Annotated in this window: 40 protein-coding genes; 14 read left to right on the forward strand and 26 right to left on the reverse strand. The window is 45.1% G+C overall.

Going from position 1 to position 48226, the window contains the following annotated elements; all coding sequences use genetic code 11:
* The first annotated feature begins 113 nt into the window (after positions 1–113).
* Positions 114–509 (forward strand): VOC family protein, encoded by a 396-nt coding sequence (locus tag QUA27_RS23425; RefSeq protein ID WP_333070962.1) that lies wholly within the window; start codon positions 114–116, stop codon positions 507–509.
* A 34-nt stretch (positions 510–543) separates the two neighbouring features.
* Here the strand turns inward: QUA27_RS23425 and QUA27_RS23430 are convergent, their stop codons facing one another.
* Positions 544–1122, reverse strand: coding sequence for a hypothetical protein (locus QUA27_RS23430; RefSeq protein WP_333070964.1), 579 nt, complete (start codon positions 1120–1122; stop codon positions 544–546).
* Positions 1123–1180: 58 nt separating this feature from the next.
* Between QUA27_RS23430 and QUA27_RS23435 the strand changes: the two genes are divergently transcribed.
* Positions 1181–1606: a C6orf136 family protein gene (locus QUA27_RS23435; RefSeq protein ID WP_333071024.1), complete on the forward strand. Its 426-nt coding sequence runs from the start codon at positions 1181–1183 to the stop codon at positions 1604–1606.
* 165 nt (positions 1607–1771) lie between these two features.
* Positions 1772–2188: a fasciclin domain-containing protein gene (locus QUA27_RS23440; protein ID WP_333070966.1), complete on the forward strand. Its 417-nt coding sequence runs from the start codon at positions 1772–1774 to the stop codon at positions 2186–2188.
* A 195-nt stretch (positions 2189–2383) separates the two neighbouring features.
* Here QUA27_RS23440 and QUA27_RS23445 read toward each other — a convergent pair whose 3' ends face one another.
* On the reverse strand, positions 2384–3850 hold the full coding sequence (locus QUA27_RS23445) for a glycoside hydrolase family 13 protein (protein ID WP_333070967.1): 1467 nt from the start codon (positions 3848–3850) through the stop codon (positions 2384–2386).
* 762 nt (positions 3851–4612) lie between these two features.
* On the opposite strand from QUA27_RS23445, the gene QUA27_RS23450 reads away from it, so the two are divergent.
* The 3 genes from QUA27_RS23450 (at position 4613) to QUA27_RS23460 (ending at position 8206) form a co-directional block, all read left to right on the forward strand.
* Positions 4613–5902 carry a glucose-1-phosphate adenylyltransferase gene (locus QUA27_RS23450; RefSeq protein ID WP_333070968.1) on the forward strand — a complete coding sequence of 430 codons (1290 nt, stop codon included), beginning with the start codon at positions 4613–4615 and terminating at the stop codon, positions 5900–5902.
* A gap of 721 nt (positions 5903–6623) precedes the next feature.
* Complete coding sequence (locus QUA27_RS23455; protein ID WP_333070969.1) at positions 6624–6842, forward strand: hypothetical protein; 219 nt, start codon at positions 6624–6626, stop codon at positions 6840–6842.
* A 359-nt stretch (positions 6843–7201) separates the two neighbouring features.
* On the forward strand, positions 7202–8206 hold the full coding sequence (locus QUA27_RS23460; RefSeq protein WP_333070970.1) for a DnaJ C-terminal domain-containing protein: 1005 nt from the start codon (positions 7202–7204) through the stop codon (positions 8204–8206).
* A 162-nt stretch (positions 8207–8368) separates the two neighbouring features.
* Here QUA27_RS23460 and QUA27_RS23465 read toward each other — a convergent pair whose 3' ends face one another.
* The 5 genes from QUA27_RS23465 to QUA27_RS23485 form a co-directional block, all read right to left on the reverse strand.
* Positions 8369–8644 carry a DUF1816 domain-containing protein gene (locus QUA27_RS23465; protein ID WP_333070973.1) on the reverse strand — a complete coding sequence of 92 codons (276 nt, stop codon included), beginning with the start codon at positions 8642–8644 and terminating at the stop codon, positions 8369–8371.
* 373 nt (positions 8645–9017) lie between these two features.
* Positions 9018–9305, reverse strand: coding sequence for a DUF1816 domain-containing protein (locus QUA27_RS23470; RefSeq protein ID WP_333070975.1), 288 nt, complete (start codon positions 9303–9305; stop codon positions 9018–9020).
* A 236-nt stretch (positions 9306–9541) separates the two neighbouring features.
* Positions 9542–10297, reverse strand: a complete 756-nt coding sequence (locus QUA27_RS23475) for an LmeA family phospholipid-binding protein (RefSeq protein ID WP_333070977.1) — start codon at positions 10295–10297, stop codon at positions 9542–9544.
* Between the two features lie 127 nt (positions 10298–10424).
* A complete protein-coding gene (locus tag QUA27_RS23480) occupies positions 10425–11018 on the reverse strand; it encodes a pentapeptide repeat-containing protein (RefSeq protein WP_333070979.1) in 594 nt (197 codons plus the stop codon).
* Positions 11019–11259: 241 nt separating this feature from the next.
* Positions 11260–12672 carry an HD domain-containing phosphohydrolase gene (locus tag QUA27_RS23485; RefSeq protein WP_333070981.1) on the reverse strand — a complete coding sequence of 471 codons (1413 nt, stop codon included), beginning with the start codon at positions 12670–12672 and terminating at the stop codon, positions 11260–11262.
* Positions 12673–12947: 275 nt separating this feature from the next.
* Between QUA27_RS23485 and QUA27_RS23490 the strand changes: the two genes are divergently transcribed.
* From QUA27_RS23490 to QUA27_RS23500, 3 genes are all read left to right on the forward strand, one after another.
* Complete coding sequence (locus tag QUA27_RS23490) at positions 12948–13685, forward strand: LmeA family phospholipid-binding protein (RefSeq protein WP_333070984.1); 738 nt, start codon at positions 12948–12950, stop codon at positions 13683–13685.
* A 233-nt stretch (positions 13686–13918) separates the two neighbouring features.
* A complete protein-coding gene (locus tag QUA27_RS23495) occupies positions 13919–14503 on the forward strand; it encodes a DUF6658 family protein (RefSeq protein ID WP_333070986.1) in 585 nt (194 codons plus the stop codon).
* A gap of 934 nt (positions 14504–15437) precedes the next feature.
* Complete coding sequence (locus QUA27_RS23500) at positions 15438–17570, forward strand: SpoIIE family protein phosphatase (RefSeq protein WP_333070988.1); 2133 nt, start codon at positions 15438–15440, stop codon at positions 17568–17570.
* A gap of 409 nt (positions 17571–17979) precedes the next feature.
* On the opposite strand, the gene psb35 is transcribed toward QUA27_RS23500, so the two are convergent.
* Positions 17980–18192, reverse strand: coding sequence for a photosystem II assembly protein Psb35 (psb35, locus tag QUA27_RS23505; protein WP_333071025.1), 213 nt, complete (start codon positions 18190–18192; stop codon positions 17980–17982).
* A 211-nt stretch (positions 18193–18403) separates the two neighbouring features.
* On the opposite strand from psb35, the gene QUA27_RS23510 reads away from it, so the two are divergent.
* Entirely contained in the window at positions 18404–21367 is a 2964-nt protein-coding gene (locus tag QUA27_RS23510; RefSeq protein ID WP_445251539.1) for a glycerol-3-phosphate acyltransferase, read from the forward strand.
* Between the two features lie 106 nt (positions 21368–21473).
* On the opposite strand, the gene QUA27_RS23515 is transcribed toward QUA27_RS23510, so the two are convergent.
* The 4 genes from QUA27_RS23515 to QUA27_RS23530 all read right to left on the reverse strand — a co-directional run bounded on the left by QUA27_RS23515 (position 21474) and on the right by QUA27_RS23530 (position 28032).
* Positions 21474–23201 carry a phosphatase PAP2 family protein gene (locus QUA27_RS23515; RefSeq protein WP_333070992.1) on the reverse strand — a complete coding sequence of 576 codons (1728 nt, stop codon included), beginning with the start codon at positions 23199–23201 and terminating at the stop codon, positions 21474–21476.
* A 325-nt stretch (positions 23202–23526) separates the two neighbouring features.
* Positions 23527–24747 carry an ABC transporter permease gene (locus QUA27_RS23520; protein WP_333070993.1) on the reverse strand — a complete coding sequence of 407 codons (1221 nt, stop codon included), beginning with the start codon at positions 24745–24747 and terminating at the stop codon, positions 23527–23529.
* 98 nt (positions 24748–24845) lie between these two features.
* On the reverse strand, positions 24846–26063 hold the full coding sequence (locus tag QUA27_RS23525) for an ABC transporter permease (protein ID WP_333070995.1): 1218 nt from the start codon (positions 26061–26063) through the stop codon (positions 24846–24848).
* A 100-nt stretch (positions 26064–26163) separates the two neighbouring features.
* Positions 26164–28032 (reverse strand): efflux RND transporter periplasmic adaptor subunit, encoded by a 1869-nt coding sequence (locus QUA27_RS23530; protein WP_333070997.1) that lies wholly within the window; start codon positions 28030–28032, stop codon positions 26164–26166.
* A 518-nt stretch (positions 28033–28550) separates the two neighbouring features.
* Between QUA27_RS23530 and QUA27_RS23535 the strand changes: the two genes are divergently transcribed.
* Positions 28551–28973 (forward strand): hypothetical protein, encoded by a 423-nt coding sequence (locus QUA27_RS23535; protein ID WP_333070999.1) that lies wholly within the window; start codon positions 28551–28553, stop codon positions 28971–28973.
* Here the strand turns inward: QUA27_RS23535 and QUA27_RS23540 are convergent, their stop codons facing one another.
* The 11 genes from QUA27_RS23540 to gor all read right to left on the reverse strand — a co-directional run bounded on the left by QUA27_RS23540 (position 28974) and on the right by gor (position 41521).
* Positions 28974–29984: an ABC transporter permease gene (locus QUA27_RS23540; RefSeq protein ID WP_333071001.1), complete on the reverse strand. Its 1011-nt coding sequence runs from the start codon at positions 29982–29984 to the stop codon at positions 28974–28976. It lies immediately after the preceding gene.
* A 9-nt stretch (positions 29985–29993) separates the two neighbouring features.
* The gene (locus tag QUA27_RS23545; protein WP_333071003.1) at positions 29994–30545 is read right to left on the reverse strand and encodes an AAA family ATPase; all 552 of its coding nucleotides are present in this window, start codon (positions 30543–30545) and stop codon (positions 29994–29996) included.
* Between the two features lie 65 nt (positions 30546–30610).
* Positions 30611–32269, reverse strand: a complete 1659-nt coding sequence (locus QUA27_RS23550) for an ABC transporter substrate-binding protein (protein WP_333071006.1) — start codon at positions 32267–32269, stop codon at positions 30611–30613.
* A gap of 483 nt (positions 32270–32752) precedes the next feature.
* Positions 32753–33238: a Spy/CpxP family protein refolding chaperone gene (locus QUA27_RS23555; protein WP_333071007.1), complete on the reverse strand. Its 486-nt coding sequence runs from the start codon at positions 33236–33238 to the stop codon at positions 32753–32755.
* A gap of 19 nt (positions 33239–33257) precedes the next feature.
* Positions 33258–33710 carry a hypothetical protein gene (locus tag QUA27_RS23560; protein WP_333071009.1) on the reverse strand — a complete coding sequence of 151 codons (453 nt, stop codon included), beginning with the start codon at positions 33708–33710 and terminating at the stop codon, positions 33258–33260.
* On the reverse strand, positions 33707–34297 hold the full coding sequence (locus QUA27_RS23565; RefSeq protein ID WP_333071028.1) for a sigma-70 family RNA polymerase sigma factor: 591 nt from the start codon (positions 34295–34297) through the stop codon (positions 33707–33709). Before QUA27_RS23565 ends, QUA27_RS23560 begins: the two co-directional genes overlap by 4 nt.
* A 738-nt stretch (positions 34298–35035) precedes the next feature.
* Positions 35036–37090, reverse strand: coding sequence for a transglutaminase-like domain-containing protein (locus QUA27_RS23570; RefSeq protein WP_333071010.1), 2055 nt, complete (start codon positions 37088–37090; stop codon positions 35036–35038).
* Positions 37087–38439 carry a DUF58 domain-containing protein gene (locus QUA27_RS23575; protein WP_333071011.1) on the reverse strand — a complete coding sequence of 451 codons (1353 nt, stop codon included), beginning with the start codon at positions 38437–38439 and terminating at the stop codon, positions 37087–37089. The genes QUA27_RS23570 and QUA27_RS23575 overlap by 4 nt, the downstream gene beginning before the upstream one ends.
* Before the next feature lie 3 nt (positions 38440–38442).
* Positions 38443–39405 carry an AAA family ATPase gene (locus tag QUA27_RS23580; RefSeq protein ID WP_333071013.1) on the reverse strand — a complete coding sequence of 321 codons (963 nt, stop codon included), beginning with the start codon at positions 39403–39405 and terminating at the stop codon, positions 38443–38445.
* A gap of 55 nt (positions 39406–39460) precedes the next feature.
* On the reverse strand, positions 39461–39997 hold the full coding sequence (locus QUA27_RS23585) for an opioid growth factor receptor-related protein (RefSeq protein WP_333071014.1): 537 nt from the start codon (positions 39995–39997) through the stop codon (positions 39461–39463).
* A gap of 180 nt (positions 39998–40177) precedes the next feature.
* Entirely contained in the window at positions 40178–41521 is a 1344-nt protein-coding gene (gene gor / locus QUA27_RS23590) for a glutathione-disulfide reductase (RefSeq protein ID WP_333071016.1), read from the reverse strand.
* Positions 41522–42048: 527 nt separating this feature from the next.
* Between gor and QUA27_RS23595 the strand changes: the two genes are divergently transcribed.
* The 3 genes from QUA27_RS23595 to QUA27_RS23605 all read left to right on the forward strand — a co-directional run bounded on the left by QUA27_RS23595 (position 42049) and on the right by QUA27_RS23605 (position 46521).
* Positions 42049–45369 (forward strand): NACHT domain-containing protein, encoded by a 3321-nt coding sequence (locus QUA27_RS23595; protein ID WP_333071019.1) that lies wholly within the window; start codon positions 42049–42051, stop codon positions 45367–45369.
* Positions 45370–45396: 27 nt separating this feature from the next.
* Complete coding sequence (locus QUA27_RS23600) at positions 45397–45525, forward strand: hypothetical protein (protein ID WP_333071020.1); 129 nt, start codon at positions 45397–45399, stop codon at positions 45523–45525.
* A 231-nt stretch (positions 45526–45756) separates the two neighbouring features.
* On the forward strand, positions 45757–46521 hold the full coding sequence (locus QUA27_RS23605; RefSeq protein WP_333071021.1) for an ABC transporter ATP-binding protein: 765 nt from the start codon (positions 45757–45759) through the stop codon (positions 46519–46521).
* 181 nt (positions 46522–46702) lie between these two features.
* Here QUA27_RS23605 and QUA27_RS23610 read toward each other — a convergent pair whose 3' ends face one another.
* From QUA27_RS23610 to QUA27_RS23620, 3 genes are all read right to left on the reverse strand, one after another.
* Positions 46703–47071 carry a hypothetical protein gene (locus QUA27_RS23610; protein ID WP_333071022.1) on the reverse strand — a complete coding sequence of 123 codons (369 nt, stop codon included), beginning with the start codon at positions 47069–47071 and terminating at the stop codon, positions 46703–46705.
* Positions 47072–47215: 144 nt separating this feature from the next.
* Positions 47216–47944, reverse strand: coding sequence for a lysophospholipid acyltransferase family protein (locus QUA27_RS23615; RefSeq protein WP_333071030.1), 729 nt, complete (start codon positions 47942–47944; stop codon positions 47216–47218).
* Positions 47945–48001: 57 nt separating this feature from the next.
* Positions 48002–48226 (reverse strand): hypothetical protein (locus QUA27_RS23620; RefSeq protein WP_333071023.1); only part of this gene is annotated, 225 nt, incomplete at its 5' end.

The following is a 48226-nucleotide window of genomic DNA, read 5'->3' on the forward strand; positions in this document are numbered from 1 at the left end:
TTTTAAATCATCCAAATCTTCCTTCAGTCTTGTCTTATGGTACTCTGGCTGCTTAAAAACTGTCCGGAGTATTGTTTCTGCTTGACACCAAAATAACTTTGGAGAAGATATATATGCTTCAAGGAAAGGTTTTACGAGTTGCTCGTCCAACGGATTGCCTCGCTCAAGTTGTTCATTTCTACACAGAGGGTTTAGGGCTGCAAATCCTCGATAGTTTTGAAAACCATGAAGGTTTTGACGGAGTAATGGTTGGGATGCCAGGAGAAAGCCACCACTTTGAATTCATCCATCAACGGGGACATACTGTAGGTGGTGCTCCAACTCAAGACAACCTGATCGTCTTTTACCTTCCTAACCAACAAGAATGGCAGCAGGCTGTTGAGCGAATGAAAGCAAATGGATTTGAGCCTGTAAACTCCTACAATCCATACTGGGACAGAGATGGAGTGACTTTTGAAGACCCAGATGGCTATCGAGTCGTTTTGCAGAATGCCGAGTGGAGCTTGTAGCAGCGCTATCGCCGCATCAGGTATCTACACCAATTTATAACTCATCATTTTCTTGTCGCGCCGCCCGAATGGTTTGGGGAAATACGCCTACTAAAAGTGCCAAAGCTTCATCGGGAATTTGTGCCACCGTTTCCGAATCCAAATATTGTTCAAATTGAGTTAAAACCATTTGTGCGCGTTCCAAAGCTACTGGCTTTGCCGTTAACTGTTCCATTAACCGCACCCACTGCCGCCGAATTCCAAAAGCTTTCTGTATTTGTTCGGGAGATTGAGGGCAAACCAAACAAAAATTGCCGACGGGAATCGCCTGTTGAGAGTCAACATCAAAAGCGCCCCCAACGGCAGCCCCAGGCCCGGCAAACTCCGCGTGGAAACGTTTAATCAAAATTAGGCCGTTCCGGCGACGGCTATCTACCATCAACAGCTTGCCGCTGTTGATTTCTACGAGAATGTCAGAGGAGTGGGGGTGTTCTGTCAAATCTGTGTCAAGGTTTCGATATCGCAAGTCCGGGCCAGCAGAAAGGCCGGCGCGGACAATATAATTAGAAGTAAGATTAGAGCTGGATGAAGTATCAATTTTTTTCTCATCCCGCTGCCGATCGAGATTATTCATTTAAAGTTATAAATTAATACTGTCACAAGGTGGTAGTTTGAGCGCGATCGAATATCAAATGCAGGTAGAACAAGCAGTAGACACCCTGAAAGCGGATCTCCCGACGCTTTTTGAGAAAGACATCTCCTACGACATCTACACAAAAGATGTTTATTTTCAAGACCCTGTTAACAAATTTAAAGGAAAAATCAACTATCGCATTATCTTTTGGACTCTGCGATTTCACGGGCAGCTATTCTTTAACAACATTAACTTCGACCTGCACGGCGTAAGTCAGACAGCCCCTGATACTATTGTGGCAAATTGGACTGTTCGCGGCGTCCTGCGGGTTCCGTGGAAAGCTCGGATCTTCTTCAACGGCTACTCTACTTATAAACTGGATAAAGACGGCTTAATTTACGAACATATCGACACCTGGGACAGAAAACCCGGAGAGATTTTAAAGCAGTTTTTCCGCAAGGGGGAGGATTCCAGCCAAGGATAAGCTAGAAAGGTCGATCGCCCCGAGCCATCAGGGCCGGCCATCCAAATAACTTATAATGAGGAAAATAATCATCATCCCTCCGATTCATTTTCTGCTATTTGTAAATTGCTAAAATGATTGTCGCCTCTGATTCATTTTCTGCTATTTGCACTCCTGAAAAACATCATGCCAGATATTGTCGAGACTGCCACTAATGCCGGCTCTTTCAAAACACTCGTGACTGTTATTGAAGCGGCTGGTTTGTTAGATTTATTGCAAAGTCCGGGTCCCTACACCGTCTTAGCACCAACTGACGAGGCATTTGCCAAAATTCCTACGAACACTATTACGTCTTGGTTGGAAGACATACCCAAGCTCAAGAAAATTCTGACTTATCACATTCTGTTTGGGGAGGTACTAACTGAGAATTTGCTTGAGTTAAGTTCTGCTGAAACAGTGGAAGGTTCTGTGGTGGGAATTGATACTTCTGACGGCATTAAAGTGAATGATGCTAAAGTTCTCACTTCAGATATTATTGCCGACAATGGCGTCATTCATATCATTGATGCGGTGCTAATACCAGCATTGGTTGCAGCAGAATAAAACTTGTGTTTTCGTTGAGAAATTTCGGGTGCGCCTAGCGCACCTGATGCCTATAATAAATTCTAATAAATTTAGAATACGCGGGGCCAATCACCGATAAATGTCTGGTGCGCACCTTACACCGATAAATGTCTGGCGCGCACCTTACTGCTATAAATGTAGGCCTACGGCGAGCAGATTACCCTACATTTTAAACTAATTATCCGAACCTAAAATCAAGCCAGAGCGTGCCGGCAGCATCAATTCTAAATGCCGAGTTTCCCCGTCACCTTTCCAAACAAACTCGCCTTTTCCATACAGCAATTTATCGTGAGGAGATTTCAAATTAGCTGGCTCAAAGCTAATATTAGCTGATTCTGTCGCGACATTGACCGCAACAACTATTTCCTCATCCCCCAAAATTCGGGCAAAAACGTAAACCGTTCCCTCCGCAAACAGAACTTGGTACGATCCAGTGCGGAGGGCAGCGTATTTGTGCCGCAAACCTATCAACTGCTTGTGGTAATCTAAAACATCAAGTTCCCAGCGAGATTCTAAGGGAAAACCGCGGCGAGAATCGGGATCGAGAGCACCGGGTAAACCAACTTCATCGCCGTAGTAAATGCTGGGAGCTCCAGGAAAAGTTAACAGCAGCAAAGTAGCGAGTTCGACGCTAGCTTTATCGCCTCCCGCAATTGACAGCAACCTAGCTGTATCGTGACTGGCCAACAAATTGAGTTGAGTTAGCTGTATCGGCCACGGGTACAGTTCCAAAACCTCCTGAATTTTGTTGCCGTACTCTTTAGCAAAAAGCGCCGGATAGGGATGATAAGAACGACCTTCTATTTGAGCTAAATCTACCCTGTCGCCCGCTGCAAAAGCAATAGTCGGGGCAGCAAAAAGATAATTCATCACCCCGTCAAACTGAGTACCATCGAGCCATTCTCTCGCATCTTCCCAAACTTCGCCGACAATGTAAGCTTCGGGATTAATTGCTTTGACTCGATCGCGAAATTCCTGCCAAAATCCCGGGGTTTTAATTTCAAAAGGAACGTCCAGTCGCCAGCCGTCAATGCCGAATTTAATCCAGTATTCGGCGATTTCCATGATGTATTCTCGCACTTCTGGATTTTCGTGATTGAATACAGGAAGTGCTCGATTCCCGTCCCAACCGGCATAGTTAGCAGGAAAATTGCCGTCGTAGGCGGATAGCGGCCAGCCTTCAACTTTAAACCAATCCACCCAAGGAGAATGCGGACCGTTTTCGAGGATGTCGTGAAAGAAGAAAAAGCCGCGGCTGGCGTGGTTGAATACGCCGTCGAGGACGATTTTGATGTTGCGATCGTGGGCGGCGTCTAGAAGCTCTTTAAACGCTGGATTGCCGCCCAACATCGGATCGACTTGATAGTAGTCGTGGGTATGGTAGCGGTGATTGCTGGCCGACTGAAATATTGGGGTGAAGTAAATTGCGTTAATTCCTAAGTCTTGCAAGTAGTCTAGCTGTTCCATCACGCCCCACAAGTCGCCACCTTTGTAGCCTTGGAGGGTGGGGATTTCGTGCCATTCTTCCCACATGAAGTTTTGCAGCAGGCGTTTGCGGGGCTGTTTGCTTTTGGCGAAGCGATCGGGGAATATTTGGTAGAATACGGCGTTTTTAACCCAGTCCGGCGTTTGAATTTGCATACACTTTTTCTAGCTTTTACGGCTTAGGCTACCGTAGCAGGGGTTTCTAGGGGATCTAGCTTTTGGTAGAGAATAGACATTTAATCCCATTTTATAGATCGACAAATTGTAAAATATTACACAAATGTGCAGTCAATTTAAGATTGAAAACTGACTCTACCTATAAATTTATCGTCCCGGCCGCCTGCGCTTCCTGACTGCTGTGGAGTTAGACAAACTCACATAACAGGAACGCCAGCAAAAACAACCGGATCAAACTCAAGCATAACCAGAGCGCACTTTGGGCCCATACAGAGCCTCAGTGGGCGTGGCGGTGCTATCATGCCAGCCTGGAAAAAGAACAACAGCGCGCGATGCTGGAGCGAGAAATTGCGAAAACGGCCAATTTACCTAAAAAACTTGTTATTAACAGCCCAAATCCCCAACCTTATTCTTTCCTTAAACTGCCGTTATTTACTGAGGGGTATTTTAACTCACAACTCAAAACTTTGTTAAATATCCATTATTGATTGATGGGTATTTTAACTCAAAACTCAAAACTCATAACTCCAGTCCCGGACGCACTCCAACTCTCATAAACCGGGTTTTTTAACTCTTATTGAGGGTGTGAAGAAGTATTTGGATTAAACAACCCGGTTTCTGCGTAAGCCACTCCGCTCATAAGTGAAAACTCAAAACTTCCTTGCTCTCCCCCCTTGTCAAGAAGCCCTCACCATCCGACACTGTACTTGGAGAGTTAATCGACCCTAGGGAGAAAGTTCCTTGAAAAAAGTCTTAGCCATCATCCTCGGTGGCGGTGTAGGCACCCGCCTTTACCCCCTAACCAAACTGCGAGCCAAACCCGCAGTTCCCCTCGCAGGCAAATATCGCCTCATCGATATTCCTGTCAGCAACTGCATCAACTCCGAAATAGTCAAAATCTACGTCCTCACCCAATTCAACTCGGCATCCCTCAACCGCCACATCGCTCGCACCTACAACTTTTCCGGCTTCACCGACGGATTTGCCGAGGTGCTCGCCGCCCAGCAAACTCAGGAAAACCCCAACTGGTTTCAAGGGACAGCGGACGCAGTTCGCCAATATCTGTGGCTGCTAGAAGAGTGGGACGTTGACGAATATTTGATTCTTTCGGGCGACCACCTCTACCGCATGGACTACCAGAAGTTTGTGCAGAGACACCGCGAAACCAACGCCGATATCACCCTCTCGGTTTTGCCAATGGACGAGAAGCGGGCCTCGGATTTTGGTTTGATGAAAATCGACGACAACGGCCGCATTGTTTCTTTCAGCGAAAAGCCAAAAGGCGATGCGCTCAAACAAATGCAGGTGGATACTACTAAACTGGGACTGACAGCACAGCAGGCTCAGGAAAGTCCTTACATTGCTTCGATGGGGATTTACGTCTTCAAAAAAGAAGTTCTGATTAAACTCCTGAAAGAATCTCCCAACCAAACTGATTTTGGTAAAGAGATTATTCCGAATAATGCAAAAGACCACAACGTTCAAGCTTATTTGTTTGACGATTACTGGGAAGATATCGGAACCATTGAGGCTTTTTACGACGCTAACTTGGCGCTGACCAAACAGCCTCAGCCACCTTTCAGTTTCTACGATGAAGATGCGCCGATTTACACTCGCCCGCGTTTCTTGCCGCCGACTAAGCTTTTAGATACTCACGTAACTGAATCGATTATTGCTGAAGGCTGCATTCTCAAACAGTGCCGGATAGACCATTCTGTGTTGGGAGTTCGATCGCGCATTGAAGCTGGATGTACGATTCAAGACACTCTAGTCATGGGTGCTGACTTCTACGAACCCGACGCCGAACGGCATTCGAGTTTGGACAACGGCGGCGTCGCCCTCGGTATCGGTGCAGATACTACAATTCGCCGCGCGATTGTGGATAAAAATGCCCGAATCGGCCGCAATGTTCAAATAATTAATAAAGACCGAGTGGAAGAAGCAAACCGCGAAAACCAAGGTTTTTACATCCGCAGCGGCATTATCGTAGTCCTGAAAAATGCCACAATTCCTGATGGAACTATCATTTAGTTATTAGTCATTAGTCATTAGTCGTCAGTCATTAATTTTTTAAGTTAAAATCTGTTACCTCTCAGCAAGTGACTGATGATAAATAAGTAAATTAGTGACAGATCACCAATGACCGATGACTGATGACTGATGACGAAATTCATTCTTTTTTTTGTTGATTATTAATTCCCACCGCTGAGGCGAGGTTGTCGAAATACTTGGCTTCATTCAAAGGCTCGCGCATTATTAATAAGTGACAGTCTCTGTTACTGTGTGCCTTGATACAGATATGTCCGATCGCCTGCGTCTGGAGAATAGCTTCTGATTCTTGTATTTGCGCTCGTAGCACGACTGACAAATGCGCTGCCCGTTTCTGAGTACAACACAACTCTCGGAACTATCTTTCCACTCGTCGCAGCAGCCGCAAGGCCAACTTAGCAAATAATTCATAATGTGAGCACCCTCGTGGCGTTAAAACCTGATCCCTTTATTATCTTATCTTAATGTTTTATAGAAGTGTGTGATGTAGCTAACAGACAGCGGAGATATTATGCTATATTAGTGTGATTAAAATGTATTCAGAGGTTGTAAAAATAAGCTTCTATAGCGCTGGTCTGGGGTGAGGAAAAAATATCTCGAAATTTTGTAGGATGACGGCGCACTTTAGGGTATAATATAGTCACAATTCAGACACCAGATTCGACCGGAATCGCTGCTGAGAACCTTCTAAGATTTGCATTGGGTGAAAACCTCGTATAGAGAAGTTCGATCGCACCGCGCACCGCAAAAAAAAGCTCGCTCTTCCGCAACACTCAACCCGACAGGTACTGGCGCCAGCAACGGCAGCATCTCTCCCGGGCTCGCTTCAACTGGGATCCACCCTAAAGCTATCGCCTCCTCCCAAAAGCCCGAAGGCGCACAACTCCTAAAAATTTATGGTGGCAAGAGTTTTACTCTCTAAAAGTTCAAAGGTGTAGCAACCGCCCATAGGGTAAGGGTGTTGTTCATTCATTGATGAAACATTGTTTTTGTGGTCGAATGCCAAAAGCATTTCTAGACCCGGCTGCTCCGGCTGCGCTCAGCACCAGAGAGCCGAATGCTACAAAATCTCAAACAACAGCGGGGTGCGGAAATTGCGATTGTCGCGCAAGCAACAACCGAACTCGATAGAGTCCAAACCTTTGATAACCTATAATTTGAATGAGATGCCGCAGGTACTTTTACCCCTGGCATTAAACTAATTCGCCATCCTGCGGCTAATTTGGGATTTATTCTTTCTAACAACTAACAAATAACAACTAATAAAGAGGGGATTGCTTAATGGCTGCAACAGATTTTAAAGACTATTACGCTATTTTGGGACTCAACAAAACTGCCAGCTCTGACGAAATTAAAAAAACTTTCCGCAAACTAGCCCGGAAATATCACCCGGATATGAACCCCGGCAACAAAGAAGCCGAAGCTCGTTTTAAAGAAGTAAACGAAGCTTACGAAGTGCTATCAGACCCAGAAAAACGCAAAAAATACGATCAATACGGTCAATACTGGAAGCAAGCTGCCACCACTCCAGGCGGATGGCCGGGCGGGGGCGGTACGACTGTAGATTTTGGCGGCGTTGACTTCAGCCAGTACGGCAGTTTTGACGAATTTATCAATGCCTTGCTCGGCCGCGCCGGTAGCAATGCGAGTAGTGGCCGCAACGCCAAGTGGAATTACAGCAACTACCGCGCCGGCGGGCCCACCGGTTTTGGCGGATTTGAAGATTTTGCGGGGTACGAAAACCGCAGCGCAGGAAGCTCTCTCGACACCGAAGTGGTGGTTTCCCTGACTTTGGGGGAAGCATTTCGCGGCACTTCCAAGCGAGTCGCCACGGGGGAAGTTTCGATTCCAGCAGGAGTAAAAACTGGCAGTAAAATTCGGGTAAAAGGCAAAGGTCAAGTTGACCCGTACACCAAGCAGCAGGGAGATTTGTACCTAAAATTAGAAGTTTTGCCTCACGCTTTCTTCCAGTTTGAGGGAGAGAATTTGGTCTGCGAAGTGCCTATAACTCCCGACGAAGCGGTGTTGGGAGCTTCAATTGAAGTGCCGGCGCCTGAAGGTATGATAACTGTAAAATTTCCAGCCGGGATGCGATCGGGTCAGTCTTTGCGGTTGCGGGGCAAAGGATGGCCCAAACCCAAGAAAGACGAGCGGACTGATTTGTTAGTAAAAATTGCGATCGTGCCGCCGAAAGAAATGAGCAATGTAGAACGCGAATGCTATGAAAAAATCAAGGCAAATCGCACTTTTAATCCCCGCAGCAATATCAACCAAATGCTGCTTTGAAAAAACGTGCATTTCTCAGAGGCAAATAATACCATTTCTTACATATTTCCTAGGGACACAGCATTCTTGTGTCCCTACTGTATGCAAGCGCGCTCTCATTTTAAAAAAACCCTGTTAAGAACTGAAATTTTATTCGCCCGTAATAGTCAGTTTCCAACGCGATCAAGACTCTTCGCTAGCTGTTAGCTGAGTAGGCTGGCTACCTTGTTTGATGTTGATGCTAATTTTTTTAGCTCCTTTGTTCTCCAGGTCTCGGATGTACCTGTTCGAGCTGTTAGAAGCTTCCTGTCTGCTGTCATAGGGGCCAAAGTAATAGTTACGCTTTGGCGAATCAGTCTCAACTTCTACCCACCATTCGCCGCGTCGAGTGCTGCTAGCAGGTTGAGCTAGCACCCAAAAGGCACTGAAAAACATAGCCAACATAGATATTTCAAACATATTTACCTCTGGGAAGATTTAAGTAGTTTTTTCTGTTCTCTCTCAATTTATCAACGCAACATGATCTATCGGCTCGTCCTCAGTGCTGATTTAGCCCCGATTATTGTTGGCAGTTAGTGCTAGCTAAAATCTGCATTTTGGTGGAGAAGATGCCGACATTTAAGCCACCACTACAAATATAAAGTCCGCAGGGTAAGGACTAGGACAACATGATGCTTCATATTATTGTTGAGGCTTCAGTTAAGGAAAAACTCAAACAGAACTTACACTCTCTTGACGCCCAGAAACCGGGTTGTTTAACCGATATCCCTCCCAATAGATGGAGTATTTGCGTTAAAAAACCCGGTTTCTGTCGGTTGGACTATCAAAATTATTAAGCAGCGACACCTTCTGAGAATTCATCACAAATGGTGAGAGCCGAAGGCTGACACCGTTTGATGCGGATGCTAACTTTTTTGGCTCCCTCGCTTTCCAAGTCTTCTATGTAGCCTGGAGTATTGCTGGAAGCTTCTTTGTCGGTGTCAAAGGGGCCAAAATAGTAGGTACAGTGGGGCAAGTCGGTGACAATTTCTACCCACCATTTCTCAGATCGGCGGTGGCTGGACCCCGCAAATACCGACAAGACTGCGACGTAGATACAAAATAAATAAAATCCGAGCATTTTTATTCTTCAGGGGTGATTTAATTTATTATTTAAATCTATCAAAATAATTTGCCCCTCGAATCAACCTCAGTGCTGATTTTGAGTCGATCGAACTGAGATGGTAGATTGTAGATCTTACATTTTTTCTCCCATCTAAAATCTAAAAGCAAAACCCGCCGATGCGGGTTGTTTGCTAACTGAAAAATGCTCTTTCCCCCAAGTAGAGGGCTGCGCCAACCTCAGGCTGCTGAGGTTTAGCGCTTGCCTTTGGGGAACTGTTCGATACCAGCCCAACCGTAGAAAACCAGCTCGTCGTTCTGAACTCGGCAGCGGTCTACTCGCAGTTGAGTGCCTTCTAAGGCAAATTTGTCTAAGTCTAGCAAGTTATTTACGTGGGCAATTATAGCTTGACCCAAGTCTACTGCTTGCCCGTCACCGCCGTAAGTAACGCTGACAAATTGGATTTTGCGTCTGTCTTCTACTTGCAATTGAGCAGTAATATCTATTTTGACCGGTTCGCTGGCATCGCCTACGGTAATTTCGGACTGAAGCCGAATTGATTTGTCGGTTCCGAAGCTGACTTCAGTGTTTTGAAAGTGCAGAGATTGCTCTTGGTACTTCAGCTTCTGGAGTTTTTCAACTACAAAAGGTGTATTGAATGAGGTGGTTAAATCCGATCGACTTAAGACTACTCGCATATTTGCCTGGGTAGGCTGTCGCAATTTGACTTGACCTGCAAAAATCGCCCCAAAATCAATGGAGAGTGCTTGCAGGTAGAGTTCCATCACTTCTATGCGGAGGCCGTTGTACATCAACATACCTTTGCCAACAAAGTCGAAACCGTCGATGCTTCCCTGCAAGAGTTTGGCTACTGGTTCGACTCGGATGTTGGCCTCGGCCTTTTCAGAACGCTTGAATAAGGCTGCGATCGCAGCTCCTGCTACTTTACTAACAAGGCGATCGCCACTTTGACCTTGAAAGGATGTACCGCTAAACAAAGCTGCTACCATTTATTCGTTTGCTCATCTACAGTCGCCATTATAACCTCATATTAAGAAATGTAAAAATTGCTTGTGCTTATTCACCTCATAAGCAGATCTTGTTTTTTGTCTGTCTTCAAAACAACATTGTTGAAATTTAAACGCTCAGAGGGGTGCCTTGGAGACAGGCGCGATCGAGCAACGCTCCATCCCACAGGGTTTGTTCGATCATGGCGCAAAGCAAATTAGCCCCCGTCAGGTTAGCGCCGCGCAGTACGGCTCCATTCAGAATCGCTTCTTCCAAGTCAGCTCCTGACAAATCAGCGCCGGACAAATTGGCATTGCTCAAATCGGCACCCAGCAAAATTGCCCGAGCCAAAGCAGCGCCCCGCAAATCGGCGCCACGAAAATCGACACCGCTCAAATCCAAATTGCCGATGGATGCCCCCGTCAAAAAAGCACCCCCAAAACTTGCGTCGCGGACTAAAGCGTTAGCGAAGGAAGCTCCCCGCAAATCGGCATTACGAAAATCTGCGCCTCGCAAGTCAGCGCCGCTCAAGTCAGCACCTCTGAGGTTGGCTCGCAATACGGCCCGCTGCAAGTTAGCGCCGGCGAGATTAGCTCCACTCAAGTTGGCTTGAGACAAGTCAGCACCGGCGAGCTCGGCGCCCGCTAAGTCTTTGCCGGCTAAATCAGTACCGGCCAACATCAAAATTTTGCCTTTTCGTATGGCTTCGAGGTCATTAGTCATTAGTTTTTAGTCATCAGTCATTGGTCATTAGTCATTAGCGCACAGACAGGCTGCTGCTACAACTCCCAGTGTTAGGGTGCGCTTAGCAAGCACAGGCTGATTTTTTGTAGTGTTGGAAAAGATTTTGTGCTGAGTTTTAAATACCCAATACTTCGGCTAGGCACTTCGGCAGCGCTCAGCACAAGCTCTGTACAAGTTCCCAATTACCAATTACCGATCGCCCATTACCCATCCAGTTATTTTATAATGCCGGAGCGGCTGCGGTCGTTCGATCGCCCAAATCCTCCAACCATACATTCGGCAGTTGGCTCGGCCGGTTCGGTAACTCCATCAAACCCATTTCTGCCAGCCTGACGACGTTGCTGAGAGTTTCCACCAAAGCCGGATCGAAGCGAATGCCGCACAGTGCCCGGCACTCTTCCAAAGCTTCGCTCAAACTCATAGCCGGACGATCGCCACGCGGTTGAGTCAATTCTTGAAAATAGGCGACCAACCCTAAAATCCGCGAAGCAACGGGTATGGCTTCGGCTCGCAAACCCTCTGGTCTGCCGCTGCCGTCCCAATATTCGAGTTTGTACTTGACAATTTCCGCCACAGGTGCTAACTCCGGCATTGCTTGCAGCAGTTGGGAACCGATGAAACTGCGATCGCGCCAAAATGATAAAGTTGCTTGGTCGAAAGCATCGGGAGTGCGATCGAACACCTCATTCGGCGCAGAAACTAAGCCGACTCGAAAGAGCAATCCAGCCAGCCGCAGCCTCCGCAACTGCAAAGCCGGCAAATCCAGCAGTTGACCCAAAGTTTCCGACAACGCCGCCACCTGCAAAGACGCTGTAGGATTGGAGGTATCGCGTTCGTCCACGCGCTGGGCCATCCGCAGAAAAGCTTGAAGTTTGTTAGCGTTCAAATTGCGGCTGACGCGCAAAGCTTGACCTTCCAATTCCCACAATTCGCGGGTTTGGCGGTTAATTGCCACCATTTGCTGCTGAGAACTTTGCAGGTAAGTGACTATCCGCGATACCACGCCACTAATATCTGCCAAGGGCGGGCCTTTGGTTGCCAGGATTTCGTGGTACATTTCCAGCAAACTGTCGGCTAGGGGGGAGTTGTAATGTCGCGTCTGTTCTATAAAAATTTCTGCCGAGGCCGACACCAAAGACTGGTCAAACGACCACAAACCGTAGAACTTTCGTTCTGTATCGACTTCTGGCTTGCCCTCGGGCAAGTATTCCTCGGCTGAAAGTTCGCGGCAAAGCACCATTGCTTTGTATGTGGGGGCGACGATGATTAAATTCCATTCTTGGATTAGGGGGTCGCTCTCATCGAGATTTATTAAAGATACATTTTCTAATTGACCCGTTTTGTGGGTAGCGAAACCGCTGTCGGCTACTGCACCGATGACAACGCGCCGAGAGGCATTAGCAATATCTAGGTAGCGATCGGCTTCCTGTAAATACCATTTTCCCTGCTGAAACGTTACCAAAACTAAGGGTTGGAGTTCGCTCTTGTCCCCGCCACTGGTTTGCAAAATGTGGTCTTCTAGGGCGTGACATAGGGCTACTAGGGTGTTTTTGAAGTATACCCCGTAGCTAGAAGGCAGTTTTCCGTCGGGAAGTGTAGCTTGTAGTCTAGCGAGAGTTGATTCTGAATTCATTGCAAAAAGCGGTGCCGGCTCTTACTTATTGTAGCGGGCGATCGAACTTCTAGAAAAGACTTTGGGCAAAAATCCGAGTTTTTGGGTTTTCACCGCTTCGCAACCGAGTCAATGTAGAGTGCGCCGAAGAGTACCTGATTAATTTTAGGAATTTTCTGGAAACCCTCTGTCTTTGGCTGAGTTTTTTTCAAACGAGAAACCTGCCGAGAGGAAGACGGTAAATGAGTTAGGTATTAACTACTATTTTTAGAACAATATTATTAGGAATTCTGAGCGTGCTTCAACAAAATAGAAGTTTAGGGGAACAGGCGATCGACAAAGTGGCAGAGATTGCTATTGCTAGCAAATTAGACGAATCCGAAACTTTGTCTGTCACAGTTAACACCGATCCTGGCCAGCTAGCCCAGGGAGAAGTAGAGGCCGTTGCCGTTGAGGGCAAAGGATTGGTAATGCAACAAGATTTGCGCGTGGAAGAATTGCAAATTCACGTCAAGGACATTGCAGTCAATCCCCTGACCGCTATGTTTGGCAAAATTGAACTGAATGGACCTGCCTTCGGTGGGGCGCGCGCAGTTTTAACAGAAAGCGATATCAACCGCGCTTTTAATTCCGAATACATCAGCAGGAAACTGAAAAACTTAAAAGTTACTGTTGACGGACAACAGCAGACAATAGACGTTAAAACTATTGAGTGCAAATTGCTAACCGGAAAAATCGCTTTAAATGCTGAGGTATTGGTGCGGGAAACGGCCTCCACGGAAAAGATTTATTTCACAGCCAAACCTCAGATCGCAGAAGGCGGTTGGGCAATTTCTCTTCAGGATGTCGAGTATCCCGAAAATAAGGAATTTTCGCCGGAGTTAACTGAAGCTTTGGCGGACAAAGCTGGTGAAGTTTTAAACTTGCGAAATTTTGAACTTGAGGGAATGTCCCTGCGAATTCAGCAGCTAAATGTGGAAGCTGGTTTGCTGACTTTGCAAGCTGAAGCGAAAGTCGAAAAATTCCCTAATTAGGATCTTGTAGGGTGTGTCATAAACAAAAAAGCTCTTCAATTCCAGCAACTATTGGAACTGGCGCACCCTAGCATTATGCTTTGCTTTGGAAAATCTTCGCAGTTTATTCAATCCCTCTAAAGTTATAAAAAAGTCGATACCAATTCGCACCAAAATATCACCGCCGTTAGAGGCAGGCATGGGGAGTTTACTTTTAATCTTGACAAGTAGTAATTAAAGATTGGAAACTTTTTGTGAACACTGTAACTTCTTTTTTGAAAAAACTGCGTAGCGGTCAATTATTGACTCAACTTTTGACTGTATGTATGGCAGGTTTGCTGCTGTTTACCAGCACCGCTTGCAATGCGGGCGATGTTCGAGGTGCTCGGCCTGAGAATCCTCCCGTTCAAGCTGGAGGAATGAATAACCCTCACAAGGGTGGCGGTGATGGATACACGAATTATAAAACATCCACCGATCCTAAAGTAAATCAGTCCCCTGCTCAAGCACAAAAGAATCGGGCTGATTTGTCGATCTTGGGCGATCGTCTCATGGCCGCGACTACCGGTGAATCTAATCCCTCAAAGCTGCTTTATCCGGGCTCTGCACCCATGGAAACTGACAAGTTCGACCTTGAACTCGGCGGAGATAAAACTCTGTTAGAAGCGCCAGACGGACAGCCGGCTAAGGCTCAACCGGTATTCGATCGCAGCGATCCCGATGCCAATATTTTAGAGAGAGTAGGCGCCGCCTTTAAGGATGCTTCTGGTTTCCTCAAAGATAGCGCGGAAGATGCCAAGGAAAGCTCGGTTACGAAACTGAATCCGCTGCAAAAATAAGCAAGCAGAACCAAAAATGATGTAGGGGCTGTCTGAAACTAGCCCCTACATAAATAATATAATTTATTGAAACTAGATAAACGCTTGTATAGCTGCTGCTATTTGCTTAACCATATTTACGCTGTTCCTGCATTTTTGATTAAATCCCGATTAAGAGGTTTTAAATTTTAGGGAATTTATGGTGCGAATACGGGAGACTATTTAGCGTAAATTTTACTCAGGTTGGGTAAATATAAAACAGATTGATTAAAATTAACTATTTGGCTGTAAATAAAACTGAATGAATTCTTAATTGCGTGAACGACTTCTGTCACCAACTGTGCTAAACTCGACTATTTTTAGTAAATTATCTCAAAATTCCCAGGCAAGTTTAGTAAGAAAACTTAAATTTTTGGGTCGTTCTGCAGAGCCAGGAAAAATCCTAAACACTTTTAGGCGTAAAGAAGCCTTGTAATGATGGATAAAATACCAGATAGCTCCCAGATGATTGGAGAGTTTTTTATAAAATAACAGAGTTTTTATTAGAATAGCGAGAGATCCTGGGCATCAAGGTGTTATTGAATCTTTATAGAGGAGAAGTTTTGCCCCTATCTCTCCCGCCAGATTGGTATCGCTGGCGAGGGAAAACTTTTTCAGAGATGACCCAAAGATTTGTATAATACAGGGCATATTGCCTGTAAACTGCTGAGAGCGAACCCCACAAATCGGCTGGTTGCAAGAAAAGAGGGATGTCTACAGCTTCATATAAAGCCAGTGCAGGCTTTGTGTCGGATTAAAACGCCGTTTGTGTCCTCCTAAGCCAGTGATGATATTACCCTGCTGGTTTTGAATCAACAGCTAGAAACCCAGCTATAATAACGCATTGCCACAACTGGAAGCCAGGCTGAAAGGGTGAACTATTCTTAGTTAAGCGCTATACCCGTGAAAGATTTTTATGAATAATAACTCCCTTAAATTCCGCCTCCGCACTGCCCTCGTAGTACCCTTTATCCTGCAAATTGTTGCAGCAGTTGGATTAGTCGGCTATCTTTCATTACGCAACGGACAACAAGCCGTAACTGATCTTGCCAACCAGTTGATGACTGAGGTGAGCAACCAAACCGATCAGCAGCTAAATGACTATCTTTCAATACCTCATCAAATTAATCAGATCAATATTGATGCAATCGAGACAGGATTACTCAATATAGAAGACTTTGAAATGACTGGAAGTTATTTTTGGAAGCAGGTGCAAGCCTTTAAGAATGTTGGCTATATTTCAAATACGTTAGCAGATGGACGCTTTATTGGGGCTGGCAAATACTTTCCAGGGGAAGGAGTCATCATTGATGAAAAGTCTGCAATAACAAACGGAAAAGTAGCTACCTACGCCGTGAACAAGCAGGGCGAGCGGGGTAAAGTGCTACGGTTTTGGACCGACGACTTCGTGGCATCCTCATGGTATATTGAGGCGGCTAAAGCAGGTAAATCAACCTGGTCTTCGGTGTACTCTGTTGACGAAATCAACTTCATTTCTTTAGCGGCAGTGCGTCCCATGTACGCAAAAAACGGCAAATTACTTGGCGTGACTGGGGTGGATTTACAACTATCAAATATTACGAATTTTTTGCGCCACTTAAATATTACCTCATCAGGACGAATTTTTGTCATGGAACGAGATGGGCAGTTAATCGCCAATTCTAGTTCTCAACCCTCTTTTGCCAAACTAAGTGGTAAGACCCAACGCTTTAATGCGTTAACCATTAATGATCCGTTAATTCAAAGCACTGCTCAAACTCTAAAAAATCGGTTTAGTAATTTTCAGCGAATTACAAAAAGGCAAACGTTGAACTTTCAAATTCAAGGACAACCTCACTTTGTCCGTGTTCATCCTTGGCACGACGAGTTTGGCTTGAATTGGCTAATCGTGACTGTAGTTCCAGAATCTGACTTCATGGGTCAAATCAATGCTAATACTCGTAGCACAATAGGGTTGTCTCTGGTAGCGTTGATTATGGCGCTGCTGATCGGTATTCTCACCGCTGGTTGGATTACCCGCCCCATTGAGCGGATTACCCAAGCTTCAGAAGACATGGCAGATGGCAACTTGAAGCAATACATTAAACACACTAGCCTCGTTGAACTTGATAAGTTGGGAAACTCCTTCAACCGTATGGCAGGCCAACTCAAGGAATTGTTTGAAACCTTAGAAGATAAAGTCAAAGAACGCACGGCAGAACTAGCAAATGCTAACGACGAAATCATTACCCTCAACGAGAGACTCAAGCAAGAAAATCTTCGCATGGGTGCTGAATTGGATATCGTGCGTCAAATGCAGCAGATGATTCTGCCAAACGCTGAGGAACTGAAAATTGACGGGCTCGATATTGCCGCATATATGCAGGCTGCCGATGAAGTCGGCGGCGACTACTATGATGTTTTAAACACCGATGGCGTTGTCACTCTTGGCATCGGCGATGTCACTGGACATGGACTCGAAAGCGGTATCTTGATGCTGATGGCGCAAACCGCCGTTCGCACCCTCAAGGAAATCCAGGAAACTGATCCGGTTCGGTTTCTAGATGCGCTCAACCGCACCCTTTACAAAAACGTGCAGCGCATGAATTCGGAGAAAATTCTCACCCTAGCGATTTTAAATTACTCCCAAGGACGGGTCAGCATCAGCGGTCAGCATGAAGAAACAATCATTGTGCGAAACGGTGGAGAGGTAGAACGTATCGACACAATGGATTTAGGCTTCCCCATCGCCCTGGACGATGAAATTGCTGAGTTCATCAGTCACATTTCACTTGAGCTACAGCTAGGAGATGGTATAGTGCTATATACCGATGGTATTCCCGAAGCACAAGACATTAAGAAAAAACAGTATGGTGTTGAGCAGATGTGTGAGGTCATTAGCCAAAACTGGCATTTATCGGCTGGGGAAATTAAGCAAGCAGTGATTGAGGATTTACGGCGACATATCGGCACTCAAAAAGTAGTTGATGATATTACGCTGTTGGTTGTGAAGCGGACCCGATTAGGTGTAGAACAAAAGTCACATCCTCAAGCAGCCGCATTGGTTTAGAGCGATCGCCCATACCTCTAAAAAATAAACTTATGGCATTAAACTGGAAAATAATCCTAGGGGCGATCGCTTTAGCCGTCAAATTTACGAGTAGGTGGTGAGATGTCTCAAAGGCCGTCTCCCAAAAGAGGCTGAATCTCCTGAGAACTCTAAAGCTGTAGTCAATGTCTAAATTTCTATAATTATAATGTATCTAATGATCTCTTGCATCAAGGTCAATAAAGGGTTCGAGGGCGGGATGAGAACTCGATTTATTGACCTTAGTGCTTTCTGTCAATTAAAAGTATTCACTCAAAGTTTTTATACATAATAGCAGCGTAAGGCGCGCCGAGGCGCACCCTACCTGATATATAAGCAAGGGTAATTTCTATTCCTCTCAAAGCTTTTTCCGATCTAAAAGAGCTTGGTTCTATTTTTTCTTTGAATCAGAAACATCAGCAATCAAATCGTCTTTATCAACTTTCGGGACAAAATCAGGGCGTTCTTTGGATTCCCAACCAGGTGGGCGCTTAGAGTTATACCAGGCGATCGAGCCGATCGTAACTGCGGCAACAAAGCCAACACCAAGAACTGCTATTGGAGCGGTTAAGCTGACACTTGATTCCGGCACTGGCTGCTGCATCAGCAGATCGATCATTACTCGCTTGATGGGTGCAACAAGAATTGCCATGGGAGTGGTCAAGCTGATATCTATCATTAGGCCAAATCCTTATTTACTCTACTTTTACATTATCTTAAGTGCTAATGCCGTTTTGTTGATATATCTGAAGACAGAAAAAGTGACAGAATTGTCGGCATAATGGTTAGAGGTTGAAAATATGAGAGCTGATTTTATGCCGTTGGGGACAATAGCATTGCTGTTGGCTGCTAGTTTCAGCCTGGGTGCTTTACCGCTAACGGGATGGGCGGTGCGAGTGTTTAGCCGCCGAGATTTGAGGGCACTGGGTACGGGAAATGTTGGCGTGTCGGCAGCTTTCATTCACGGGGGGAAATTAGCGGGAATTGCAGCGGTGTTGGCGGAAATTGCCAGGGGTATTGTACCGGTTTTGGCAGGGCGATTTTGCTTCCCGGATGCACATGCGATCGCGATTGCGCTGTTAATTCCGCTAGTTGCTGGCAGATATGCGATCGCCCGAGGTGGAGGGGTGACAAACGCTGTTTGGGGTCTTTTTGTATTTTCGCCGCCGATGGCTGTTTCATCGGGCATTTGGGGGCTGTTGGTGTGGGGTTTGGCACAGCGGTGGTGGGGTGAGGGCGATCGGGCGAGACTCTTTGCTTCCCGTTGCGGGTGTCTGTGCACGCCAATCTGGGTTTGGGTGTGGCGACAATCAATGCCCGAATTTTTAGCAGCAACAGGATTAGCTTTGTTGTTAGCAGCAATTAATTTCAGCCAGGGTGATGATATGGCTTTATCTCAATCTGAACAATTGTTTTCTCTTGATGACTCGTTAGATGCTGCAATCTGCGGCGATAAAGCGGCTAAATTGTCTCAACTGAAACGTGCAGGTTTTAACGTACCTGCTGGTTTTATATTGGCATCGAAGGAAGAAGGAAGAAGGAAGAAGGAAGAAGGAAGAGGGGATGAGGAAAATGGCTATCAACTGTTACTCAGTAATTCTGTAATCCAAAATCTAAAATCCAAAATCCAAAATCGAATGATTGTGCGTTCTTCGGCTGCGGGAGAAGATGGCGATACGAGTTCTGCCGCGGGACAATATCAAACTATTGGCCCTGTTTTCAATGAAGTAGAATTGCTCGATGCAATTAATCGCTGCCGCCAGTCTTATTGGACTTCCGAAGCTGTTGCTTACCGCCGACAGCGACAATTACCTGATACCCAAATGGCTGTATTAATTCAGCCTTATATTGATAGCCAGTTTGCGGGAGTCATGTTCAGTCGCAATCCTTTAGATGGGGGTTCCCAGGTAATTATAGAAGCTTTGCCGGGAGGAGCCGAAGCTGTTGTGAGCGGACAATCTACTCCGATTCATTTAGAAATAGATTTTAGTAGATATGAATCCTTAGAAAAAAACTTAACTCAATTAAAAAATAAATCACTTATTCCTCAATGTATTTTAGCAGAATTGGTGAAACAAGCGCAAGCAATTGAAGCATTTTTTCACGGAATCCCGCAGGATATTGAGTGGAGTTGGGATGGTGAAAAAGTTTGGATTTTGCAAAGTCGCCCGATTACTAATTTGCAGCCATTCTGGACGCGAACTATTGCAGCAGAAGTGATTCCCGGTGCCATTCGTCCCCTAACTTGGTCGATTAATCGGCCGCTGACTTGCGGGGTTTGGGGAGAGATTTTTCAGGTGGTTTTGGGCGATCGCGCCAGTGGCTTAAACTTTAATGAAACGGCAACTTTGCTGGGCTCTCACGCCTATTTTAATGCGACTTTGTTGGGCGAAATCTTTCGGATGATGGGATTGCCGGAGCAGGGTTTGGAATTTTTGCTGAGAGGGCAAAAAATGGGCAAGCCACCTTTGGGGAAGATTTTGCATTCTTTTCCTGGTTTGTGGCGTTTGGTGCAGCGGGAGAGGGCGCTGAATTCAGAATTTAACGGCGATCGTACTTCTATTTTTCTCCCGGCACTGCAAACTCTGGAGAAAGAAGAGGGAAGAAGGAAGAAGGAAGAAAAAATATTAATGCCCAATGCCCAATGCCCAATGCCCGATTACCAATATTTAACGGAATTGTTGGAGAGAGCGGAGCAAATTCAGAAGTGGCTCAAACCGATTACTTACTACAATATATTAGGGCCGATAGGGCTGGCTATTCGCAAAGCAATTTTTCGCGTTAATGATGATTGGCTGGCCAATGACAGCGCTCCTGAAATTGCTTCGGTGCGAGCTTTGCAGCAGTTGGCTCAGAAATTGCGGCAAGCTGCTGTTTCGCAGCCTGACGAAGCTGTTTCAGTGGCATATTTAGCACAGATATTTGACGAAAGTCCGGCTTTACAAGCAGAATTTAAAAAGTGGCTTGATACTTACGGATATTTGAGCGAGGTGGGAACGGATATCGCTGTTCCTACTTGGCGAGAACAACCGGAAGTTTATCAAAAGTTGGTAATAACTATGGCTCAAAAAGCCGAAAATAATTTAATCGAAAAGCGTGAAAAAGGATTGACTTTTTCGCAGAATTGGCGATTAGATAAATGTCAGGAAAGAGCGATAGTCAAAAACGAAATTAGCGAAATTTACGCGCGGTTGTTGGCTCATCTACGGTGGACTTTTTTGGAGATTGAAGCTTGCGGATTGGCAATGCAGGTGTTTCAGGAAAGCGGGGATATTTTTTATCTGGAATTTGGGGAAATTCAGCAGTGGATTCGCAGCGGTGCGAGTGTTTCGTTTAAGGATACAATTACGGAAAGGCGCGATCGCCTGTTAGCCGATCGCGATCGTCCGATTCCCCCCGTGGTCTACGGGAATTTGCTGCCTAATTCTCAGAAAAGGTCGATCGACGCAGCAACATCAGAAACTAATATCATCCAGGGAATTCCGGCAAGTATCGGCTGTGTCGAAGGTTTTGTGAAGATTTGCCGCACCGCGAGCACGGATTTAGGAGAAAATGCGATCGCAGTAGTTCCTTACACCGATGCAGGTTGGGCGCCGCTGCTATTAGGAGCAACAGCAATTATCGCCGAAGTTGGCGGCCAACTATCTCACGGAGCAATAATCGCTCGCGAGTACAAAATTCCCGCAGTTATGAATATTTCTGAAGCTACAACTCGATTGCGAGACGGTCAAAAAGTCCGAGTAGATGGGTATCTCGGCACTGTAGAACTGCTCGAATAAACGGAAAGAAAAATGTAAAAACTTGTTTGTAGGTAAGGACACGGCAGTGCCGTGTCCCTACGGCTTCATAAATGTGGAATCTGCTGTATCTCCGAGTTCTAGTTTCTTAGACTAAGAAATTCTCGACAACATAGTTCCCCACATTTCTACCCACACTTAAACCATTTACGTTAGCACTCATGAAATGAATGCCTCCGTAAAGGCGACTCATTCCCGATTCGTCGGCCGCTTCGCTGAAGTTTTGATAGGTTCGCAAACTGTTAACAGCTTTGTCTCCCCGATCTCCAAAGCCGTAATCCGAACCAAATACAGAACTGATCACTGCATCTGCCGCACCGCTAAAGGTACTGTGGCCCGACGTGTACTCAGGGAACGGCGGAGTAGTTAGCAGCGGAGTCCACAGGGGGTCGGCTGTCGTTTGGGGATTGTTGTCTGCGTCAGCTTGGCGGATAGCTGTCACCGGCCGCCATAAATTGTACTGGTACTTAGCATCCCAACAGCTAATAGCTGCATCGGCGAGGGCAAAATTTAGCAGGGCGAACAAGCGGGCGCTATCTTCTAAGGATTGGGCGGTGAGAGTCGCTGTTTCTTCGGCGATTTGGTTCCAGTGACCCGGAGGCGTAAACGTCCCAGCGCCGTTGGCCCAGAATTTGGCGATCGCAGTTTGGTCTGGGGTGCGCGTGAGGCTGTCACTTCTGCCGATTTCTTTGACGTAGTTAATTTCCTCTGCGTACTGGGCGCTGTCAATGGCGGGCGGGCCCGACGGACGAAACTGAGAACCGCTAGTCATCGCAAAGGGAGTAACTTCGGCCCACTGTGGCGCTAGCGCGGCGGCAAGGGCGGGGGGAGTCGGCATCCAACTGCCGGGGTCGGTTTTGGGGGTGTACTGCACTACTTTCGTGATGCCGTCTGTACTCCGGGAACTGATAATTTGGTCGGCAACTTGCTGTCCGAGGGCAATCCCGTCTTGTTTGGCTTTGCCGTCGGTAATTTTAGCTAGAGACGATGCGTATGCTTGGTCAAATGTGACTGCTTGCGCTGGGTAGAGGTTGACTAAGACGCGGTGGGCGGCTGCGGCGGTGGCTGCTTCTGCTGATGTACCTGCGGGTGGGTCTATTTCCACGAGGTAAGGGCTGTATTTTTTGCCGATCGAGTTAACTGCATCGTAAATGGCTGCGTGAACCATTGCCATGTTGCGGGAAGCGAGGGGAGGCGCTGTATTGGCTGTCCGCACTGCATTCAGCAGGACTCCGTTCCACTCGGTGACAGGGTTTCCCGATAGCTGATTTGTGAATTGGTCGCGGTTGATTGTGTTGCTGTTGACTCCCGGCAAGACTGCTAAATATTCGCCCGTGAGTTTGTCTTGAATTACGGTGCTGTTGCTGTTGACTCCGGTGCCTTGCTGGATGTTTAAATCTTCAAATATGAGGCCGTCTAGCAATCGAATTTTGTCATTGCCGTTGCCGAAGTCGGCGATGTAGTCGGCTGTGGCTAAAGTTGACCCGCCGTTGCCTTTAGCAATGGCAAATATATCATCGCCTGCGCCACCGCTAACGGTATCGCTACCTGCGCCCGCGTAGATGATATCGTTGCCGGAATCGCCACCAATTAGGTCGCTGCCTTTGCCTCCCCAGAGAATGTCATTGTCCGCACCGCCAACAATCGTATCGTTGCCTTGGTCGCCGCAGATTTTGTCTTTGCCGACATCGCCTTCGAGATAGTCCTCTCCGCTGTTGGCATAAATTATGTCGTTGCCATCCAAGGCGTTAAATCTGTCTGGTTGGGTGGTTCCTTCGAGATAGTCAAATTTAGGACTAGGGGTCAGGGATGCCATGTTTATTTATTGGATATTTTGATTAAAGCGCAAAGGTTCGTACCGTCTGTAGATGCTTCGGTGTGTTTACCCCTGATTTAATAGTATTAAACTTTCTGGTTGATAAGTAAACGCCACAACCAAGCTTTATTTAATATTTAACGGGCTTTTTATGAAGTTGGGCGCTTTTGGTCTGCGTAAAAATACAGAAATTAAAACTGTTGTTGATACTGCATGGATGTTAATTTATTAAAGAGAAACATTTTTTTGTAATATTTAGAGCAATATAATTTTTACCACCCTAGCCTAAAAGGTCGGATTGTCTAACGGAGTAAGTAGATATTTATTAAGCACTCCTCAAAGCTGCGATCGGGTCGAGTTTAGCGGCTTGGCGGGCAGGGACAACGCCGAAGAAGAGGCCCACTGCACCGGAGACACTGACAGCAAGAGCGATCGCCACAGGCGAAATACCAGCTTGCAAGGGCGTGAAATTACTGACAAGCAAAATACCACCTACACCTACGCAAGTACCGACTATCCCTCCGGCGGCTGATAAAATTACAGCTTCGACAATAAATTGAAACAAGATATCTTGTTGGGATGCGCCGATCGCCTTTCTGAGCCCAATTTCCTGAGTGCGTTCGCTGACGGAAACCAGCATAATGTTCATAATCCCAATGCCACCGACTAATAGGGAAATGCTGGCAACAGCAGTTAACATCAGTGTCAGAGCCCCAGAAATCGCACCCATTGTTGCCATTAAATCTTTTTGATTTCTGACTGTAAAGTCATCTTCGGTGGTAACTTTGTGCCGCAGTCTGAGCAAGTTTTCTACCTGAAATTGAGCCGCGTCCATTTGCAACTCATCTTTAATCGAAATAAAGATGGACGTGACAGCTAAACCGTAGGGAGATTTCCGCCCGACTATGCGGTTTGCCATTGTGGCGATCGGTACTGCGGCAGAGTTATCGTAATTCGTACCAAAAGATGTGCCTTTGGGTGCCAATACTCCTATTACTTTGAGGCTGACATTTTGGATACGCACTTGTTCGCCCAAGGGATTTATATTGCCAAAAAGTTTTTCCGCTAATTCTGAACCTAGAACCACAACTTGGTTACTTTGCTTAACATCTACTTCGGTCAAAAACCGCCCTTTTGCCATTTCAAAGCTTCTGACTTCTATAAATTCTGGAATCGTGCCAAAAATTAGAGCAGAAACGTTTTTGTTGCTGTAGCGAACAATCTCTGAACTGTTAAGTTCTGCTGACACGCCTTGGACGGAGGGGACTTGAGTTGCGATCGCCTTAGCATCTTCTACTATAAGTGTTTGAGGCGCACTTGCGATAGAACTTCGCCTAGCGTTGGGAACTCCGGGCCTAACTATCAATACATTTGTACCGAGGGATTGAACTTGTCCTGCTACAAATTTTTGAGCTCCTTGTCCCACTCCAATCATCGCAATTACTGAGGCGTTCCCGACAATCATGCCGATCATTGTTAAACTGCTGCGAGTTTTGTTAGCTAGCAGTGTTTGACCTGCCATTTTGACGCTTTCAATAAAATTCATACTTTGGGAATTGGGAATTGGGAATTGAGCATTTGAGAATTGGTAATTTTTAATTGAATGAACAAACAAATAACCAATTACTAATAACTAATGACTTCTTAAGCACTTCTTAATGCGACGATCGGGTCTAGTTTAGCCGCTTGTTTTGCGGGTACAATGCCGAAAAATAGGCCGATGCTGCCGGAAACACCTACTGCAAGTGCGATCGCCACTGGGGAAACGCTAGCTTGCAGGGGAGTAAAAGCACCTACTAAAAGCACGCCGCCGATACCGAATCCAGTGCCTATCGCGCCACCTGCTGCTGACAAAATCACAGACTCGATCATAAACTGAATCAGGATATCTTGCTGAGAAGCTCCGATCGCCTTTCTCAATCCAATTTCCTTCGTGCGTTCGGTAACAGAAACTAGCATAATATTCATAATCCCGATCCCGCCCACAAACAGCGAAATTGCCGCCACAAAAGCCAACATCAACGTCAAAGCACCAGTAATACTGCCCAACGTCTTCATCAAATCTTTCTGATTTCGCACCGTAAAATCATCTTCTTTAGTGATTTTATGACGCAATCTGAGCAGATTTTCTATTTGAAATTGGGCAGCTTGCATCATAGTTTCATCTTTAATAGCAACCGAAATAAATGTTACTTTTGTACCGTATGGAGACGAGCGACCAACAATTCGATTTGCCATTGTTGTCAGGGGCAAATAAACGTTCATATCTTGATTGTCGCCAAAACTTGAGCCTTTCGCCTGCATGACACCAATCACTTGAAAACTAGAGTTTTTGATGCGAATGTATTGACCAACTGGTTGTGTATTGCCAAATAATTGTTCGGCTGCTTCCGATCCTAAAGCAACCACATTTTCTTGTCTTTCTAAATCTAATTTACTTAAAAAACGACCTTGACCAACATCAAAGCTTCTGACTGTCAGAAATTCTGGGGTAGTTCCGACAATGGAAGATGAGACATTTTTGTTGCGGTAGGTAACGAGTTGACTGTCATTGAGAGTTGGTGCGACTTCTTGGACAGAAGCAACTTGAGATGCGATCGCCTCTGCATCTTCCACTACTAAAGTCTGGGGCGGAATCACCGGGCGGGTTTGCGCTTCAGGACTTCCGGGAATAATAAATAGCAAGTTTGAACCCAGAGAGTTAACTTGTCCCTCGATAAACGTTTGAGCTCCTTCGCCGATACCGATCATCGAAATGACAGAAGCATTGCCGATGATAATTCCTAACATCGTCAAGGTGCTGCGAAGCTTGTTTGCCATCAAGGTTGTGACGGCCATTTTGACGCTTTCAACAATATCCATAATTCCATTTTGAATTTTAGATTTTAGATTAAGGAATTGGTAAGGTGCGCATTGCGCACCCTACTAATGACTCGCGCGCGAGAGGATCGCACTCAAATGACTACTTTTGATTCTTGATGATATCCTCTAATTTTTTACCTTGAGGAAGTTCGGTAAAAACGCGATCGCCCGCTTTTGCACCCTCTAAAATCTGAATCTTGTTGCCAATAGTCGATCCAACAGTAACAGGCTTAAACTTCGGCTGCTGTTTCTCATCCGGAACTAGCACACCTGTTTGACCTTTATTAGTGACAATTGCCACCGTCGGCACAACTAAAGCATTGCTCAGCTTTTGACCTACAAATCTCAAATCTACATTCATCCCCGATTGCAGCGACTCTTTGCCCGTATCAATGGCAACTCGCACTTGAAATAGCGTCACATCCCGTTCCTTAACAGCTTCCGGCGCAATTAACTTAACGCGGCCTTTAAACACTTTATCTGGATAAGCATCGGCGACTATTTCAACTTCTTGACCCGGTTTAATTTGACTGATATCAGCCTCCGGAACTTTAGCCAAAACTTCGACATCTCTAGCTAAAGCAACAATCGATGTGGAAGTTGCCGAAGTAGCTTCCGAGGCAGAAGTTGCCGGAGTTACAAAAGCTCCTTGGATGGCGTATCTTTGGGTAATAATTCCAGCAAAAGGAGCGCGAACTTTCGTATCTTCTAACTGCACTTCTTGAAAGCGGACTTGAGCTTGAGCTTCGGCTAATTCAGCTTGAGCTTGAGCTATTTCTTCCGGGCGAGAACCGTTTTCTTGTGCGGCAAATTGGCTTTTTGCTTCAGCAACTGCTGCTTCGGCTTTGGCGATTTCTTCGGGACGGTTGCCGTTTTCTAGCTGCGCTAATTTGCTTTTAGCTTCGGCAACTTCTGCTTCGGCTTGGGCAATTTCTTCCGATCGCGTGCCGTTTTGCAATTGGTTCAATGCTTGCTGCTCGACTTGCACAGCAGCTTGCAGTTGCTGAATTTGCGATTCCCGACTTTCTTGCAGTTGTTGCAGGCGTCTTTGAGATTCTATTAATTTAGCTTGTGCAGTACGATTTTCTTTAATTAATTCATCCAGTTTATCTTTAGCCAGAGCACCTTCTTCCACTAACGGTCGATTGCGTTCCACCCGTTGAGCGGTTAGTTCGGCTTGAGCTTTACTCGAGTCAATTTGCGTTTGTGCTTGGGCAATTTCTTGTTTGACACTGCCAGTTTGAGCGTCTGCTAAACGAGCTTGAGCTTGGGCTAAACGAGCTCGCCCTTGGCTGACTTCTTCTACGCGGCTGCCGGCTCGCAGTCGCTGCAGGCCTGCTTGAGTTTGCTGCAATCGAGCTCTGGCTCCTGCAACTTCTTCCACGCGGCTGCCGGCTTGGGCTTGCGCGAGACTCGCCTCGGCTTGCTCTAAGCGCGCTCGGGCGCTAGCGATATCTTCCGATCGATTCCCGGCTTCGATTTTGGCAAGTTTTGCTCGCGCGCTGGCTTCGCGGGCTTTAGCTTGAGCGAGTTGAGCTTCTACATCGCGGCTTTCCATGCGGGCCACGATTTGTCCTGCTTCCACTTTATCGCCCTGTTCGACAAACAATTCTGCGATCCTGCCGGAGCCTTTGGGGCTGAGATTCACGCGCTGTACCGGCTGCACCGTGCCGCTGGACGTGATCCGCACCGTGAGGTTTTGCGCTTCCACCGGCACTGTCATAGTGGCGATCGCATCTACTTTCGGCTGCGATCGACTTTTTGCTACATATATAGTGGTCGGTACAGCTAGCAACCCGGCTGCCACCAACCCAATCGCCCACCGTTGCGGTTTGCGCGCGGGTTTCTTCGGAGACTGCTTTTGGGCGGTTTTGTTATCTGCAATTTTAGTCTCTGCGGCCTTGGTGTCTACAGTCTGAGTATCTTCCACCTTGACCTGAGCAGTTTCCTTTTTAGGGCTAACGATCATACCGACTCACCTAATTTAATCTCAGGATTACCTTAAAGGTAAAATTTTTGCTGATGCTTGGCATCGTCTTTCAGACTCATCCGATCGGGTGAATTTAAAAAAGTTCCCCAATCAGCACCTGTAAACAATTATAGCTAATCTTTGCAAGTTATTAAAAAATGTTAAGTTTTTTCAGCCAAAAGAGGTGGTTCTAAACAAAATCGTTTCTGGCTGCTGGCAAATAAAAATATATTTTAGCAGATAATATTGTTTTTGGGATCTAGGATCGTGCTTCTCACCAGCAACAAAGGCAGATACGACAGCGGGCGATCGAGTGTCACTAGGTCATTGCGGAGTCGTGTTAGCGATCGCAGCGGGATCTGCCAGTGCGAATCTAGCAACGACACAGTATGGACACACTTATTCTCATAAACCCGGTTTCACGGGTAGCGGTGCGTAAGTCGTGAATACATATCCGCCCTGTCACCACAACAGGTTAAAATATTTTTCAAATCCGTTAAAAATGGAAAATCAAAATAATGAATCGTCCTCAAAGCGTTACAGTTTTGGCAATCTTGCAGCTAATTAGCGGCGTATTCAGCCTCCTTGACGGCTTGTTCATCTTACTTTTTGCCGGCATTTTTGGCGGTCTCGGTGCGGCTGTCGGCGGGGCGAGAGTTGGCACTGTAATCGGCGGCTTCATTGCAATTTTTGCGGCGATCGCTCTAATTATCGGAATTATTTCGTTAATCTTAAGTTGGGGTTTGTTTCAACTCAAAAGTTGGGCTTGGACAGGAACATTAATTATCCATGTCGTCGCCATTCTCGCGCAAATTGCCAAAATGTTTGGCAGCGCAGGTGCAGCAGTCAATTTTTTAACTCTGGGTTTTGCAGCCGCTAGCATTTACTACCTGTTACAGCCGGATGTTAAACAAGCATTTTCTGTTGAACTCCCCTTTTAATTAACGGTACTGAATTCTCGGATCGAAAAAAGCATAGGAAATATCAACCGCCAGATTAATCAGTACAAAAGTCACAGAGACAAAAATTACTCCTCCTTGGACAATCGGGTAATCCCGCGTCAGAATACCAGTGTAAATCCAAGAACCAATTCCCGGCCACGAGAAAATCGTTTCAGTCAAAATAGCGCCACCTAAAAGAGTGCCGAACTGCAAACCTATAGTTGTGACAATTGGCAAAAACGCATTTTTCAAAGCGTGTTTCAAAATTACCCAATATTCAGGCAATCCCTTCGCCCTAGCAGTGCGGATGTAATCTTGAGAAAGCACTTCCAGCATTGCAGAACGAGTGATGCGAGCTATAATCGCCAGAGGAATAGTTCCTAAAGTCAAACCTGGCAGGATTAAATGGGCGATCGCATCCCGCAAAGCCGCCAAATCCCACCTCAGCAAAGAATCCAAAACATAAACACCCGTAATCGACTTAAAACCCCACCCCAAATCTACACTAATCCGCCCGCTTGGAGGCAGCCATTTCAGATAAACAGCAAACAAATAAATCAACATCAATCCCAACCAATACACTGGCAAAGATACGCCAATTAACGAACCGCTAATCGCGAGATTGTCTAGCCAGCTATTTTTCCGAACAGCAGCCAAAATCCCCGCCGGAATTCCGATAAAAAGTGCCAGCAACATCGCCACCACAGACAATTCAAAAGTAGCAGGCCAGCGACTTGTAATTTCATCAATTATCGGAATACCGCTAATAATGCTATTTCCCAAATCCAAGCGCAGCAAACTCCATAAAAAAACCAAATATTGCAAAGGTAAAGGCTGATTTAAACCTAATCTCGATTTCAAAATTTCCACCTGTTCGGGAGTTCCCCGTTCTCCCAAAAGCACTGTAGCTGGGTCTCCCGGTATCAAATGCAAAAATATAAATACTAGCAGAGTGATTCCGAAAAGGACTGGCAATAGTCCCAGCAAACGTTTAACAATATATTGAAACATCAGTTGATCTCATTCACCTTGCAAATTTGCCAAAATCCGATCGACCGTTTCTTCTACCGTTAGATGGGTTGAATCCAGCCAGTAGCCAAGGCGAGGAGTTTCGGTACGGAGAATGCGATCGAAGGCATAAACCATGGTTTCGTTGGCATATCCAGTTTTCGATCTTGCTGCATCCCGTGCAGCTACAACTTCTGCCTTCGGACACAGAACGATTGCCGACAACGGCACATCGTGGAAAGTGGCAACTACCTCAGCCAGGGCCGAACCAATTATGATGTCTTGATAAACGACCGTAAAACCAGCCTGGAGATAGTGTCGCGCTGCCATTGCTGCCAGGTGATATCGCAGTTGAAGCTGCTGATATGCCTCTGCTGACAAATTTAACGCCATTTCCGCCTGTCCATTCACAATCATGCGACGAAAGATATCACCGCGAAGGTGGACACTTTTGGGCAACCGTTCGGCAAGTGATTGGGCCACACTTGATTTTCCGGCAGCCATGTTCCCGGTAATCAAAATAATTTGTGGCTGATGATTTGCAGATTGCGGATTGCTGTCCATACTGTTTGTTAAGGTAAATTCATGTTAAGTATGAGAACCGAGGAGAGGTGTCTCGATCTAAACTCTCAATTTTTGCTCACTTCCTCAAAAGACTCCGACCCCAAAGGACTCGGAATCCAACCTTGAATATTCTTGCGTTTTCCTAAAAGCGGCTGCGAATGTACGATCGGCAAACGCACAGCTTCCCCATGCAAAATCTCGCTAACTTCCGCATAAATTTTCGCCCTAGCTGCTTTATCCCCAGTCGCCCTCCCCCGATCCAAAAGTTCCAGAACTTTCGGATTTTTCCAATTTCCCAAATCCGCCGTCGAACCCGGCCCGAAGTGAGGATAATAAAAATTGTCTGGATCGCCGTAATCTCCCGTCCAACCCATCATAAAAGCTTGAAAGCCGGGAGATTTTACCCGATCGGCTAAATAAGCAGACCAATCCTTTGTCAGCAATTTTACTCGAATCCCGATCGCGCTCAAATCCGCCGCAAAAGCCTCAGCAATAGGCTTCGGCGTGGGAAAATAGGGACGGCTGACGGGCATATACCACAAATCCAAATCAAAACCGTTCGGATAACCAGCTTTCGCAAGCATTGCTTTAGCTTGCTGGGGGTTAAATTCATAATCTTTAACTTTATCAGACGCCGCCCAACTCAGCGAAGGCGGGATAAATTGCGAGTCATGTTTTCCCAGTTCTCCCCAGAAAGCTTGGACTATTGCTGGCTTGTTAATTGTTTGGGCGATCGCCTGCCTGACTTCCGGTTTTGACAAAGGTTCGTAACTTGGATTTAACCCTAAATAACCGACATTAAAAGAAGGTCGCACAACAGCTTCTAAATTAGGATCTCCCTGAACTTCTTTCAGTTGATCTGGCGTTAAATCCACAGTAAAATCAAGTTGTCCTGCTCGCAACTGAGCCAGTCTCGCCGCCGGATCGTCAACAAAACGAATTACCAATTGATTGACTTTTGGCGTCCCAGTTTTCCAATAATTAGGATTTTTCTCCAAAACAATGCGATCGCCCGATCGCCATTCCTTAAACATAAAAGGCCCAGTACCCACAGCGACAGACCCCGGAGTGCCGTATTTAGCACCCGCTTTTTTCACCGCCGCCGGACTCGCTATCCCGAAATAACCAGACCCAATCGCCGAGGGAAAAGCAGCAAAAGGTTGATTTAAAACAAACTCAATCGTAGACTTATCAACAACTGCCACATCTTTTACCAGGGAATTTTTATCTCCCTTGAAACCACCAAAAAAATTCTTCCAAATTGGATAAGTTTTGCCAGATTCTCGATAACCGTTAAGATTTTTTGCATCCCACCAGCGCTCCACATTAAACTTTACAGATTCCGCATCAAAATCCGTACCGTCGTGAAACTTTACCCCGGAACGCAACTTAAAAGTCCAACTTTTACCATCTTTAGAACTTGACCATTCAGTAGCCAGACTCGGCGCAAGTTCCACAGTTCCCGGTTTGAAATCAGTCAAGCGATTGTAAATTTGGTCGATAACAATCACCGAATTGCCATCAGTAATGTTTCCCGGTTCCAGATTGATCGGCTGCCCGCCCGCACCGTAAACCAAAGCGCCAGCCGGAACCGCAGCAGGAGTTGTCCGAGTTGGAGAATTATTGCTAACCGTGTTTGAGGGCGTGCCGCAATTTGATAAAATTACAGCCATCCCAAAAACTAGACTTAATAAAACTAAACGCCAGGGTTTTAACAATCTCATTTCAATAGCTCCAGTTTAATAGAAAATTGTACTCATATCAATAAATTTCTAATTGGCTCTTTCTCTCACCTCTGTAATTTCTGCCTTCTCGGCAGTTCATTTAGTAAATTCTATATTAAAAGCCAGTCTAAATTAACAAACCAAATATAGCAGCCTGATGATATCATGCTGGAGGGGAAAATCTCAACCCACACCTTTACATTAGGCGATGGAACCAGGATGAAAGCTAACGTTTCGCCCCAGCTAGAGGGGTCATTCGATTTTAGGTTTTAGATTTTAGATTTACTCCATGAATCTGGGAGAGCATCTCATATTTGTAAAAACACTTCTTATGACTTCTTTCTTCTTCCTGTTTCCTTCTGCTGCCTCAAAACTCCAATTTATAGCTTACCTGAAAAAGTTCAAGCTCCCAATCTGGGAGCTTGAACTAATGAATCGCAGAGTGCGTAAACACCCTGCGATTCACTCAAAAGTCTTTGTCAACTACTGCGGTTTTTGACCGTTTTGCATCCTGTTTCTAGCCGTTTGTCGGCGCTGCTGCATCAGTTGAGCTAATTGGCTGCGCTGTTCGGCTGTGAGGACTTCTCGCATTGCAAGTGTACTTTCAAATTGCACCTCTTCCAACTGCTGTCTCAATCCGACTATTTGACGGTGTTTTTCGCGTATTTCGCTAGTATTTGCCGTGCCCGACATCATGGTTTCCAATTCTTGTCTGGCTTGGCGGACTGCTTGCATCCGCTGGGAAACTTGGTCTTTGTAGCGATCGCGAACTGCCTGCATTTGCTGCTTTTGGTCTGCGCTTAAATTCAGTTTCTCGAACATCCCACCTTCCTTGCCCGCAGGTCGATTTGGTCGCTGATTTTGTGCAAGTGTTTGGGGTTCTAGGGGATTAGGAACTGCTATTGCTGCGGCTGTGCTACCGAGAGTCAGCATTAAAACGGCTAGGGCAGATATACGACGAATTGACATGAAAATTGCCTCTTTGATATTACTTATTTGTTGGCGGTTCACTGTCAGCACCCGGGCTGAAAGTCAACCAGTCTGTTTGTGAGCGCCCGGTCATACTTTCTTGGGGAGAATCACGGAGTACACCCTCCCAGTTAGTAACTAAAAATGCTTCTAACTGAGCTGTTTCCTTATCGGACACTTGTGCAGTCTCAAACGGACGGTAGCCCGACCAAAAAAGTAGCAGGCTAGCAGTAATCGCCGACGATAAAGCCCACTTAGAAACAGAGGAGATTTTTAACCTGTCATCAGGCTTAGCTGAGGAACTTAATCGCGTTTTTTTGCGGTGGCTTTGGCTTTCATTGAAAACACTCGCCTGATTACTGTCGATTGCTGCTAGAATTTTTTGCTCTAAGTCTGGTACAGCTTCAGGAATATTGGGGCGATGTTGCTTCAAGAAATTAACTAACTCTTGGTCGCTGCTTGGGTTATTCATAGCTCGCTGACACCTTCTTTTTGCAAAAATTGCCGCACAGCATTTCGGGCATAAAACACGCGAGATTTGACGGTTCCCGCAGGCAGTCCCAAAATTTGGGCTACTTCTTTTTGCGGGATGTCTTCTAAGTCGTGCAGCACCAAAACGCTGCGGTGTTCAAAGCTCAATTGATCCAGTCCCCGCTGCACTAAATCTTGATAGTGCAACTGCATCAAGTCCGAGGTATTATCTTTGAGAATAACCCCCTCCATGGTTTCTTGAGTTTTGAGTTGGGAGTCAAAAGAATGCTGTTTAGCAAATGCTTGTCTTTGGTCGGAAGCCACATTCCAAGTGATTCGATAAAGCCAAGTAGAAAAGTTTTCCTGGTGCTTGAGTTTGGGCAATCCTTTCCAGACTCGCAGGAATACTTCTTGTGCTAAATCGTCAAGAAGCGACGGGCCGCAGAGTTGGTAAAGGGTTGACCTGACTTTGTGTTGGTAGCGTTGGTAAAGGTAGCGAAAGCAAGTGCGATCGCCCTTTAAACATTGAGCAACTAAGTCCGAGTCGGAACAGTCATCGGTTAAAACATTGGCTGGCACACCTAACACCTGTGAAGTCTCCCCCACCAGTTCGTTATCTGAAGTGTTTAGACAGGGCGATCGCAAAAAAGGTTCAAAGGATTTAAAATTTTTTTCGACGAGGCGGCAGGTAGGGAAACGGCAGTGCCGTGTCCTGATTTTTCCTGTAATTAACGGGTTCCGAGGTGTACAGCCTGGGAACCCAAATCCAGAGTCCGAGCCTTGGTTGAGAAAATGGACGCTCTGACTCGCCCCAGAAGTGTTACTTTCGCTAAGCCCGCAGTAACAAGTAAAACCAGTAAAAATTTGCTCCGCGGGTAGGGACATGACAATGCCCATTGGTGTCAACTTAACCTCAAATGTAGTGCGAGTCTTCTGTCTAGCGATTAAGACCCGATCGCCCCGGCGCTCCCCGAATCGTTGCGGGGGGACAAGAATCTTCTCTTCCGTCCCCCTTTTTAAGGCTACCGCGTACACACAAGTGGATTATGAGCTAGTTTCCACTCTTGCTGTTCGACCAATGCCTTGGTCGGAGGGTAGATTAATTGTATAAGTACCCTGATAGGGCTGTTCTCTTAAGTAGGCATAAAGCAATTGTGACTTGTCTAATAACCGACGCTCTTGTACAAGTGATTTAGAAAAGGTATATATAGCGGTTATCAATTAAGGCAGGTACAAGTTTAGATTGAATAATTGAATAATTGCGGGATTTACGGCTCAATTAAAAAGTCCTTAATCCCCCATTTAAAATCTAAAACTGTACATCATCTACCTGAAAAAAACTATAGTAGACTTACCGCTTTTATTAACCTGAGAGTTTGAGGCGAGCGCCTGCCTGCGATATTGCTCGATCCAGGCTTGAATTGCCAATTTAAATTCAGCTTTTTGTGCGTCTTGAATTCCTTTTGGATCGAAGCGCTCGCAATAATGAATATCGAGCAGCACTGCTAACTCTTCGAGACAATATAATTCCGGTTTTTCTTTTTTTAACCTCTCGATCCAATTTTTTAAAGACTCGGAAGGAGGGCGAATAAATCCAGACTCATTTAACGCCTGTTCGATTAAATAAAATTCAGATTTCTTACTCAACGAATCTTTTTTATAAATAGCCTTTAGCCATCTTTGTTTGTTAGATAAAATGCGTACAGCTTTCTTAAAATTAGGATTACGAATCCGAAAAAATATTAATGCTGCCAGCAGGATGAGTCCCCCATACTTCAATCCATTGCTACCTGATAAATATCGCAACCCCAGCAAAATTTTGTAACTCAGTAGCGACCATAAATCAGAGATAAATGCCCATCGGGGAGCCGCAGCATCCTCCATGCTTTCCCAATCAGAAGGCGTAGGATCGAAAGCTTGCCATTTTCCCGCAATATAAGCCAAAGTCCAGGCATGAGCATGGCGACTTCTTACAATATATTGGTTCTCCAAAGAACTAAATTCGTGAACAGAATATCCAACAGCATAACGGGCTGGAATACCGAGTTTTCTCAGGAGAAGTGTCGCAGCGGTAGCAAAATATTCACAATGTCCAGAGCGAGTGTCCAGTAAAAATGTTGATAGAGGCGTAGCATCATTATCTTTGCCCCTAAGCTTCAGTGAATAAACGAATTGTTTTTGGAAAAAGAAGTCTATTTTATCTAATATTTCTGATGGCGACTTTCCTTGAGTATCCATTTGACTGAGGATTTTATTCAGTGCAGCTATTTCTGATTTTGGTATTTGCAGGTCGTCTTCTGTAGGCGGGCTATCTACAGAAAAATTATTATTAAAGTAGCTTCGATAAGCCAGCATATCAACTTTTCCCGCCACTTTTATTGTGCCATATTTATTCTTTTCCATCTGACTGACAGGCAATGCCTCAATTTTAAAAGTTCCATCTGGCAGCTTTAATAAACCTTGGTTGCCTGGGAGTGTAGCCGAAATAGTAATCGTTGATGGATTTGGTAGTTGGTCGCCTAAATCCCAAGTTGTGCCATTAATCTTTGGTTGTACGGGAACAAAGTTAGGATTTAAGGCGAGCCAAAGTGAAGAGTTGTAGCGATTATAAGTGGCTTCTCTTAGCAGTCGGGGAGGAGTCTGTTTAGCTTCAGCAGCAACTCTAAAAATAATTTCATTTGACTGTTTTAATAATCCCACTGACCCGATGTTCGTTTGTTTTTTCAAAAAATCTGTTTCTTGAGAGTTCCCCTGACTAAGCCATGAGATTGCTTGCTGTTCTACTGCTAGGTGAAGTTGGTGCACGCCCATCTGTCCTATAAATCCTATACTGCCAGCAATTAACATCAGACCCAGCCAGAGAATAAATGAAAAATTTTTCGTTCTCACCGACCACAAAGCAATAGCGGTTAATGAAAATATCCCAGCATAAAAAGAGATATCTCTACTGTTCGTCGCACTAGCGGATAGCAGACAACAGATAAAATATGGATAATTTAGATTCACCATCAAGGGGTTAAGTAGTGCTTTTTTTGTTGCCTTGTTTAGCCACAAAAACATTAGGCGTATATCCAGACTTTCCTTGACAGAATATACCTGAGCAGCTACCAGTGGAAAAAATACAGCAGGAAGCCACTGCAACAAATTATATATCAAGTAAATAGAGCGGTTGGCGACCAGGAGATAAACCAGCAAACAGCACAAAAAAATCAGGCATAAATTAGCAATGCGCCTAAAATCACTAGCTGAAAAATCCCACCGATAAGGCAACCAGTTAGCTGCCTCTAAAATCAGAGCAATTGGCAAAGCAAAAAACCATAGTCCCGTTTGCCAGCCCCAAAAAATTACACTAGCACCCAAAAGAAACACTGGCATTTTCATAATTTCATTAACTCCTCTTGTATTTGACCTAGCTTTAAAATATGGCAGCTTGTTAAGTCATCTTTAATCAACTCTAAATTTAAGCTATCTAATTGAGCTTCTCGCTCTGTTAAAATTAAAACTAATGTAGGGATACCGTGACTTCTCAGATAATTTACTAATCTTTTTCTAGGTTCATCCCAACACAAAAATATACAAATACAACCGCTTAGCAGAGAGATTTTTTCCATCAAAACTGAGGTAAGCGAGTCAAAACCTTTATCCTGACAGGCACCAACAGAGGCGAGAATTTCTAGCATTTTTTCAGTAGAGTTCAGCCCTCTGCCAAAGGTAAAACAATAAGCTTCTTGAACGACGAACATCAAATCCAATAAGGATTCTTGAGTCTGAACTTCATAGGATAATGAAGCAGCAATTGAGATTGCTTCTTCTAGAAGTTCACTATATTTTACACTGTGAAATGTATCCAAAATTAAGGCGTGCCTCACAAAAAATTCATCCTGTTCTTCTTTGACTATTGGCTTACCTGCTTTTGCCCAGCTTTTCCAGTGAATTTGGCGTAGCGAATCTCCCGGCCGATAATCCCGCAGAGACCTAAATTCCTCGGAATCTCCTACGGATGAAGCTAATGTTACGCCACCTGATTGATACCTTCTTGAGCCAGGAAGCTGAATTGGTGGTACATGGTATAGTTTGGGTAAAATTAACATAGATTGGGGCAAGGAAATTGTTTTACAAGCATTCCAAATCCCAAAAGGATCAGACCTAGTAACTGTTAGACCGCAGAGGCGGATAACACCTCTGCTGGACGGCGTAATTTCACCTACCACTTCTGTTTTGCTATTGGGTGGAAGAGGAGGCAATTCTATGACCTTAGCTGTGGCGCATTGTTTTCTATAACTCAGCCACAGCCAACGATAATAGCCGAAGTATTTATCCAATGAAGTGCGCTTTTCTTCACCGGGTTCAGGTGTTTCTATAAATTCTTGAAAGCTTGGGTATATGTCGGCAAAATTTTCCCACAATTTCAGGTTATTTTGACTCTGGCTAGTTTTGTTATGAATGAGAATACGGTATTTTAAAGTGACTCCAACAGTTCCAAACTTTGGCAAAAACCGTACTGCATTGAAGCGGAAGCGAAAAAATTTACTAAAAATTATGGCTATTCCTATAATTGACAACAGGAAAGTAAAGATTTGATAAGTCACAGTCTGATTAGTATCTAATCCTAAAATTCCCGCTAAAAGCGTGCAGCTAAGCACTGCTAACCCATTGTTGGTTAATCGCTTCTTTCGCGATCGATTTACGCGCGCACCGAAGCGAAAAATAGCGTAAAAAACACGTTTCATTTTTTAGGCGGGGACAGGAATAGATTTGATAATTTCTTCAACAACACCTGGGGCCATTCTACCCGAAAAACGCGCTTGAGGTTCCATTACTAGGCGATGAGCGATGACTGATACCGCTTGTTCTTGAATATGTTCTGGCGTAACAAACTCATAGCCATCGAATAAAGCTAAGGCTTGAGCAACTTTCATTAAAGCTATGGAAGCTCTAGGACTCGCCCCTAGTTGTACGCCTTCGGCTGAGCGAGTTGCATTCACGATATCTACGAGGTAACGTTTCAACTCTTCACTAATTCTAATTTGCTTTACCTGCTGTTTTAAGCTAATTAAATCCTCTAAATTAACGCAGGTTTGAAGTGTATCAATAGGATGTTGATGGATTTGGTCTCCGAGCAGGTTAACTTCGTCTTCTGGCGAGATGTATCCTAGACTAAATTGAACTGCAAAGCGATCCATTTGGGCTTCAGGAAGTGGATAAGTGCCACGAGATTCTACTGGATTTTGAGTAGCAATGACAAAAAATGGGTCTTTAAGTTTGTGCAAATTTCCGTCAATGCTGACTTGAAATTCTGCCATTGCTTCTAGGAGGGCGGATTGGGTTCGCGGTGATGAGCGATTGATTTCGTCAGCCAAGATAATATTAGCAAAAATTGGGCCTTCGTGGAAATGGAACGTGCGTTGATTGGGGTCGAGCATGGATATGCCCAAGATATCGGATGGCAAAAGGTCAGGTGTAAATTGAATGCGTTTAAAGCTGACATCGACAGATAAGGCTAGGGCTTTAGCTAGGGTAGTTTTACCTGTACCGGGATAATCTTCTAGGAGGACGTGCCCGCCACTCACAAAGGCTGACAGCAATTTCCTGATTGCTGCTGATTGCCCTTTCACCACTTTTTGAATGTTGTTGGAAATCCTTTGATAAATTTCTCTGCCCGACTGAGAGTGATTTTCTGTAATTGCTTTATCCATTATTTATTGTGTTCGTAGCGTTCGGTTACTGTCCCGCTGATTGGCTTGTCCCGATTTAACTATTTACAGCATTTTTCCAATATGTATAAGTTTTTAAACCAATACTTTCTTTATTTTCATTATATATCTCGTCCAAACACCTGAAAAGAGCCAAAGCATAATTCTTCAATCCCAAATTTGTCAAACTTGTGAGAATCCTAGTCAGCCGCAGGTAGTTGTGATTGGATTGTTCAATCCACTCTCTTTTTCTTGACAAATATTCGGCCGATTTGGCAATTACAATTCCTGCGTTTTCCCCTTCGCGGCATTCTAACCCGTAAAACGCCAGCATGACCTTGAACGAATGCAGTAAGCGACTTTTCAACTCTTCACTTGTTCTAAAAGCTTGAATCACCTCGTCATTTAAAGTAGGAGCGCTGGAATTAAAACGACTCTTTTCTCTCAACGGAAACAGCCATTGAATGTAATTGTGCACGGATTCCAGCTTCTGGTAATCCCAGTACCAAATATCCTCGATCGCGCGACCTTGTGAATCAGGCTGCTGGCCGAGATAGAATGCTAAAATTTTGTTTTGTTTAGTTGAATTACTCATTAATAAGCTGTTTTGTATCTAAATTGTATTTTTGGGCTGGCGGGACACCCCACAACCAGAAAATAAAATTTTTGTGTGGAACAGGCATCCTGCCTGTGCTTCAAAATAGTTTTCTTGAGTCGGTTTTAACCGACTTTAGCTATTAGCCAGGGGTTTAAACCCCTGGCTGCTTCGCCCGCTTTACCGCAGAGTCACAAACTCTTCAGCAGTCGATGGGTGAATGCCAATAGTCGCGTCGAAGTCTTTCTTCGTAGCTCCCATATTAACAGCGATCGCCATTCCTTGAATAATCTCGCCCGCGTCTTTCCCAACCATGTGCACGCCCAAAACTCTGTCAGTATTAGTTTCAACGATTAACTTGACAAAAGTTTTCTCGTCTGCACCTGTCAAAGCGTGAAACATGGGTCGAAACTTGGCTGTGTAGCACTTAATTGAGTCGGGAAACTTTGCTCTAGCCTGCACTTCGTTTAAGCCGACTGTACCTGCTTCCGGCTGCGAAAATACCGCCGACGGGACATTTTCGTGAGTGATTGCTCTCGGATTGTTGCCAAATTCAGTATCTGCAAAAGCGCGTCCTTCGGCGATCGCAATTGGCGTTAAATTGATGCGGTTTGTGCAATCTCCGACAGCAAAAATGTGCGACTGACTGGTGCGGCTGTCTTTGGTAACTGCGATCGCACCTTTATCTGTTTCTACTCCCGCATTTTCTAAACCCAATTTTTCTAAATTAGGCTGACGCCCGGTAGCGCACAACAGCGCGTCTACTATTAGCGTTTCTTCGGATGTTCCCGACAGAGTTAATTTTAAGCCTTCTGGGGTTTTCTCAATGTGGTTGATCGAGCTTTCTGTCAAAATGTTTATTCCGTGCTTAATCATTCCTTCTTGCACGTTGGTGCGAATTTCTGTGTCAAATTCGTTCAAAATTAAGTCACGGCGGATGATTTGAGTTACTTGGCTTCCCAATCCGTTCATAATGCAAGCAAATTCGACGCCGATGTAGCCGCCGCCCCAAATTGCCAACCGTTTTGGCTGCTCTTTTAGGAGGAATATTTCGCGAGAGGTAATCGCGTGTTCGATGCCGACAATTGGGACTCTTTGCGCTTCTCCGCCGACTGCAATTAAGATTTTGGCTGCGGTAAATTTCTTGTCACCAACTTCGACGGTATGGGGGTCAATAAATTTGGCGTATCCTGAGATTAATTCGACTCCGGCTTTTTCGAGGAAGCTGATGTGCAGTTTGCTCAGCCGCCGCACTTCTGCGTCTACGCTGGTGATGAGTTTTTCCCAATCAAAGCTGCTTTCGACTGGACTCCAACCGTAGCCCACCGCATCTTCATAAAGGTGCGAAAATGTTGAGGCGTACACCATGAGTTTTTTGGGGACACAGCCGCGAATTACGCAGGTTCCGCCTACTAAGTCATTTTCGGCGATCGCCACTTTTGCGCCGTAGGATGCTGCTCGCTTGGAACTCGCCAATCCGCCGGAACCCGCACCTATCACAAACAAGTCGTAGTCGTATGTCATAATTGTCGCGAATGTCCTATCTCAAATTTACGATTTTTGTCCTTTACTTTTCTTAATGATATCTCAAAAATTTTGTGTTTTTTTTGGGGTCAACTACTTTACTTTTTGCGCTTGACATGGTATTATTTAACAATAGGAATTTGGGCGCAAATTGTACAATTGCTCACACTCCCATTATTAGACTATAGCACAAGCGAACGACAAGAAACATATAAAAATGTAACTATTTTCGAGCCGCCGCCAAGAATAAAAGAGCTAATTGTCGATCGCTCATTATAGCCGAGTCTTGATCGTCCTAAATCCCTGTAAAAAAGCGAAACTTTGATGTTCTTCCCCATTTTGAAGGGGTAGTAGGGGCCAACAATCAGGCGGGATGGGGGCTAATCGCAGCGCAGCGATAGAAAACTGATACTACCCTAACCTATCGGGCCAATCACGGGAGATTATTACCCTACAGTTTTTGATAATTTCATCAATTCTTGATAATTGCTATATTATAAACACAAATTAATTCTCGGGCTAGCTTTATGATCGATTGGCTTTTGCTCTGGGGAGTGACGCAAGGAGTCGGCATTCTCGTTCAACCCATCTTAGAAGATTTAGTCAAAGACGGCGCGAGGGATTTTGCTAAATATTTTTTTAAAGATTCCCTGAAAAACGTCTTAGTCGAAAAAGATCCCCGACAAGTCGCAGCAGGCAAAGCGCTCAAAAAGTTTTTGGAGTTGGTGCAACAGCAGTTAAAAATTGGCGGACTTCCCCCAGAGGAAATTAAGCGGTATATTAAAGATGTTAAACAGTTTATCAATAACAAGTCTGTTAAGGAAATTTTGGGCAAGGCTTTTGAGAGTGATCGCGAATCTCTCGATGCAGAACTTCTGGAACAAACCTGGACTCAACTAAATTTAACTTCTTTGCCACCAAGATTTAAGTGGCAAACCATCGCCAATCAGTATCTGGCAGAAGTTCAAGAAATTCTCTTTGACTCAAAAGACTTACGAGATATTTTGAATGCTCAAAATCTGGATAGCATTCAGAAAAATACTCAAGAAACGGCGGGGATTATTCCCGATTTTGACTTGAGGCAATATCAAGAAGCTCTGTGCGAGCGTTACAGCAATCTCAATTTAAGCAGCGTCGATCCCAATACCTACGATTATCGGGAAAAACTGAAGGTTTGGCAAATCTTTATTTTCCAAGATGTGCGAGCAATTTACGAATCATTTCTGCCCCAAGCTTACGAAATTCCTAAAGAACATCAACGGCGGCTGCAAGACACCAATCAATTAGACGCGATCGAACTAGAAAATTTAGAGAAATATCGGCGCGGTTATTTTTCTCAGCCGATCGTATCCGTGTTAGATGTTATTAATGACAAGCAAAAGTATCCCTACATTGTGATTTTAGGCGATCCGGGTTCTGGCAAGTCTACTCTGTTACAATATTTAGCATTAAACTGGGCGCGATCGCCCTTAAATAGCGTGACATCTCAGCCGATTCCGCTGCTAATAGAATTGCGGACATACATTCGCAACGGGGAATCAGGACACTGCAAGAATTTCCTGGAATTTTTCCATCAAAGTCCGGGTTCAATTTGTCACTTGAATCAGCATCAGTTGCACAAACAGCTTGAAGCAGGCGACGCTGTGGTGATGTTCGACGGGTTAGATGAAATTTTCGATCCCGGGAAACGAGAAGATGTAATTACGGCGATTCATCGGTTTACCAATGAGTATCCCCGCGTGCGAGCGATCGTCACGTCTCGGATTATTGGTTACAAACCTCAACGGTTGCAAGATGCAGGGTTTCATCACTTTATTCTCCAAGATTTGAACGCGGAACAAATTCAGGATTTTGTTCACCGCTGGCACGAATTAACTTTTACTGATGCTGGGGAAAAAGCGCGAATTCGCGATCGCATGAAAAGAGCATTGGAGTATTCATCAACGATTCGAGATTTAGCGGGTAATCCGTTATTGTTGACGATTATGGCGATTTTGAATCGCAGTCAAGAATTGCCGAGAGACAGGGCGGAACTTTACAATCAAGCTTCGCGGGTATTGCTGTATCAATGGGATGTGGAAAGGTCTTTAGTAGAGGATAGCAGGCTCGATCCAAAAACTATTGATGCTAAAGATAAGCAAGAAATGCTGCGGCGAGTCGCTTACAAAATGCAAGCAGCACCTCAAGGCTTAGCTGGCAATATTATTAGTGCGGAAGATTTGGAGAATACCCTGACAGCATATCTAAAGAATAAAGATTTCGATCGACCGAAAGAGCGGGCAAAGTTGATAATTAACCAACTGCGAACTCGCAACTTTATTTTATGTTTTTTGGGTGCGGATACTTATGGGTTTGTGCATCGAACTTTTTTGGAATACTTCTGTGCGTCGGAGGTGGTGGAGAGATTTGAGAAGACGCGAGAACTTTCTTTAGATGAGTTAAAAACAGAGGTTTTTGGTACGCACTGGTATGATGAATCTTGGCAGGAAGTTTTGTGCTTGATTGCGGGATTGATTGATGGACGGTTTACAGGGAAATTGATTGAGTTTTTGATTGAACAGTCTGAGGAATTTGAAAATTGCCAGAGCCTGTTTTTGGCTGCAAAGTGTTTGAACGAGGTGAGAGATAGAAAAATTATTGCTGGGATTGATAGTGAATTGCTTGAATGTTTAAAAGAGTTAACGAAGTATCCTCTCAGCGAGCATAGCATAGGTCTTCATGTAAATGGCAAAGAAATTGAACTGATTAGAGAAATTCATACTCAAGCAGTAAGTGCGATCGCCTTTACTTGGAAAGATGACCCTAAAACCTTACTGTGGCTCAAACAACTGGCTAAATCTGATGATGATAATTGGGGTGTGCGATATTCCGCGATCCAAGAATTAGCATGGGGATGGAAATATGATTCCGAAACCTTACCTCTCCTCAAACAACTGGCTCAATCTGAAGATGACAATTGGGCCGTGCGACACGCAGCAGTCCAAGAATTAGTACGGGGCTGGAAAAATGACCCGGAAACTTTACCCATTCTCAAACAAATAGCTCAATTTTATGATGATTCCCTTGTGCAACGTTTAGCAGTCCAAGAATTAGCACATGGATGGAAAGATGACCCAGAAATATTACATATTATCAAACAAGCAGCTCAATCTAGTGGTTGCAGGGTTGTGCAAAGTGCAGCACTTCAAGAATTAGTACGCTGGTGGAAAAAAGACTCTGAAACCTTACCTATTCTCAAACAACTAGCTCAATATGATGATAGTTCATATGTGCGAGAAGCCGCACTTCAACACTTAGCACAGGAGTGGCAAAATGACCAGGAAATCTTAGATATTTTTAAACAACGCGTTCAATATGATGATGATTCGGATGTCCGAGAAGTAGCAGTGCAAAAATTAGCACGTGGGTGGAAAGATGACCCCGAAACTTTACCTATCCTCAAACAATGCGCTCAATATGATGATGGTTCAGATGTACGAAGTGCCGCATTAATAGAGTTAGCACGTGGGTGGAAAGATGACCCAAAAACCTTTTCTATTCTTAAACAACGCGCTCAATATGATGATGATTTCAGGGTGAAATTTTTAGCACTTACAGAACTAGCATATGGGTGGAAATATGAACCAGAGATATTTGAGGGGTTATGCGATATTGCTATCAATCATCCTTTTGAACGTCAGTATAGCTTCCAATATCATCCTAGAAAAGTAGCACTTGAAATCATGGTCGAGCAATACTCCGATCACCCACAAACTTTAGAAATACTTCGCCATCTATTTGCCAACGATCCAGATGAAGAAGTCGGGCAGTTTGCCCACGAAAAGTTGACCGAATTAGAGAACCTGTGAGAGAAACACAAAAACCAGAAAGAAAATATGACTGTAGCTACTAATATCCCCAAAGCTTATGCAGAAATAGTTGAATTTTTGGCGACGGCCACACTCCGCACATCCTTATCAACTTTCAACTCTCCGAGAAAGAAAAAGAGCATATCGCCGACCTAATTTATGCCCATAATAATCAAGCCGTGACCCGCGCTGGAAAAAGCAAATTGGATAACTATCTAGTGCTAGAACATCAGATGGCTGTCATCAAAGAACTCACAAACACGTCGTTAAAGATTTAGTTTTTTTATATCTCGTCAATTAGGGTCCAAACGATCGCCCTTCCAGCCGCCAAAACCGATAAGAAGTGTTAACTTAGTAGTTAGTTGTGTCGATCGCACAGAAAAATAAATGCCTGAACTACAAACCGATACATACCAAGACCTCGACCCGCAAGTCCTCTCAAAGCCCGTTGTTGTCGGTCTGGAAGAGGTAACAAAAGTTTACGGGATTGGCGACCTGGAAGTTCGTGCCTTAAACGGCGTCAGCTTGACCGTAAGACAAGGAGAATATTGCTCGATTATGGGCGCATCGGGTTCCGGCAAATCTACAGCTATGAATATTATCGGCTGTCTCGATCGACCTACGACCGGCAGTTACTACTTAGACGGCGTAGATGTCGCCCAAATGCCCGAAGGAGAATTAGCCGGCATTCGCAATTTAAAATTAGGTTTTGTCTTCCAACAATTTCACCTGTTGCCTCAATTGACAGCATTAGAAAATGTCATGTTACCGATGGTTTATGCCGGCATTCCCGCAGCAGAAAGACGCGAACGGGGAGTAGAGGCTTTAACAAAAGTAGGCCTGGAAAGTCGGCTGCAAAACAGACCGAATCAACTATCAGGAGGACAGCAGCAGCGGGTAGCCATCGCCAGGGCTATTGTCAACCGTCCCGTGTTGTTGCTGGCTGATGAACCTACAGGTGCATTGGATACAAAAACTACTCAAGAAGTAATGGATATTTTTACCGAATTCAACGAAAGCGGCATGACTGTTGTTATGGTAACGCACGAACCAGAAGTGGCGCGCCAAACTCGCCGCGTTGTCTGGTTCCGCGACGGTAAAGTTATTCATAACAATCTCAACCCCGAAGAGCTTTCACACGCTGTATTTTAGTATAATAGTCCGCGAAAAGCGAAAAGAAAATTGGGCGATTTCAATCGCTTCTAGACAAACGAAGTCCGCCTACGCGGACTAAAGAATCAAGAGGGTATGAGTCCTATGCAAGAGGACTTTAGCTATTAGACAGGGGTTTTCAACCCCTGGCGGACTAATAGACAAAACGCCTGATATGTGGTTAATGAAAAGCACTTGGAAAAGCTTCCCAAACTCGATCGACAAAATCTCTAAGTTGCCGAGATGCGATCGCACCATCCTTTTTTTCAGCATCCAGAGAGTGCAACTCGGTCAACAGTGAAATTACCTCAGTATCTAAAGCCGCCCGAAACAAGCTAAGCGGCCAAAGCAAATCAGCACCATCTCGCAAATCGGATAAAGTGTATTCTGCCGATAAATCCTTCCCCGACGCCGATACAACTAACATCAAAGGGCGTACCCAACAAACTTGACGTGCCTCAACCACTTGGATTACCTCGGAATGCAGGCACGCATCTCCACATTCTAAACTGACAATTTGACCCGGCTTAAAGTTCAAAGCACAATCCATTAATGCTCACACTTAATAAAGACATAACAAAGCAGCCAAATAAGTGCTGCATCTCTCCACAGCACCCGAAAACATTATATCATAATTCCTTCTTCCTTCTTCCTTCTTCCTTCTTCCCTCTTCCTTCTTCCTTCTTCCTTCTTCTTAACTTTCATCAAGCTTTTTAAGATCCATTTCGAGCTGGGCACTCAACAATCGTGCTTCTTTTTTACCACCGCCACCATTGGCATAATCCGCCACGGAAATAGGAGAACCGATCGCAATTTTTACCTGAGCACCCCATTGAGGAATGCGCGGGCGATAGCGGATACTCATCGGTACAATTTTCACCCCCAAACCCGGTTTGCTCAACTCTGCTTGCATTGCCAAACGCGCCAATCCCGGCTTAATCGGATGAACTTCGCCATCCTGAAAAATGCCGCCTTCGGGAAAAATCACCAACATTTCCCTGTCGAGGAGTAGTTCCACTCCATAACGGAGACTGCCAATCGCCGGATGCTTGAGATCCACAGCAAACCCCCCCAAATGTCTGATGAACCAACCTTGCACTCCTTTGACCTCATCAGCAGTTACCATAAACCGCAAATCACGTCCAGTCACCTTCTGTCCCGTTGAATAAGGCATCATCAGGGCATCCCACCGGGATCTGTGCGTAGGGGCTAAGATGACAGGCCCGTCTTTCGGCAAGTGCTCCTGTCCGGTTATCTCAATCTTGCCAAAATGAAACGGTAGGACAACATAGTGACCTAGCGGATAGAGCAAGGAGGTTAACCAAGGAGAAACGCGAGAGGTATTAGATGCTACCTTGGCAGGCATTGGCTTCACTAGAGATGATTTACTGGACTCAACGGCGATCGTGGCGGTGTGGGGCATAGCAATTAAGCTGCTTTCTCGAGATCTCAAGTCTAAAGTAAGTGATTGGACAAATCTTTAGTTTTTGGGTCGGGACACTTTTGCTATTGGCCTTGTACCGATCGAGCGATCGCGCCCGCAAGAGATAATCTCTAACAGGTAAAACCTCAGCCAACCGGACAGCACTAATACAAAGTAGTCGGCCGCCTGGAAAGCTCGATCGGGCAAGGTAGGGTCGAGAGAAGATGTTACCACCTTCTCCCTCCCATTCGGAACCGTGCTTGCCAGTTTCCCGGCACACGG

This window comes from Microcoleus harperi Pol14_C6, assembly GCF_036701295.1.
GTDB lineage: Bacteria > Cyanobacteriota > Cyanobacteriia > Cyanobacteriales > Microcoleaceae > Microcoleus.

Excerpts from the sequence above, each read along its gene's own strand:
- QUA27_RS23425 (WP_333070962.1), top strand. The coding sequence starts at position 114 with ATGCTTCAAGGAAAGGTTTTACGAGTTGCTCGTCCAACGGATTGCCTC.
- QUA27_RS23430 (WP_333070964.1), bottom strand. The coding sequence starts at position 1,122 with ATGAATAATCTCGATCGGCAGCGGGATGAGAAAAAAATTGATACTTCA.
- QUA27_RS23435 (WP_333071024.1), top strand. The coding sequence starts at position 1,181 with ATGCAGGTAGAACAAGCAGTAGACACCCTGAAAGCGGATCTCCCGACG.
- QUA27_RS23440 (WP_333070966.1), top strand. The coding sequence starts at position 1,772 with ATGCCAGATATTGTCGAGACTGCCACTAATGCCGGCTCTTTCAAAACA.
- QUA27_RS23445 (WP_333070967.1), bottom strand. The coding sequence starts at position 3,850 with ATGCAAATTCAAACGCCGGACTGGGTTAAAAACGCCGTATTCTACCAA.
- QUA27_RS23460 (WP_333070970.1), top strand. The coding sequence starts at position 7,202 with ATGGCTGCAACAGATTTTAAAGACTATTACGCTATTTTGGGACTCAAC.
- QUA27_RS23465 (WP_333070973.1), bottom strand. The coding sequence starts at position 8,644 with ATGTTTGAAATATCTATGTTGGCTATGTTTTTCAGTGCCTTTTGGGTG.
- QUA27_RS23470 (WP_333070975.1), bottom strand. The coding sequence starts at position 9,305 with ATGCTCGGATTTTATTTATTTTGTATCTACGTCGCAGTCTTGTCGGTA.
- QUA27_RS23475 (WP_333070977.1), bottom strand. The coding sequence starts at position 10,297 with ATGGTAGCAGCTTTGTTTAGCGGTACATCCTTTCAAGGTCAAAGTGGC.
- QUA27_RS23480 (WP_333070979.1), bottom strand. The coding sequence starts at position 11,018 with ATGACTAATGACCTCGAAGCCATACGAAAAGGCAAAATTTTGATGTTG.
- QUA27_RS23485 (WP_333070981.1), bottom strand. The coding sequence starts at position 12,672 with ATGAATTCAGAATCAACTCTCGCTAGACTACAAGCTACACTTCCCGAC.
- QUA27_RS23500 (WP_333070988.1), top strand. The coding sequence starts at position 15,438 with ATGAATAATAACTCCCTTAAATTCCGCCTCCGCACTGCCCTCGTAGTA.
- psb35 (WP_333071025.1), bottom strand. The coding sequence starts at position 18,192 with ATGCAGCAGCCAGTGCCGGAATCAAGTGTCAGCTTAACCGCTCCAATA.
- QUA27_RS23510 (WP_445251539.1), top strand. The coding sequence starts at position 18,404 with ATGCCGTTGGGGACAATAGCATTGCTGTTGGCTGCTAGTTTCAGCCTG.
- QUA27_RS23515 (WP_333070992.1), bottom strand. The coding sequence starts at position 23,201 with ATGGCATCCCTGACCCCTAGTCCTAAATTTGACTATCTCGAAGGAACC.
- QUA27_RS23520 (WP_333070993.1), bottom strand. The coding sequence starts at position 24,747 with ATGAATTTTATTGAAAGCGTCAAAATGGCAGGTCAAACACTGCTAGCT.
- QUA27_RS23525 (WP_333070995.1), bottom strand. The coding sequence starts at position 26,063 with ATGGATATTGTTGAAAGCGTCAAAATGGCCGTCACAACCTTGATGGCA.
- QUA27_RS23530 (WP_333070997.1), bottom strand. The coding sequence starts at position 28,032 with ATGATCGTTAGCCCTAAAAAGGAAACTGCTCAGGTCAAGGTGGAAGAT.
- QUA27_RS23535 (WP_333070999.1), top strand. The coding sequence starts at position 28,551 with ATGAATCGTCCTCAAAGCGTTACAGTTTTGGCAATCTTGCAGCTAATT.
- QUA27_RS23540 (WP_333071001.1), bottom strand. The coding sequence starts at position 29,984 with ATGTTTCAATATATTGTTAAACGTTTGCTGGGACTATTGCCAGTCCTT.
- QUA27_RS23545 (WP_333071003.1), bottom strand. The coding sequence starts at position 30,545 with ATGGACAGCAATCCGCAATCTGCAAATCATCAGCCACAAATTATTTTG.
- QUA27_RS23550 (WP_333071006.1), bottom strand. The coding sequence starts at position 32,269 with ATGAGATTGTTAAAACCCTGGCGTTTAGTTTTATTAAGTCTAGTTTTT.
- QUA27_RS23555 (WP_333071007.1), bottom strand. The coding sequence starts at position 33,238 with ATGTCAATTCGTCGTATATCTGCCCTAGCCGTTTTAATGCTGACTCTC.
- QUA27_RS23560 (WP_333071009.1), bottom strand. The coding sequence starts at position 33,710 with ATGAATAACCCAAGCAGCGACCAAGAGTTAGTTAATTTCTTGAAGCAA.
- QUA27_RS23570 (WP_333071010.1), bottom strand. The coding sequence starts at position 37,090 with ATGAAAATGCCAGTGTTTCTTTTGGGTGCTAGTGTAATTTTTTGGGGC.
- QUA27_RS23575 (WP_333071011.1), bottom strand. The coding sequence starts at position 38,439 with ATGAAACGTGTTTTTTACGCTATTTTTCGCTTCGGTGCGCGCGTAAAT.
- QUA27_RS23580 (WP_333071013.1), bottom strand. The coding sequence starts at position 39,405 with ATGGATAAAGCAATTACAGAAAATCACTCTCAGTCGGGCAGAGAAATT.
- QUA27_RS23585 (WP_333071014.1), bottom strand. The coding sequence starts at position 39,997 with ATGAGTAATTCAACTAAACAAAACAAAATTTTAGCATTCTATCTCGGC.
- gor (WP_333071016.1), bottom strand. The coding sequence starts at position 41,521 with ATGACATACGACTACGACTTGTTTGTGATAGGTGCGGGTTCCGGCGGA.
- QUA27_RS23595 (WP_333071019.1), top strand. The coding sequence starts at position 42,049 with ATGATCGATTGGCTTTTGCTCTGGGGAGTGACGCAAGGAGTCGGCATT.
- QUA27_RS23600 (WP_333071020.1), top strand. The coding sequence starts at position 45,397 with ATGACTGTAGCTACTAATATCCCCAAAGCTTATGCAGAAATAGTTGAA.
- QUA27_RS23605 (WP_333071021.1), top strand. The coding sequence starts at position 45,757 with ATGCCTGAACTACAAACCGATACATACCAAGACCTCGACCCGCAAGTC.
- QUA27_RS23610 (WP_333071022.1), bottom strand. The coding sequence starts at position 47,071 with ATGGATTGTGCTTTGAACTTTAAGCCGGGTCAAATTGTCAGTTTAGAA.
- QUA27_RS23615 (WP_333071030.1), bottom strand. The coding sequence starts at position 47,944 with ATGCCCCACACCGCCACGATCGCCGTTGAGTCCAGTAAATCATCTCTA.